The organism is Pseudomonas sp. LJDD11 (genome assembly GCF_024584215.1).
Lineage (GTDB): Bacteria > Pseudomonadota > Gammaproteobacteria > Pseudomonadales > Pseudomonadaceae > Aquipseudomonas.
In genome coordinates this window covers 57,041-114,149 of the sequence record NZ_JANJFL010000010.1, presented here as the reverse complement: position 1 = coordinate 114,149, position 57,109 = coordinate 57,041, and the positions used below count along the sequence as shown (strand labels likewise).

Sequence of the window (57,109 nt, the reverse complement as noted above, 5' to 3'; positions counted from 1 at the left end):
CTGCCCCGGCCGTGACGGCCCTGACCGTGCAAGACACGGTAGACGTCAGCGACTTCCGCGTTCTGGATCGTGACTGGGTGCTCGCCCAGGCCAACGCCGTGCTCAATGACTCGCCGGTGGCCGCCGTCAAACTGGGCATGCTCGGTTCTACCGAGATGGTCGATACCGTCGTTGCGCTGCTCAGCGCCCACCCTCACCTGCCCCTGGTCTGCGACCCGGTGCTGCGCGCTGGCGGCGGTGGCCGGCTGGGCAAGGATGAAGTCGGCTTTGCCATGCGCGAGCGACTGCTGCCGATCGCCACCATCGCCACGCCCAACCTGCCCGAAGCGCGGATTCTTGCGGAGTTGCCCGAGGGCACAGCCGATGAGTGCGCCGAACGCCTGCTGCCGTTCTGTGAACATTTGCTGATTACCGGCGGGCATGGCGACGAGCAACAAGTGCATAACCGCCTGTACAGCCGTAGCGGCGCATCGCATACCTTCACCTGCCAGCGTCTGCCAGGCAGCTATCACGGTTCAGGCTGCACCCTGGCAAGTGCCCTGGCCGGTCGGCTGGCCCAGGGTCAGGAACTGGTCAGCGCTGTCCAATCAGCCCTGGACTACACCTGGCGCACCCTGCGCGACGCCGACCAGCTGGGTCGCGGACAGTTTGTCCCGCGCCGCCTGCCGCTGGATTTCTGCTCATGAGCCGGCCTTCAAAACTGCGCGGCCTGTACGCGATCACCGACGGCCAATTGCTGGCCGGCAGGTTCCTGGCATATGTCGAAGCCGCACTGGACGGTGGCGTCACGCTCTTGCAGTACCGCGACAAGAGCCAGGACGAGTCACGCCGCCTGCGCGAAGCCAGTGAGCTGCTGAAGCTCTGCGAACGCTACAAGACCCAATTGATCATCAACGATGACGCTGAACTGGCGGCGCGCCTGGGTGTGGGTGCGCACCTGGGCCAGACCGACGGTTCGCTGTCGGGCGCCCGCGCCCTGCTGGGTCACCAGGCCATCGTCGGTGCAACCTGTCATGGGCGCCTTGAACTGGCCGAACAGGCCAAAGCTGACGGGGCCAGCTACGTGGCCTTTGGACGCTTTTTCAACTCGCTGACCAAGCCTGATGCTCCGGCAGTGCCCTTGCAGTTGCTGGAGCAGGTCCGTGCCAAAATCAACCTGCCCATTGCGGTGATCGGCGGCATTACCCTGGACAACGCCGCGCCACTGATCGAGCACGGTGCCGACCTGTTGGCGGTGGTCAACGGTCTGTTCGGCGCCGACAGCCCAGCGCAAGTCACCCGTCGCGCAAGGGCCTTCAACGATTTGCTGGCCCGCAGCTGACAGGCCGTTAAAAAACGTAGGCGAGGCAGCCAGTGCAAGGCAAAAACAGGCGAGAAAGCGCAGTTTACGAGCAGTAAATGAGCATTTTGAGCCGTTTTTTAACGCAGCAATGGCGCGCGTAGCGCCGTAGGCGCCCAGCCAGCAGGTAGTTTTTCAACAGCCTGCTGATCAAATGAGCCTGAAGCCGCTGCCGGCTTCCAGGCTCAGCAGCGCCCGCTTGCGTTCCACGCCACCGGCATAGCCGGTCAGGTCACCGGCCGCACCGACCACCCGATGACACGGCACGATGATTGAAATCGGATTACGCCCATTGGCAGTGCCAACCGCACGCGAGTGCCCGGCGCTGAGCCCCATTTTTTTTGCCATCGCCCCGTAGGACAGCAGTTCGCCATAGGGGATACGCGCCAGTTCCTTCCAGACCTGTTCCTGAAACGGCGTACCGCGAGCGCGCAGGGGCAGCTCGAACACCTGCCGTTCACCGCTAAAGAACTCCTGCAATTGCTCGCGGGCCATGGCAATGATGCGCGGCAATGCGCCGTCGTCCGGCATCACCAGCAGTTCGGGGTAGTGCTTCTGACCTACAAAGAACACGCCGGTCAATGCGTCGTCTTCGGCGCGCAGCACGATATCGCCCAACGGGCTGACAAACAGATAACCCGGTTTCATCGTTTTGCCTCCTCACTCAACCGCCACAGATGCACCACCGCATACGCGCGCCAGGGAGCCCAACGGCTGGCGTAGTCATCGAGTTGCCCGGCAGTGGCGCAACCCAGGTATTTTTTCAGCACCGCATCACCCTGCGGGAACGCATTGGGCCAGCCCAGCGCCCGCATGGCAATGTATTGCACGGTCCACTCGCCAATCCCACGGATCTGCCGCAACGCGGCCAGGGTCGGCTGCAATGGCACCAGTGGCTCCAGCACAATGGCGCCTGCCGTCACTTGCCTGGCGACCTCGATGATCGCTTCGGCACGGATACCGATCAGCCCACAATCGATCAGCGCCTGAGGCTCGAGCCCGACCAGTACATGCGCAGCCGGAAAAGCATGCCGCAACCCTTCAGGTGCATTCGCCACCGGGGTGCCATAGCGTTCGGCGATTCGGCCGAGAATCTGCCGCGCTCGCAGCACCGAAATCTGCTGGCCCACCACCGCACGTACGGCAATCTCGAAACCGTCGAACGTCCCCGGCACGCGCATGCCCGGCAAACCATCGACCAGCGTGCCGAGGTGTTCATCGACCAGATCGGGTCGGCAGCCGGTATCGAACACCCGACGAACCAGCCCCAACACCTGAACGATGGCCGGTTGTAATGAGCTGGAGACCTCGACTTGCAGGGCATGCCGCTTACCGACATGACTGACATTGATCCAGCCTGCCAGGCGTGTGCCGCCCTGCTCGACCTCGATCAGTCGGCTATAACGCTCTGGCTCGACACACTCGACCCCGGCAATGCAGCGCTGCGCCAGAAAAGCCAGCACCCCTTGCCAGGCGAAAGGCGGCCGGTAGGCCAGTTCGAAACGCAGGCCCTGGGTCAGTGATGCCTGGCGCGTCTTGCGCAGCCGCGATGGGTTAAGGCCGTAGCGCGCCAGAAACACATCATTGAAGCGCCGCACACTGCCAAACCCCGAAGCCAGGGCCACCTCGGCCATGGGCAGGCCAGTGTCAGTCAGCAGCCGCTTGGCGGTCAGCAGCTTCTGGGTCTGGGCATAGCCGACCAGCCCCACACCGAATTCGGCCTCGAAGATCCGCCGCAGATGCCGGGCCGTCACCCCGACCCGCTGCGCCAGATCCTCCAGGCTGCGACCATTGAGGTAGCCTTGCTCGATCAGGCGCGCCGCGGCCTGCGCCAGATGTCCGGAAACATCCAGTGCCGCGTGCCCTGGGGCCAGTTCGGGACGACAGCGCAGGCATGGCCGATAACCGGCCTGCTCAGCCGCCGCTGCACTGCTATAGAAGGTGCAATTGCTGGCCAGCGGTGCGCGCACCGGGCAGACCGGCCGGCAGTAGATACCGGTCGACGAGACGCCCATAAAAAACCAGCCATCGAAGCGACGGTCACGGGCCACGAAGGCGGCATAGCAGGTTTGCGGATCGAGTCTGTTCATGGGCCGACTGTAACCCTGTGCCGGGCGAAAGTCTGGCTGAAATCGGACATCGACAACCGGGCTGCCGAGGCATTTGTTATAGTGCCACCTCTTGCGCCACCAGCACTGGCGCAAACCCGATTTCCGTTTCAAAAGCAGAGACCCGATCATGTCCCGTTCCGAAACATTGTTCGCCAATGCCCAAAAACACATCCCCGGAGGCGTCAACTCTCCGGTGCGAGCGTTCAAGAGCGTGGGCGGCACGCCGCTGTTCTTCAAACATGCTGCGGGCGCCTATGTAACGGACGAAGACGACAAACGCTATGTCGATTACGTGGGTTCCTGGGGGCCGATGATTCTTGGTCACAGCCATCCGGAGGTGCTCGATGCAGTGCGCAGCCAGTTGGAGCACGGCCTGTCCTATGGCGCGCCAACTGCCATGGAAACCGAAATGGCCGACCTGGTGTGCAGCCTGGTACCGTCCATGGAAATGGTGCGCATGGTCAGCTCGGGCACCGAGGCGACCATGAGCGCCATTCGCCTGGCTCGCGGCTACACCGGCCGCGACAGCATCATCAAGTTCGAGGGCTGCTATCACGGTCACTCCGACAGCCTGCTGGTCAAGGCCGGCTCCGGCGCGCTGACCCTCGGCGTGCCAAGCTCCCCCGGCGTACCGGCGGCGTTCGCCAAACACACCCTGACCCTGCCATTCAACGACCTGTCGGCTGCCCGCCAGATGCTGGCCGAAGTGGGTCAGGAAGTGGCATGCATCATCGTCGAGCCGGTGGCCGGCAACATGAACTGCGTACCGCCAGCGCCAGGCTACCTGCAGGGCCTGCGTGACCTGTGCGATGAGCACGGCGTGGTGCTGATCTTCGACGAAGTGATGACCGGCTTCCGGGTCGCCCTGGGCGGCGCGCAGGCTTACTACGAGGTGACTCCGGACCTGTCGACATTCGGCAAGATCATTGGCGGCGGCATGCCGGTGGGCTGCTTCGGCGGCAAGCGCGAAATCATGTCGCACATCGCACCGCTGGGCCCGGTCTATCAGGCCGGTACCCTGTCGGGCAACCCGCTGGCGATGGCCGCCGGCCTGACCACCCTGCGCCTGATCAGCCGCCCGGGCTTTCATGACGAACTTGAAGCCTTCACCGGCCGTCTGCTCGCCGGTCTGCAGGCGCGTGCCGATGCCGCCGGTATTGCCTTCACCACCACTCAGGCCGGTGGCATGTTCGGCTTGTACTTCACTGAACTGAAAGACATCGTGACCTTTCAGGACGTGATGAGCAGCGATGCCGAGCGCTTCAAGCGCTTCTTCCACCTGATGCTCGACGGCGGCGTGTACCTGGCGCCAAGTGCCTTCGAGGCCGGTTTCACCTCCATCGCCCACGGCGAAGCCGAGCTGCAACTGACCCTGGATGCGGCTGAAAAGGCCTTTGCAGCGCTGAAATAATCCATCGGCCAGCCCTGATCACTCATCAGGGCTGGCACCGGCTTAGTGCTTTACCCTCTAAAAACAAGCGTTTTAAAAGCCGTGCAGCAGAAAAACCGTAAACACTTTGTAAGGTTGCCTCAGCTTATTTCATAATGCGCGCCAGCACCTTTCGCTGTACGGGCCCAGCCCGCACCTTTTTCGCCCGCACCTTATCCAGAGGTAAGTCGACTCCCATGAACCGCACCGGCCGCACCCTTGCATTGGGCTGCCTGTTGCTTATCTTTCCCCTGCTGGCCCACGCCGCAGGTGGCAACTCGCTGCTGATTCCAGCGATGGGTCGTTGCACCCTCAATACACTGCCGGAAAACCTGCCCGACGCCCTGACGGCGTGCAAACAGGCCGCACAGTCCGGGGATGCACAGGCGCAATACGAGTTGGGCGAGTTCTACTACGAGGGCAAACAGACATCTCGCGATCTGGCGCAGGCACTTGATTACTTCGAGAAAGCGTCGCTGCAGGGTCATGCCCAGGCGCAATACCGGCTGGGTTCGATGTTCGCGGCCGGCGAAGGCGTGCCGATGAACAACATCCAGGCTTACGTGATTCTGAAGATGGCGGCGGTCAACGGCGCAGAAGATGCCCTTGACGCAGCTGACGAAGTCTCGGCAAAGATGCAGCGCAGCGAGCTGGAGGCCGCCACCCAGGTACTCGGGCAGATCTTCCGCAAGTACCTTCTGGAGTTGCAGACAGCCGAAGGGCGGACGCCGTTCTCGCCGCTGCCTTAAGCATTATTTCTCCGGCATCGGTACCGGAAACGGCATTACATTGCCGGTGCCTTTCGCCTCACTGATCTTCGGCGTGCCCATCCGCTCGACCTCGTCGATGCGCACGATCGAATGCATCGGCACAAAACTGCGCACCACGCCCTCGAATTGCGCCTTGAGCTTTTCTTCACTGGGGTCGACGACCACGGTGGTTCGCTCGCCAAAGACAAACTCTTCCACCTCAAGAAATCCCCACAGATCACTCTGATAGATCTGCTTGGCGTACATTTCGAACACCTGGCCCTGGTTGAGGAAGATCACTTTGTAGATGGGAGATTCACGTTTGGTCATGGTTGCGGCAAGGATCGCTTGGCAGAAAAAAGGCCGAAACTATAGCACGTCGCTCAGACCGGCAACGCTAGAAGACCGCACAGTTCATCCCTATAATGCGCGGTTCTTTGAATCAGCAGATTATTTGAGCATGGCCAAGAAGCTTTATATCGAAACCCACGGTTGCCAGATGAACGAGTACGACAGCTCGCGCATGGTCGACCTGCTGGGCGAGCATCAAGCCCTGGAAGTCACCGCACGCGCCGAAGATGCCGACGTGATTCTGCTCAATACCTGCTCGATCCGCGAACGCGCCCAGGATCGGGTGTATTCCCAGTTGGGCCGCTGGCGCGAACTGAAGCTGGCCAACCCGGAAATGGTCATTGCTGTCGGCGGCTGTGTCGCCAGCCAGGAAGGCGCGGCCATCCGCGACCGGGCCCCTTATGTCGACGTGGTGTTTGGTCCACAGACCCTGCACCGCCTGCCGGAAATGATCGACGCCGCACGGGTCAGCCGTGAACCGCAGGTTGACGTTTCGTTCCCGGAAATCGAAAAGTTCGACCATTTGCCCGAGCCGCGGGTCGATGGCCCGACCGCTTATGTGTCGGTCATGGAAGGCTGCAGCAAGTACTGTACGTTCTGTGTAGTGCCCTATACCCGTGGCGAGGAAGTCAGCCGACCGTTCGATGACGTGATTGGTGAAGTCATTCACCTGGCCGAGAACGGTGTGCGCGAAGTCACCTTGCTGGGCCAGAACGTCAACGGTTATCGCAGCACCAACCCGGACGGCAGCGTGGCCGATCTGGCCGACCTGATTCGTGTGGTCGCAGCGATCGACGGCATCGACCGGATTCGCTACACCACTTCGCACCCGCTGGAGTTCTCCGACAGCCTGATCCAGGCCCACGCCGAGGTGCCGGAGCTGGTCAAACACCTGCACCTGCCGGTGCAGTCAGGCTCTGACCGGGTTCTGGCGGCGATGAAGCGCAACCATACTGTGCTGGAGTACAAGTCGCGGTTGCGCAAGCTCAAGGCGGCGGTGCCAGACATTTGCATCAGTTCGGACTTCATCATTGGTTTTCCTGGCGAAACCGAGAAAGACTTCGAGAACACCATGAAGCTGGTTCAGGATGTAGGCTTCGATTTCTCGTTCTCGTTCATCTACAGCCCGCGCCCTGGTACGCCGGCCGCAGACCTGAAGGACGAAACCCCGGAAGAGGTGAAGAAGCAGCGGCTTAATGCCTTGCAGCACCGTCTGAATCAGCAGGGCTTTGAGATCAGCCGACAAATGGTCGGCAGCACCCAGCGGATTCTGGTGACCGATTACTCCAGGAAGGATCCTGGGCAGTTGCAGGGGCGTACCGAGAACAATCGCATCGTCAACTTTACGTGTGATAACCCGCGGTTGATCGGGCATTTTGTCGATGTGCATATTGATGATGCGCAGCCGCACTCGTTGCGTGGGTCGTTGTTGCAGTAAGGCAACTATCGGGCTTGGCTAGCCCCCGTGGGAGGGAGCTTTGCTCGCGACAGGGCCAGTAAAGCCGGTGCATTTGCGCGGGCCTCACCAGAGCAGTCGCCAGCAAAGCTGCCTCCCACAGGACCGTGTTGTCCTTGACTGATCGGCATTACCCTGTAGGGGCGACCTCGGCTTGGGCGGATCACCCCGCTCGCTCCCAACCAATTACAAGTCAGAGCTTTCCCACAGCGAACACTGGGGTTATTCTTCAGTTCAATTCAACAGCCGTCGGGCGGCTAAAAAAGACCTTGAACGCACCCATAGAACCTCATCGTTTCATCCTCGAACCTTTCGAGGCCCATCGTTTCGCCAACCTGTGCGGACAATTCGACGAGCATCTGCGCCTGATCGAACAGCGCCTGGATATCGAGATCCGTAACCGGGGCAATCAGTTCGAGCTGATCGGCGACGCCCAACGCACGTCTTCTGCGGAAAACCTGCTGCGCTTGCTGTACCGGGAGACCAAAGGCTCTGACCTGACCCCGGACATGGTGCATCTGTTCCTCCAGGAGTCGGGCATCGAGGCCATGAATGCCGGTCCCGCCGCTGACCCCAGTGTCGCGCTGCGCACCAAGAAAGGCATGATCCGGCCGCGGGGTTTCAACCAGCAGCGCTACGTCAAATCGATTCTCGGCAACGACATCAACTTCGGCATCGGTCCGGCCGGTACCGGCAAGACCTACCTGGCGGTGGCTTGCGCCGTCGATGCGCTGGAGCGCGAGCAGATCCGCCGCATCCTGCTGGTGCGTCCGGCGGTCGAAGCGGGCGAGAAGCTGGGTTTTCTGCCCGGTGACCTGGCGCAGAAGATCGACCCCTACCTGCGTCCGCTCTACGATGCGCTTTACGAGATGCTCGGCTTCGAATACGTAGCCAAGCTGATCGAAAAGCAGGTCATCGAAATTGCTCCGCTGGCCTACATGCGTGGTCGCACCCTTAATAACAGCTTCATCATTCTCGACGAGAGTCAGAACACCACCGTCGAGCAGATGAAAATGTTCCTGACCCGTATTGGCTTCGGCTCCACCGCCGTGATCACCGGTGACATCACCCAGGTCGACCTGCCACGCGGCACAAAATCGGGCCTGGCGCACGTCATCGAGGTGCTCAAGGATGTGCCGGGTATCAGTTTCACCCACTTCAAGCCCAAAGATGTCGTGCGTCATCCGCTGGTGCAACGCATCGTCGAGGCCTACGAGCGCTTCGAAACGCAGCACGCCGACCCGGCCACGAACCAGCGGGGCGGCGACCGCGATGCTTGAGCTGGACCTGCAAATCGCCAGCAAGGATGCGGCACCGACTCAAGCCCAGTTTCGCCTGTGGTGTGAAATGGGCTTGCGCCAGCGCAAGGCCGACTCGGAAATGACCATCCGGCTGGTGGATGAAACCGAAGGCCGCGAGCTCAATCACATCTGGCGGCAAAAGGATTACGCCACCAACGTTCTGTCGTTCCCGGCCGACGTTCCTGACGAGTTGCTGGATATTCCGCTGCTTGGCGATCTGGTCATCTGCGTGGCAGTGGTCAATCGCGAAGCGCAGGAGCAAGGCAAGAGCGTTGATGCGCACTGGGCGCACATGGTTATCCATGGTTGCCTGCACCTGCTCGGCTACGACCACATCGACGATGAGGAAGCCGAAGAAATGGAAGCGCTGGAACGAACGTTGCTTGAGGAGCTGGGCTACCCGGATCCCTACGCGGACGACGAGAGCGACGAACCCCAACATTCAGACACACCACGCAAGGACCACGAGTAAGGGCCATGAGCGAAGATCGATCGAGCAACGGGCAAAAGTCATGGCTGGGCAAATTGACCCAGGCTTTTGCCCACGAGCCCAAAAACCGCCAGGAGCTGCTTGAGCTGCTGCGCGAAGCACACCAGAACAAACTGCTCGACAGCGAGGCACTGGCCATTGTCGAAGGCGCCATCCAGGTCGCAGACCTGCAGGTGCGCGACATCATGGTTCCGCGTTCGCAGATGATCAGTATCAAGGCGACGCAAAGCCCGCATGAATTTCTGCCGGCCGTCATCGACGCCGCGCACTCGCGTTACCCGGTCATTGGCGAGAGCCACGATGACGTGCTTGGCGTGCTGCTGGCCAAGGACCTGCTGCCCCTGATCCTCAAGCAGGACAGCAACCCCGACGACATCAAGAACCTGCTGCGCCCGGCCACGTTCGTGCCCGAGTCCAAGCGCCTCAACGTGCTGCTGCGTGAGTTTCGCGCCAATCACAACCACATGGCCATCGTCATTGACGAATACGGCGGCGTGGCGGGCCTGGTGACCATCGAAGACGTGCTGGAACAGATCGTCGGCGACATCGAAGACGAGCACGACGTCGAGGAAGACAGCTACATCAAGCCATTGCCCAGTGGTGACTTCCTGGTCAAGGCCCTGACCCCTATCGAGAGCTTCAACGAGTTCTTCGACAGCGAGTTTTCCGACGACGAGTTCGATACCGTCGGCGGCCTGGTCATGAATGCTTTCGGCCATCTGCCCAAGCGCAACGAGACCACCGAGATCGGCGCCTACCGTTTCCGCATTCTCAATGCCGACAGCCGCCGCATTCACCTGCTGCGCCTGAGCCCTGTTTCAAGAGTATGAGCCGTCTCTATTAAGGAAACCTGATGCGCTGGATCACCCGCCCCGGCTGGCCCGGTAACCTGCTGGCCGTGGCGGCCGGTGGCCTCACCACCCTGGCATTGGCGCCGTTCGACATCTGGCCGCTGGCCATGGTTGCCATTGCACTGTTCTACCTTGGCCTGCGCGATGTGAGTCCGCGTCAGGCACTGGTGCGGGGCTGGTGTTTCGGCTTCGGCCTGTTTGGCGCGGGGACCAGCTGGATCTACGTCAGCATCAACACCTACGGTGGCGCCTCAGCGCTGCTGGCAGGCCTGTTGATGCTGCTGTTCATCGCACTGATCGCCCTGTTCTTCGCCCTGCCAGCCTGGCTTTGGGCACGCTGGCTGCGACGCAGCGAGCGGCCGCTGGCCGATGCGCTGGCGTTCGCGGCACTGTGGGTTTTGCAAGAAACTTTCCGCGGCTGGTTCCTGACCGGTTTCCCGTGGCTGTACTCGGGCTATAGCCAGCTTGAGGGTCCATTGGCCGGACTGGCACCGGTCGGCGGCGTCTGGCTGGTGTCCTTTGCTCTCGCCTTGAGCGTTGCGCTGCTGTGCAACCTGCCGCGTCTGCGCAACCAGCCCTCATTGCTCGCGGCGGCAGTCGTGCTGCTGCTCGGTCCCTGGGCGGCAGGCCTGGCCCTGAAGGATCACGCCTGGACTTCGCCCTCCGGCAACCCCCTGACCGTCGCGGCGCTGCAAGGCAACGTCGAACAGATGCTCAAGTGGGACCCGGCGCACCTTAACGCGCAACTGGCGCTGTACCGCGACATGACCTTTCGCTCGCAACCGGTCGACCTGATTGTCTGGCCGGAAACCGCAGTGCCGGTGCTCAAGGAAATGGCCGAAGGTTACCTGACCATGATGGGCAACTTCGCCGGCGAGCGACGTTCGGCGCTGATTACCGGCGTGCCGGTGCGCGAACTCAGCGGCCGCGGCGAGTACCGCTATTACAACGCGATCACCGTCACCGGCGAGGGTGACGGCACTTACTTCAAGCAGAAACTGGTGCCCTTCGGCGAGTACGTACCGCTGCAGGATCTGCTGCGCGGCCTGATCGAGTTTTTCAACCTGCCGATGTCGGACTTTGCCCGCGGGCCAAATGACCAGGCGTTGTTGCAGGCCAAGGGTTACCAGATCGCGCCGTATATCTGTTACGAAGTGGTCTATCCGGAGTTCGCGGCCAGCCTGGCCGCCCGCAGCGACCTGCTGCTGACCGTGAGTAACGACACTTGGTTCGGCACCTCGATAGGCCCTCTGCAGCACCTGCAAATGGCGCAGATGCGCGCCCTTGAAGCAGGCCGCTGGATGATCCGCGCCACCAACAACGGGGTCACCGCCCTGATCGACCCGTATGGCCGCATCACCCGGCAAATTGCGCAGTTCGAACGTGGCGTGCTGTATGGCGAGGTGGTGCCGATGCATCACCTGACCCCGTACCTGCGCTGGCGCTCCTGGCCACTGGGGATTGTCTGCGCCGTGCTGCTGGGCTGGGCGTTCATCACCCGCCGCAAAACAGCATAACCGCCGCGGGTTACGGATACACCCACGGATACACCAGTGCTCCTGCTGCTTCGTTAAGCAGCAGGGCGCTCTGGCCAAAGGCACGGCTTTCCGGTAACCAGCCGCCGAAAGGTCGGGCATTGTCCACGCCCAGAAAACCCACCGGCGCGCCGATCACCGTAAAGCCAGCCTGCTCGAAACTCCAGCGTGCGCGGGGCATGTGCCAGGCCTGGGTGACCAGCACCACGCGGGTCAATCCCGACGGCGCCAGTTGCTGCGCGGTCATGGTCGCGTTTTCCCAAGTGGTGCGGCTGCGCTCTTCAAGCCAGCGCACACTGACGCCGAAATCCCGGCTCAATACATCACTCATGATCCGCGCCTCACTGGGCGGCTGGCCGTAGTGCAGACCTCCGCTGACCAGCAGTGGCAGCCCGCTGGCTTTGGCCAGGCGTGCGGCCATTTGCAAGCGTTGCAGGCCCATGTCGGTGGGCACATCTTCACCCCAGGCCGGCGCGTTACGCTCACGGCCATTGCCCAGCACCACGATCGCATCGGCCTGGTCGGCGAGTGTCGACCACTGCTCAAGCGCCAGTGGCGGCACCCGCTCCAGTTGCCGGGCAGCCTGCTCGACCGCCACCGGCAGGCTCATCAACCATAGGCCGCCCAGCCCCGTCACCCAGCACAGCAAGGCCAGGCGCGGTCGCGAACCACGCAACCACCAGCCCAGCACAAGCAGAAGCAACAGAACACCCGGAGGTAACAGCAGGGTTTTGAACAGATAACGCAAAGGCATCGGGCATCTCCATCGATGCCCGAAGCCTAGATTGATTGGTGCCAGGCAACAATGCCTGCTGAACGGGCCCGCAGCCCGCGATGATCAGAACTTGAAGAAATTCTGTGAATAACGGCCCGATCTGGCCACGGTGTTGGTCCGCCTCTTGTCTTCGAGCCAGATGACTCTGGCCAAATCCTGCGACACCCTGACTGGCACGGATCGCTCCGGTGCATCATTGAAGCTGCCCTCAGACTTACCCTTAACAGCCCCGTTTGCCGCCTTCACGCCTTTTTCAAGGTAGGCCTCGATCCACTCGAATTCAGCATCGCTCAACCCATCAAGTTCAAGCTCATCGGGTAACTCATTGCGAAGCCGGACTGCTGTGCTGGCCGTTTCCAGCGCAAGTCCGAGTCGATTGATCAAACGTTCATACAGCTCAGAAGTGACTACTGTGTGCTGCAACTCTGTCATCCGCTCACCTCTTTGAAGATAGGACATACCCTCGTTGTTGAGCTTAGCGCTGCTATTGAAACAGGCGGGAAACTGCGACAAACGGCAGGAACTGGCCAGCGAATGCGACGCTGGGCGGTTTTTTTGCCGCTCGCCAGCGCAATCAGGGTTTCCCTCGATAGACAGCGCTCATGTATGCTACGGCGTTTCCTGTCACTCCACTTGCGCTCTCCTGAGCCGGAACGCAGCGCCCAGCCCTCGTGCCGGGTGCCGAACGACTCGGCGAAGCGATGAAGAGGCCAAGGGTCACCACTCCTTAGTTAAAAGCAGCCATGCACGAACTCTATCAGCCCCGCGAAATCGAAGCCGCCGCCCAATCCTTCTGGGATGAGCAAAAGTCTTTTGCAGTCAGTGAACAGCCAGGCAAGGAGACTTTCTACTGCCTGTCGATGTTTCCTTACCCCAGCGGCAAGCTGCACATGGGTCATGTGCGCAACTACACCATCGGTGACGTGATTGCCCGTTACCATCGCATGCAGGGCAAGAACGTCCTGCAACCGATGGGTTGGGACGCTTTTGGCATGCCGGCAGAAAACGCCGCGATGAAGAACAACGTCGCGCCGGCCAAATGGACCTACGAAAACATTGCCTACATGAAGTCCCAGCTCAACAGCCTGGGCCTGGCAATCGACTGGTCCCGCGAAGTGACCACCTGCAAGCCCGACTACTATCGCTGGGAGCAGTGGCTGTTCACCCGCCTGTTCGAAAAAGGCGTGATTTATCGCAAGAACGGCACCGTCAACTGGGACCCGGTGGACCAGACCGTACTGGCCAACGAGCAGGTCATCGACGGCCGTGGCTGGCGTTCGGGCGCGCTGATCGAAAAGCGCGAAATCCCGATGTACTACTTCCGCATCACCGACTACGCAGACGAACTGCTCGAAAGCCTCGACGAACTGCCGGGCTGGCCTGAGCAGGTCAAAACCATGCAGCGCAACTGGATCGGCAAATCCCGCGGCATGGAAGTGCAATTCCCCTATGACCAGGCGAGCATCGGCCACGCCGGCGCGCTGAAAGTCTTCACCACCCGTGCCGACACGCTGATGGGCGCCACCTACGTGGCGGTGGCCGCCGAGCACCCGCTGGCCACCCAGGCCGCCGTCAACGACCCGGCGCTGCAGGCGTTCATCGAAGAATGCAAGAGCGGCAGCGTCGCCGAAGCCGACGTTGCCACCCAAGAGAAGAAGGGCATGCCCACTGCCCTGTTCGTCGAGCATCCGCTGACCGGCGAGAAACTGCCGGTGTGGGTCGCCAACTACGTGCTGATGCACTACGGCGACGGCGCAGTCATGGCCGTACCGGCCCACGACGAGCGCGACTTCGAATTTGCCCGCAAGTACAACCTGCCGATCAAGGCCGTGGTGCGCACCAGCGCTGGCGACGAGGTCGGTAGCGATTGGCAGGCCGCTTATGGCGAGCATGGCCAGTTGATCAATTCCGGTGAGTTCGACGGCCTGGACTTCCAGGGTGCCTTCGACGCCATCGAAGTGGCACTGATCAGCAAGCAACTGGGCAAATCCCGGACCCAGTTCCGCCTGCGCGACTGGGGCATCAGCCGCCAGCGCTACTGGGGCTGCCCGATCCCGATCATCCACTGCCCGTCCTGCGGCGACGTACCGGTGCCCGAAGATCAACTGCCGGTAAAACTGCCCGAAGACGTGGTGCCCGACGGCGCCGGTTCGCCACTGGCGCGCATGCCTGAGTTTTATGAGTGCAGCTGCCCGAAATGCGGCACTGCAGCCAAGCGCGAAACCGACACCATGGACACCTTCGTCGAGTCGTCGTGGTATTTCGCCCGCTATGCCTCGCCCAACTACGAAGGCGGCATGGTCGATCCGAAAGCGGCCAACCACTGGCTGCCGGTCGATCAGTACATTGGCGGTATCGAACACGCGATCCTGCACTTGCTGTATGCGCGCTTCTTCCACAAGCTGATGCGCGACGAAGGCCTGGTCACGTCCAACGAGCCGTTCAAGAACCTGCTGACCCAGGGCATGGTGGTCGCCGAAACCTACTACCGCACCGCCAGCAACGGCGGCAAGGACTGGTTCAACCCGGCCGACGTCGAAGTCGAGCGCGACGCCAAAGCCAAGATCATTGGCGCACGCCTGAAGACCGATGGCTTGCCGGTGGAAATTGGCGGCACCGAGAAGATGTCCAAGTCCAAGAACAACGGCGTGGATCCTCAGGCGATGATCGACGCCTACGGTGCCGACACCTGCCGCCTGTTCATGATGTTCGCCTCGCCACCTGACCAGAGCCTGGAATGGTCCGACTCCGGTGTCGAGGGCGCAAGCCGCTTCCTGCGTCGCGTCTGGCGCCTGGCCCATGCCCACGTCAGCCAGGGCCTGCCAGGCAAGCTGGACAGCACCGCACTGGACGACGCACAGAAAGCGGTACGCCGCTCCATCCATGCGGCCATCAAGCAGGCCAGCACTGATGTCGGTCAGTTCCACAAGTTCAACACCGCCATTGCCCAGGTAATGACCTTGATGAACGTGCTGGAGAAAGCCTCGCAAGCCAGCCAACAGGACCGCGCCTTGCTGCAAGAGGGGCTGGAAACCGTAGCCCTGCTGCTCGCGCCGATCACCCCGCACATCAGCCACGTGGTGTGGCAACAGCTCGGTCATGCCGGCGCCGTCATCGATGCAGCCTGGCCGGTACTGGATGAAAGTGCTCTGGTGCAGGACAGCCTGCAAGTGGTGGTTCAGGTCAACGGCAAGCTGCGCGGCCATATCGAAGTGTCGGCCAGTGCCAGCCGCGAAGAAGTCGAAGCCGCCGCCCGCGTCAACGAAAACGTGCTGCGCTTCCTCGACGGCCTGACCATCCGCAAGGTCATCGTCGTGCCAGGAAAACTGGTCAATATCGTCGCAAGCTGATGAGCCAGGCGCCCGGCCGGTCCGGGCGCCCGCCAATTTCCAGGGTACGCACAGCGTGCCCATACGGGTTCAAGGGGAGTATCAAGATGATCAAACGCAATCTGCTGGTGATCGGCATGGCCGTGGTATTGAGTGCCTGTGGCTTCCAGTTGCGTGGTACCGGCACCAACCAGTTGAGCATCACCGAGCTGGACGTAAGCGCCCGCAATGCTTACGGCGAGACCGTCACCCAGCTCAATCGCCTGCTCACCGCTGGCGGCGTCAAAGTCTACACCGGCGCACCGTACAAACTGGTCCTGGTCAACGAAGCCGAGACCCAGCGTACCGCCAGTTACTCCGGCTCTGGCCGTTCTGCCGAGAACCAGCTGACCTCGACCCTCAACTACGAAATCCGCGGTATCCAGGATCGCTTCCTGCTGGCTGACAAGATCTCTGTCGATCGCATTTATGTTCACGACGGCAACAACCTGACCGGCTCCGACCAGGAAGCCGCGCAGATCCGTCAGGAAATGCGTCACGATCTGGTACAGCGCATGCTGGCCCGTCTGCAACAGTTGACTCCGCAGCGTCTGGACCAATTGCAAGCCCAGGCTGATGAAGTGGCCCGTGCCGAGGAACAAGCGCGTCAGGAGGCCCAGCGCCTGCGTGACGAAACACCTCAGCAGTCACCTATCGAAATCCCCGGCCGCTAAGCCTCAGGGGCCAGTACGCTGGCCCCGAAGCTGCCTGACCATGAAGCTCGCCCCCGCCCAACTCGGCAAACACCTGCAAGGGACTCTCGCACCGGTCTATGTGATCAGTGGCGATGACCCCCTGCTTTGCCAGGAAGCTGCTGACGCCATTCGCGCAGCAGCGCGCCTGCAAGGCTTCGACGAACGTCAGGTGTTCAGCGCCGACAGCAACTTTGACTGGGGCACCCTGCTCCAGGCCGGCGCCAGCCTGTCGCTGTTCGCTGAACGGCGTCTGCTGGAACTGCGCCTGCCCTCGGGCAAGCCCGGTGACAAGGGCGCTGCGGCGCTGATCGAGTATTGCTCGCGCCCGGCTGAAGATACGCTGCTGCTGATCAGCCTGCCCAAGCTTGACGGGAGCGCGCAGAAAACCAAGTGGGGCAAGGCACTGATCGACGGCCAACACTGCCAGTTCGTCCAGATCTGGCCGGTGGACGCCGGCCAGTTGCCACAGTGGATCCGCCAACGTCTGTCCCAGGCCGGGCTGGCGGCCACCCAGGACGCGGTGGAACTGATTGCCGCACGGGTCGAAGGCAACCTGTTGGCTGCCGCTCAGGAAATCGAAAAGCTCAAGCTGATGGCCGAAGCCGGCCAGATCACGGTGGACACCGTGCAGGCTGCGGTGGCTGACAGCGCGCGGTTCGATGTATTCGGCCTGACCGACGCGGTGCTCAATGGCGAAGCCGCGCATGCACTGCGCATTCTTGAAGGGTTGCGCGGCGAGGGCGTAGAGACGCCGGTCGTGCTTTGGGCCCTGACCCGCGAGCTGCGCTCGCTGGCGACCATGGCCATGCAATACAACCAGGGCATGCCGCTGGACAAAGTGTTCAGCTCGGCGCGCCCGCCGGTCTGGGACAAACGCAAGCCGTTGATGAGCAAAGCCCTGCAACGGCTGTCCAGCAAGCGCTGGAACCAGCTGTTGCTCGAAGCCCAGCGCATTGATGAGCAGATCAAGGGCCAGGCACCAGGCTCGGCCTGGAGCAGCCTGGGCCGCCTGGCACTGTTGATGGCAGGCCAGCGCCTGGCGCTGCCTGCCGAGTAGCAGCGGCTTGAGCCGCGAAAGCCTCGCATCACGAACTGTTCAGATAAGCGCTGCATGCCTTTGCGGGAACGAGCTCGCTCGTGAAGGGGCCGGCAAAGTCACAGCAGATGTCGTGTTTTCACTGGCTTCTTCGTCGGTATGTCGCCCAGACCAAGCTCGCGCCCACCGGGGCATAAAGCACTTAACTGAACACTATTGCGGCCAAAGCCGCTCTTGCAGTGGCGGTCTGCATGATAGTGCAGAGCTATTGGACAACGCCGCCCACAAGCCTGATGATGCGCCCCGTTCAACCCATCGGGGAATCCTGCCATGAGCCAGAAAAAACGGCCCAACAAAGCCAAGTCCATCGTCGCCCAGCCACTGTTCCGTTGTCGTCAGGAACGCCCGGCCAAGGGCAAAGGCAGTTACCAGCGCGAAGCCTTCCAGTCAAAAAACTGGGAGGCTTCCTGCTTTATGGCGGCTTGATAAATGCCGTTACTTTCCAAGCCCCTGCAACGTTGCGGGCATGTTAAGGTCTGCATCTAAACGGTATTCCTTTCTGGACCCCAGCATGCATTTCTGTTTGACCCAGCCCTGGCCGTTGCGCCAGCTGATCGCCGCCTCCAGCCTCGTTGCACTGGTCGCCTGCGCTGAAAAGCCCACCGCCGCCGATGCCACGCCTCTGCAAACCAGCAAAACCAATGCTCCAGCGGTTCTGACGCCAGTCGCTCCGCTGCAGGTCGACCAGAATCTGGCGATCGCGCCGACCATCAGCTTTGCCGAATGGCAGTCGGGCTTTCGCAACCAGGCCTTGCAGGCCGGCATCCGTGGTGAGGTGTTCGACAAGGCCTTCGCCGGGGTGACGCCGGACATGAGCGTGGTCAAGGCCGACCGCAGCCAGCCCGAGTTCAGCCGGCCGGTGTGGGAGTACCTCGATAACGCCATTTCCAATTCCCGGGTGCGCAAGGGCCAGGCGCTGCTGACCCAGTACGCCAGCGAGCTGCAGAGCATTGAGCAGCGCTATGGCGTCGACCGCCAGGCGCTGGTAGCGGTCTGGGGCATGGAGAGCAACTTCGGCCAGTTCCAGGGCTCACAGTCGGTGATCCGCTCGCTGGCGACCCTGGCTTATGAAGGCCGGCGCCCGGCCTTCGCGCAAAACCAGCTGCTCGCGGCGCTGCAGATTCTTCAGCAAGGTGATATCACCCCGGAACGCATGCTGGGTTCCTGGGCCGGCGCCATGGGCCAGACCCAATTCATGCCCACCACTTACCACACCCATGCGGTGGACTTCGACGGTGACGGCCGCCGTGATATCTGGAACAGCCCGGTAGATGCCCTGGCATCCGCTGCCCATTACCTGCAAAGCTCAGGCTGGCAACGTGGCCAGCCTTGGGGTTATGAAGTGGTGCTGGGCGGCGATTTCGACTATGCCCTGGCCGACCCGACAGTGCGCAAGAACCTGGCGCAGTGGCAGGCGCTGGGGGTCAAACTGCCCGACGGCTCGGCGCTACCATTGGCGGCCAGCCAGCAACAGGCCTCGTTGCTTTTGCCAGCGGGCTATCGTGGCCCGGCCTTCCTGGTGCTGGACAACTTCCGCGCCGTGCTCAAGTACAACAACTCAACCTCTTACGCGATGGCGATCAACCTGCTGGCCGATCGGCTCAAGGGCGCAGGGTTTATCGTAGGCAACTGGCCAAAGAGCGATCTGCCGTTGAGCCGCTCCGAGCGTATCGAGTTGCAGAGCCTGCTCAGTGCCCGTCAGTACGACGCTGGCGCGCCGGACGGGATAATCGGTGCCAATACCCGCAAGGCGATCCGCAGCGCCCAGCAGGCCTTTGGCTGGCCGGCGGACGGCTATCCGACCCATGAGTTGCTCAACGCCCTGCGCAAGCCCGCATCCTGATTCAGATCGGCCGGGGCGGCTTGCGAAACGCCGTCTGCTGCCGCTACCCGCCACGGCGCCGATCCAGCATTGGGCGGCGCCTGGCTAATATCGGCTCCAGGAGCAAGCGCAATCAACAGCAACAGACAGCACAAATAAAAAGGGCCGGATATCACTATCCGGCCCTTTTGCTTTTCAGCCTGGGATCACAGGGCTTTCTTGGCGATCTTGGCTTGCTCGTCAGCGTGGTACGAAGAGCGGACCAACGGGCCGGAGGCGACGTTCTTGAAGCCCATGCGGTAGCCTTCCTCGGCGAACCAGGCAAAGGTGTCGGGGTGTACGAAGCGTTGCACCGGCAGGTGGTTGCGCGAAGGTTGCAGGTACTGACCCAGGGTCAGCATGTCGATGTCATGTTCGCGCATGCGCTGCATGACCTCGATCACTTCGTCGTCGGTCTCGCCCAGGCCCAGCATCAGACCGGATTTGGTCGGTACATGCGGCACCATCTGCTTGAAGCGTTGCAGGAGGGTCAGCGACCACTGATAGTCCGAACCCGGCCGCGCAGCTTTGTACAGGCGCGGTACGGTTTCCAGGTTGTGGTTGAACACATCCGGCGGCTCGGCTGCGGTGATTTCCAGGGCCACGTCCATCCGCCCACGGTAGTCAGGCACCAGGGTTTCCAGTTGCACGTTGGGCGACAGGGCGCGGATTTCGCGGATACAGTCAGCGAAGTGCTGGGCACCGCCGTCGCGCAGGTCGTCGCGGTCGACGGAGGTGATCACCACGTACTTCAGGCGCAGGTCGGCGATGGCCACCGCCAGGTTGTGCGGCTCATCGACGTCCAGTGGCTTCGGACGACCATGGCCCACGTCGCAGAACGGGCAACGACGGGTGCAGATGTCGCCCATGATCATGAACGTCGCGGTGCCACCGGAGAAGCACTCGCCAAGGTTCGGGCAGGACGCCTCTTCACAGACACTGTGCAGCTTGTGCTTGCGCAGCAATTGCTTGATGCGGTCGACTTCCGGCGAAACCGGGATACGGACGCGAATCCAGTCGGGTTTTTTCGGCAGTTCTACGGTCGGAATGATCTTGACCGGGATGCGTGCGACTTTTTCCGCGCCGCGCAGCTTCACGCCGGCTTCGACTTTGGGACGGGGCGCGCGTTCGGAAATGTCGAGCGCGGGGATCAGGGTTTGCACGGTTTCAGTCATATCAGTCTATTCCGCCCGTAAGGGTCGCCTGCTCAGCATAGTCGAGGTGTCTGACGAGCTGCGCACGCAGCCGGGCACTTACCTCGGCAAATTCTATTGACCCGGCATGTTCGCTCAGCTGGGTCATCTTCAGCCCCGCATAACCGCAGGGATTGATGCGCCGGAACGGTTCCAGGTCCATGTCGACGTTCAACGCCAGGCCATGAAACGAACAACCGTTGCGAATGCGCAGGCCGAGCGACGCGATTTTCGCGCCGTCGACATAGACACCTGGTGCATCGGCCTTGGCCGCTGCAGTAACACCGTAGCTGCCCAGCAACTGGATCAGGCTGTTCTCGATCCGGGTAACAAGATCGCGAACACCACAGCCCTTGCGCCTGACATCCAGCAGCAGATAGGCAACCAGTTGACCAGGGCCATGATAAGTCACCTGGCCACCACGATCGACCTGCACGACCGGAATATCTCCGGGCAACAGCAGATGCTCGGCCTTGCCGGACTGCCCCTGGGTAAATACCGGCGGGTGCTCGACCAGCCAGACCTCATCGGCAGCCTCGCGGCTACGGGTGTCGGTAAAACGCTGCATCGCCTGCCAGGCCTGGCGGTAATCGACCAGACCCAGTTCACGAATGCCCAGTACATCGCTCATCAGAGCACCATGTGCACGATACCTGTCGCGCGCAAGGCGCTGTTGATATCGCGCAGTTGCTCTTCGCCGGTGGCGACGATGTGCAGTTGTACCGTGGTGTACTTGCCGTTGCTGCTTTGGCGCTCGGCCAGGGTGTCGATATCCACCGTGGCGTACTTGCTGAGGATCTCGATCACAGTATCAGTAAAGCCCACACCGGTATCACCGATCACCTTGATCGGGTAGTCGTTGCAGGGAAACTCGATTTTTGGCGACTGGACGTCGGTATCGGTCATGGCAGTAAAGGTCTCACAAGCCGTAAAGACGGACACGCCGCTGGTCCCAGGCAAGGACAAGCGGCGAAAAGATCGGCATTGATCAGGGCACACACAATAATCGGTTACGCGGGGTCAGGCGCCGTAACGGAGCGGCTTGCCTGACCCAGGCTCGCGATCTGCGTGCGAACCCGAATTAATTGAACAGGCCGAAGAAGAACAGGCGAATGCTATCCCACACGCGGCGGAAAAAGCCACCTTCCTCAACAGCATCGAGTGCGATCAGGTCAGCGGTGTGTATCACTTTGTCGTCCATGCGCACTTCAACCTTGCCGATAACATCGCCTTTGGCGATAGGCGCGATGAGCTGCGGATTCATGGTCATGCTGGCCGACAGCTTCTTCATTTGCCCTTTAGGCATGGTCAGGCTCAGATCCGACGCCAGGCCAGCCTTGACCTGACGTGTTGCACCTTTCCAGACCGGAGCCTGGGCCAGCTCTTGGCCTTTCTGGTAGAAGTTCTGGGTTTCGAAGAAACGGAAACCGTAGGTCAGCAGCTTCTGGGTTTCAGCCGCACGGGCCTGCTCGCTGTTGGTGCCGAAGACCACGGCGATCAGACGAGTGCCATCACGTACCGCCGACGACACCAGGCAGTAGCCAGCCTCTTCGGTGTGACCGGTCTTCAGGCCATCAACTGTCTTGTCGCGCCACAGCAGCAGGTTACGGTTAGGCTGCTTGATGCCGTTCCAGAAGAACTCTTTCTGCGAGTAGATCGCATAGTGCGCCGGATCTTCGTTGATGATCGCGCGGGCCAGCTTGGCCATGTCGTGCGCCGAGGAGTAGTGCTCGGGGTGCGGCAGGCCGGTGGGGTTCATGAAGTGGGTGTTGGTCAGCTTGAGGTCGGCCGAGGTCTTGTTCATCAGGTCGGCAAACGCGTCTTCACTGCCGGCGATGTGCTCGGCAATCGCCACACTGGCATCGTTACCCGACTGAATGATCACGCCGTGCAGCAGATCACTGACGCTGACCTGGCTGCCAACCTTGATGAACATCCGCGAGCCACCGGTGCGCCAGGCATTTTCACTGACGGTTACCGGGTCATTTTCACCGATCTGGCCACGACGGATTTCCAGGGTCGCGATATAGGCGGTCATCAGTTTGGTCAGGCTGGCTGGCGGCAGACGCTGGTCGCCGTTGCTCTCCACCAGAACGTTACCGCTGGCGGCATCCATCAGCACGTAGGACTTGGCGGCCAACTGCGGTGCAGCCGGTGTCATCTGCTCTACGGCCCATGCAGTGGGGGCGATCATCAGTGGCACTAGCAGGCACAGACGTTTTGCGAAGGTTGTGATGTTCATCCGTCTCTCGAAATTGCTGAATGGGCAGATATGCCCTCGCGGGCAAAACTCAAGGATCCGTCGCAGGCAGCGCCGCCCACGAGGTCCCGTAATGCCAGGCCAAACCTGGCAGGCAAGCCCCACAGGGCATTGCCGTCTACAACGCCGCCTCCTGCTCTGCACGGCAGATTGAGGCACGCTGCGCACCACCGGCGCACATGTCGCCGGCAGCGGTGGATCAATCGGCGGTTACCACACTGGGTTGCCCCAGGTTGGCCGACCTTATGCTGTCCTGCAGTTGCTGGGCCTCACCCTGCGTCGCCACCGGCCCCATCCGCACGCGATAGAGCGTCTGCTGGTTGCGGGCGATGGAACTGACGAACACCGGTGCGCGGACCATCGTGCTCAGCTTCGAGCGCAGCAGCTCCGCAGCATCCGGATTGGCGAAGGCTCCGACCTGGAGAAACAGCCCATCGGCTGATCCTGAAGCGTTTTTTTTTGCCTCGTCCTGCAAGGGTACAGGCGGCGCGGCGTGTTGCTGAGGCGGCGGTGTCCATTGCTCGATGGTCCCGGCCGAGGCAGTGATCACCGGCGCGGCGGGCTTGGGAGCCGGCTGTGCCTGGGCCATCATCAACGGCGCCGAGCGGCCACGCTGGGCCCACCACTCCTGAGGATCGATGCCTTCGACCTTGACCCGCGCCGTGCCGCTTTCGGCATAGCCAAGCTTCTTGGCCGCAGCATAGGACAGATCGATGATCCGGTCCGAATAGAACGGCCCGCGATCGTTGACCCGCAGTACCACAGTGCGGTTGTTGTCGAGGTTGGTGACCTTCACGTAGGTCGGCAGCGGCAAGGTCTTGTGCGCGGCACTCATGCCATACAGGTCATAGACTTCGCCGTTGGCGGTGTTCTGGCCGTGGAACTTGGTGCCATACCAGGATGCCGTACCGGTGGCCACATAGCGCCGACCATCGTTCATCGGAAAATAACTCTTGCCCAACACGGTGTAGGGGTTGGCCTTGAAGGCACCGGTGTGCAGGGTCGGGGTGGCGTCGGGAATCTTCGAGATATCCACATCCCACCATGGCGCGCCATCCTTGTGGGCGCGGTTGATGTCCAGCCCCGGCGCAGAGCGCACGGCCTGACTGCCGCTGTGTTGCGGTGAGCGGCTGGACGACGAGCAACTGGCAAGCACCAGACCGATCCCGACATACACCAGCAATTTGAATGAGGTACTTGCCCGCATTACTTGACGCCTCGAGCTTGAACCAGAGATTCGGAGAGCTGATGCACGGCCATGGCGTACATCACACTCCGGTTATAGCGAGTGATCGCGTAAAAATTGTTCAACCCTATCCAGTATTCGGGCCCGTTGTCACCCTCCAGGCGAAACGCGGTCACTGGCAGGTCATCGCGCAGCGCATCATGACTTGCCCAGCCCAGGCCTCGCAACTCTCCCAGGCTCATGACCGGATCAAGCCCAGGGCTCAGGCCCTGCTCGGCTTGCGCGCCCGAGACATTGGCGCGGCTGACCACTGGCTGGCCCGCTGCCCAGCCGTGACGCTTGAAATAACTGGCAACACTGCCGATGGCATCGTCCGGATCAGTCCAGATGTTGATATGGCCATCACCGTCGAAATCTACCGCATAGGCGCGAAAGCTGCTGGGCATGAACTGCGGCAGCCCCATCGCCCCGGCATAGGAGCCCTTGATGGTCAGCGGGTCGATCTGCTGTTCACGGGCCAGCAGCAGGTACTCGCGCAGCTCTTTGCGAAAGAACGTGGCGCGTGGCGGATAGTCGAAACCCAGGGTCGAAAGTGCATCGATCACCCGGTAATTACCGGTATTACGACCGAAAAATGTTTCTACGCCGATGATCGCGACAATGACTTGGGCAGGCACTCCGTACTCGCGCTCGGCACGTGCCAAGGTGGCCTCGTGCTGACGCCAGAAATCCACGCCACGGGCGATCCGCGCTTCGGTGATGAACATCGGCCGGTATTCTTTCCACGGCTTGACCCGCTCCGCTGGCCGGGAGATCGCATCGAGAATTGCCTGCTTGCGCTCCACATCACGGAACACACCCACCAGTTGTTCGCCGGCAAAGCCGTAGTCGCGGGTCATCTCGGCGACAAACTCGGCGACCTGCGGCGAGCCATCGTAGGAACCGGCCACAGCCTCCTGAAGCGAGCCCAGGAGGCTCATCAGGCTGACCAGCGGTACGTAGCGAGCCAGGTTGCGCGCTGCTTGCATTGAATAGTTCACCTTAATCAAGCCTGTGCAATCCATTTGCGGTGGGTATGAATCGACATCAAAACGCCAAACGCTGACAGCAAGGTCACGAGTGAAGTTCCGCCATAACTAATGAAGGGCAATGGAACCCCCACCACCGGCAGCAGACCGCTGACCATGCCGATGTTGACGAAGACGTATACAAAGAAGGTCATGGTCAGTGCTCCGGCCAGCAACTTGCCGAACAGCGTCTGGGCCTGGGCGGTGATCACCAGCCCACGACCAATCAACAGCAGGTAGACGATCAGCAGCGCGCAGATGCCGACCAGGCCGAACTCTTCACCGAGCACCGCAATGATGAAGTCGGTGTGGCTCTCTGGCAGAAAGTCCAGGTGCGACTGGGTGCCCAGCAGCCAGCCTTTGCCGAATACGCCGCCCGAACCAATCGCCGCCTTGGACTGGATGATGTTCCAGCCGGTGCCCAGCGGGTCGCTTTCCGGATCAAGGAAGGTCAGTACCCGCTGTTTCTGGTAGTCATGCATGAAGAACATCCACATGACCACAGAAGCGGGCACGATGGCCGCCACCACACTCAGAATCCAGCGCCAGCGCAACCCGGCCATGAACAGCACGAAAGCACCGGAGGCCAGGATCAACAATGAGGTGCCCAGGTCAGGCTGACGCACGATCAGCACAAAGGGAACGCCGATCAGGCCAAGACTGACCACCACATGCTTGAGCTGCGGCGGCAGGCTGCGCTTGGACAGATACCAGGCAATCGTGGCCGGCATGAGAATCTTGAGAAACTCCGAGGGCTGGAAGCGGATCACCCCGGGGATGTTGATCCAGCGGGTCGCCCCCATGGCGTTATGGCCCATGATGTCGACCACCACCAGTAACAGCACGCCAACCACATAGCCGACCGGCACCCAGCGGGCCATGAACCGGGGTTCGAACTGGGCGATGATGACCATCGCCACCATGCCGATGCCGAACGAACTGGCCTGTTTGAGCAGCAGATCCCAGTTCTTGCCGCTGGCCGAATACAGCACGAACAGGCTGCCGGCCGCCAGAATCAGCAGCAGCACCAGCAATGGCCCGTCGATATGAATGCGCTGCAGCAGCGTCGCCCGGCGACGCATCACGTCTTCGCTGGACAGCACCCGGTCGAAATTACTCTTCACGGCCGGTGGCCTCCACAACAGGCGCAGAGCCGCGCTCAGGATTGAACGAGCCGGCATATTCGGCTTTCAGATGACCGTTGCCGTCGAGCAGCCAGGCATCCATCACCTGCCGCACCACCGGCGCCGCGACCCCGGAACCGGACTCACCGTTTTCGACCATCACCGCCACGACGATCCGGGGGTTGTCGGCCGGCGCGAAACCGACGAACAAGGCGTGGTCGCGATGGCGCTCCTGAACCTTGCTGCGGTCGTACTTCTCGCCCTGCTTGATCGCCACCACCTGAGCGGTACCGCTCTTGCCGGCAATCCGGTACTGAGCGCCAATCGACGCCTTGCGCGCAGTACCGCGGGCACCGTGCATCACTTCCTGCATGCCGTGGTTGACCCTGGCCCAGTTGTTCGGGTCGCGCAGGATGATGTCCGGTATCGGGTTCTCGTCCACCGGTGTCTGACCTTCGATGGTCTTGGCCAGGTGCGGACGGATCCACTTGCCTTTACTGGCCACCAGTGCCGTGGCCTGGGCCAGTTGCAGCGGCGTGGCCTGCATGTAGCCCTGACCGATACCGAGAATCAGGGTCTCGCCGGGGAACCACGGCTGGCGGCGGGTGGTGCGCTTCCACTCACGCGAAGGCATCAGGCCGGGAGACTCTTCGAACATGTCCAGCGAGACCTTCTGGCCAATCCCGAACTTGTTCATGTAGGTCGACAGCTTGTCGATGCCCAGCTTGTGGGCCAGATCGTAGAAGTAGGTGTCGTTGGAGCGCATGATCGCGGTGTCCATATCCACCCAGCCGTCACCGGAGCGGTTCCAGTTACGGTATTTGTGGTCATAGTTGGGCAACTGGTAATAACCGGGGTCGAACACCCTGGAAGTCGGCGTCACCGCCCCGCCATCCAGACCGGCGATGGCCACCGCCGGCTTGATGGTCGAGCCCGGCGGGTAGAGGCCGCGCAGGATGCGGTTGAACAACGGCCGGTCAATCGAATCACGCAACTCGGCGTAGGCCTTGAAGCTGATCCCGGTGACGAACAGGTTCGGGTCGAAGCTCGGTGCACTAACCATCGCCAGCACTTCCCCGGTGTTCGGGTCCAGCGCCACGACGGCGCCGCGACGCCCGCCCAGCGCCGCCTCGGCGGCTTCCTGCAGGTGGATGTCCAGGCCCAGCACGATGTCCTTGCCCGGCACCGGGTCGGTACGCTTGAGCACCCGCAGCACCCGACCACGGGCGTTGGTCTCGACTTCTTCGTAGCCGACCTGGCCATGCAGTTCGTTTTCGTAGAAACGCTCGATGCCGGTCTTGCCGATATGGTGCGTGCCGCTGTAGTTGATCGGGTCGAGGGTCTTGAGCTCTTTCTCGTTGATCCGCCCGACATAGCCTACCGAGTGGGCGAAGTGCGGGCCTTGCGGATAGTGCCGGACCAACTGGGCGACCACTTCCACCCCTGGCAGACGGAACTGGTTCACCGCGACCAGAGCAATCTGCTCTTCGGTCAGCTCGAACAGGATCGGCACCGGCTCGAACGGCCGCCGGCCCTGCTTCATGCGCTTCTCGAAGATAACCCGGTCATCGGCGCTCAATTGCAGCACATCGACGATGGTGTCGAGCACCTTGGCCCAGTCGCCGGCCCGCTCGCGGGTCACGCTCAGGCTGAAGCTTGGCCGGTTGTCAGCAATCACCACGCCGTTACGGTCATAGATCAGGCCACGGCTCGGCGGAATCGGCTGGACGTGGACGCGGTTGTTCTCAGACAGTGTCGAGTGGTAGTCGTACTGAATGACTTGCAGGTAATACAGCCGCGCAATCAGCACACAGACCAGCAGCACGATGGCCACAGCCCCGACCACAACACGGCTGCGCACCAGGCGGGCGTCTTTCTCGTGATCTTTGAGGCGGATCGGCTGGGACATTCGAAACGTACTACTTGTGGTAAGGATGACCGGACAGAACTGTCCAGGCGCGGTAGATCTGCTCGCCGATCAAGATACGAACCAGCGGATGCGGCAAGGTCAGCGGCGACAACGACCAGCGTTGCTCACTGCGCGCACAAACCTCCGGTGCCAGCCCTTCCGGGCCGCCGACCATAAGGTTGACGGTACGCGCGTCCAGCCGCCAGCGATCCAGCTCGCACGCCAGTTGCTCGGTGCTCCATGGCTTGCCATGCACTTCCAGCGTCACGATCCGTTCACCGGGCTGGACCTTGGCCAGCATGGCCTCGCCTTCCTGCCGGATGAGGCGCGCCACATCGGCATTCTTGCCACGGGTGTTGAGCGGGATCTCTATCAGTTCCAGCGCCAGCTCAGGTGGCAGGCGCTTGGCATATTCATGCCAGCCTTCTTCCACCCACTTGGGCATGCGTGAACCTACAGCAATCAGGCGTATGCGCACGGCAAGGTCTTATTCGTGACCAGGGGTATGGTGCGCTGCGCTGGCTGCACGGCTTTGCTCGGCACCCTGCCACAGACGCTCCAGGTCATAGAACTGACGCGATGCAGCGGTCATTACGTGCACGACGACGTCACCCAGGTCCAGCAGTACCCAGTCGCTGTCGCCCTTGCCTTCTTCACTCAGCGGCTGGACTCCGGCGGCCTTGACCTTCTCGCGGACATTTTCGACCAGCGCATTGAGCTGACGGTTGGAGCTACCGGTGCAGATCAGCATGTAATCGGCGATGCTGGTCTTGTCGCGCACGTCCATCTTGAGGATATCGGTACCTTTTACGTCTTCCAGGGCCGCGATGGCGAGGTCGACGATTTCTTCACTGCTCAGTTTCTGTTTGCTCATGAACACTCATTCACTCTTCAATGTGGATACATCCGCAGGCTTGCCGTGCAAGCCATTGTCGGGTGCTCCCTCGGTATTGGGCGCACGGTACAGACCGTGTGCTTCGATATAGGCCAGAACGGCGTCAGGCACCAGAAAACGCACTGATCGGCCTGCCGCCAGTGACTGGCGGATCTGGGTGGCAGACACCGACAGCGGCGTCTGCCAGACAAAGGTAATCTGCCCGCCCGGCCCGTCCAGAGCCTTGGGGTCGCCGACCGCCCGAGCGGCGACCAGGTCGCGCAGGGCTTCAGGCGGTTCGCTGTCGGCATCGGGCCGCTGCAGCACCACGATGTGGCAATGCTCCAGCAGTTCTTCCCAACGATGCCAGGACGGCAAGCTGCAAAAGGCATCCCAGCCCAACAGCAAAAACAGTTGATCGTGTGCAGCCATCCCGGCACGCATCGACTCCAGGGTATCGACGGTGTAGGACGGCTTGTTGCGGCGCAACTCACGGTCATCGACCGTCAACGGCGCTACCCCGGCCACGGCGCTACGCACCATGGCCAGGCGGTCTTCAGCGGTCACACTCGGCAACTCACGATGCGGGGGCCGGGCACTGGGCGTCAGACGCAGTTCATCGAGTTCGAGCAGCTCGGCCACTTCCAGGGCGCCACGCAGATGGCCGATATGCACCGGGTCAAACGTGCCGCCCAACATGCCGATACGCCTGGGCAGGGCGAGCGCAGGCTCACTCATGTCAGGCAGGCTCAACTCAGACGGGCTCCTGTCCACGCAGCTGGCCATCCCCGATCACGATGTACTTCTCACAGGTCAGGCCTTCGAGCCCCACAGGGCCGCGAGCATGCAGCTTGTCGGTGGAGATGCCGATCTCGGCGCCCAGGCCGTACTCGAAGCCGTCGGCAAAGCAGGTCGGTGCGTTGACCATCACCGAACTGGAATCGACTTCAGCCATGAAGCGCCGAATCTGCGCCTGATGCTCGGAGACGATGCCGTCACTGTGGTGCGAGCCATAGTGATTGATATGCTCGATGGCCTCGTCGAGGCTGGCCACTACACGGATCGACAGGATCGCTGCCAGATACTCGGTGTGCCAGTCTTCTTCGGTGGCCGGCACTACATCAATCAACGCCCGGGTCCGCTCACAACCGCGCAGCTCGACGCCCTTTTCGCGCAGTTGCGCGGCCATCGGCGGCAAGAAATCGGCGGCAATGGCCTGATCGACCAGCAGGGTCTCCATCGCGCCGCAGATGCCATAACGGTAAGTCTTGGCGTTGAAGGCGATCTTCTGTGCCTTGTCCAGCTCCGCATGGGCGCTGACATAGATATGGCAGATACCGTCCAGATGCTTGATCACCGGCACCCGGGCGTCACGGCTGATGCGCTCGATCAGGCCCTTGCCACCGCGCGGCACGATCACATCGACGAACTCGGGCATGCTGATCAACGCGCCGACCGCCGCACGGTCAGTGGTCTCGACCACCTGCACGACACCGGCCGGCAGACCGGCTTCGGCGAGGCCCCGGGCGATACAGGTCGCCACGGCGCGGTTGGAATGGATGGCCTCGGAGCCGCCCCGCAGGATGGTCGCGTTACCGGACTTCAGGCACAGGCTGGCGGCATCGATGGTCACGTTCGGCCGCGACTCATAGATGATGCCGACCACGCCCAGCGGTACGCGCATCTTGCCAACCTGAATGCCGGAGGGTCGATGACTCATGTCACGGATGGCGCCGACCGGGTCGGGGAGGCTGGCAACCTGACGCAACCCGACGATCATGCTGTCGATACGTGCGGGGGTCAGGGCCAGGCGGTCGAGCAGGGCCGGTTCAAGGCCGTTGGCCCGGCCATTGGCCAGGTCTTGTTCGTTGGCGGCGGTCAGCTCGGCGCGAGCGGCGTCGAGTGCCGCAGCGGTGGCCAGCAGGGCGCGGTTCTTTTGCGCAGTGCTGGCCCGGCCGATCACGCGCGACGCCTCACGGGCGGCACGTCCAAGGCGGGTCATGTAGTCAAGAACGGACTCAGTCATGGTCTCAGAGGTCTTGGCAGCGAAGAAAGCGGTCGATTATAGCTGTCAGGCCGACTTAACGACAGCGCAGACAGGCGGATGGTTACGATACTGGCAAAATCTTCATCAATACCCGGTATATCGAGCCCCACAGGGGGGTGCTCGACGCTGAAACACTGGCTTGTCATCTTCCGATACAACAAAGCACTGAAAAAACCGCGATAGCGAAAGCCGCACGCTTGCTATGATCGGCGCCCTGCCCTTGCCCGCGAGCCACCATGCCCACTGCGCTGCCTAATATCCTGCCCGACAGCTTCTTCAATCGCGATGCCCAACTGCTGGCCCGCGACCTGCTGGGCAAGGTCATCCGGCACAAGGTCGGTGATTTATGGCTGGCGGCCCGCATCATCGAGACCGAAGCCTATTACCTGGCCGAAAAAGGCAGCCATGCCTCGCTGGGTTACACCGAAAAGCGTAAAGCGTTGTTTCTTGATGGCGGGCACATCTATATGTATTACGCCCGTGGCGGCGACTCGCTCAATTTCAGCGCCGAAGGGCCGGGCAACGCCGTACTGATCAAATCGGGCATGCCTTGGGTCGATGCGTTCAGCGATGCCAATGCCCTGGCACAGATGCAACTGAACAACCCTGATGCCAGTGGTGCCCTGCGTGCGCCCGAGCGGTTGTGTGCCGGGCAAACCCTGCTGTGCAAGGCCATGGGCCTGAAAGTGCCAATGTGGGACGCCAAGCGCTTCGACCCTGAGCGCATCTTTGTCGAAGACGTCGGGCTACGCCCGCCCCGCATCATTCAGGCTGCCCGCCTGGGCATCCCGTCCGGGCGTGACGAACACCTGCTGTATCGTTTCGTGGACGCCGAACAGGCACGCTGGTGCACACGGAACCCTCTCAGGCGCGGTCAGGTCGAAGGCCGCGATTACCTCATTCTGGATCAAGGAAATTGACCATGGGCGAATGGCTCAACGGCATTACCGGCTGGCTGACCGCCAACCCTTCCTGGGTCGCGGCAGCCATTTTCATCGTCGCGTTCATTGAGTGCGTGGCCATTGCCGGGATCGTGGTCCCCGGTACGGTGCTGATGTTTGCCATCGCAGCGCTGGCCGGCAGCGGGATTCTGGGCCTCAGCGACGTTCTGCTGCTGGGTTTTGCCGGGGGTATTCTGGGCGATCTGGTTTCGTATGCCGTGGGCCGGCGCTTTCACCAGAATATCCGCCGCCTGCCCGGCCTGCGTTCGCACCCGGAGTGGATGACCGGTGCCGAGGCGTATTTCCAGCGCTACGGTATTGCCAGCCTGCTGGTCGGCCGCTTCATCGGCCCGCTGCGGCCCATGCTGCCGATGATTGCCGGCATGTGCGACATGCCCTTTCCGCGTTTTCTGGCGGTCAGCATCATCGCCACCATCGGCTGGTCAATCGCTTACCTGTTGCCCGGCTGGGCCGCCGGTGCTGCCATTCGCCTGCCATTGCCAGAAGGGTTCTGGGGTGAGGCCGCTGTTGTCGGCGGGGTTCTGGCAGTGGTGTTTGGCCTGAGCATCCAGAGCAGCATGCGCAAGCAACGCTATGCGACCCGGCTGATCAGTGGCTTGTGCCTGGTGACCATGGTGGCACTGTTTATCGGCTGGCCGTGGCTGGACAAGTTCGATCAGGGCCTGATGACGCTGGTGCAAGAGCATCGCAGCGAGGCGGCGCAGAACATTGTCCTGCTGGTGACCAGTATTGGTGATTTCCACACCCAGTTGCTGGCGGCGGCCCTGGTGGTACTGGTGCTGCTGGTTGCCCGGCAGTGGCGCCATGCGGCATTCGCGGTTGTCACCATGCTCGGCACTGCTTGTGCCAACGGTGCGCTCAAGGCGTTCTTTGCCCGCGCCCGGCCAGAGGTGCTGGTCGACCCGCTGACCACCTACAGCATGCCCAGCGGGCATAGCTCGGCAGCGTTTGCATTGTTCATGACCCTGGCCGTGCTCGCTGGCCGCAGTCAGCCGGTGCGGCTGCGCCTGGCCTGGCTGGTGCTGGGGGGCATTCCGGCGCTGGCCATTGCGCTGTCGCGGGTTTATCTGGGCGTGCATTGGCCGACCGACATTCTGGCCGGGATGATGCTGGCGCTGGGTATCTGTGCGGCGAGCCTGACGATTATTCAGCACCGCGAGCCGCTGCCGGCCATGTCGGCACGGGTCTGGTGGCTGTTGGTGCCGGCGGTGACGGCTTTGCTGGGTGGTTTTGCGGTCAATGCGCTGTCGCATGCGGTGTTGCGGTATCAGTATCTGATGTAGCGACGACTGGAAAGCGATCCGCTTTGGCTGCGAGTTGACATTTAGACTGATGAAAAGTCCTTCATCGTGTTGTCTGCACTTCAGGTTTCGCCCTGCTGGGCGAGTGACTTTGGAGCGCCAAAGTAACCAAAACGCTTGCGACGGCTAGTCCCGCGTCAAGCGGGATTCCCTCGCTCCGGTGCCGATTTGGCGTTCGGCGTCGTCTGGGCCATCTTGGTTCGTAGAGCAAAAGCAAGATCAACGGCGGTTGGCCGTTGCTCGGGCTTACGCCTGCAGGTCGCCCTGCATTTCGTCGAGCAGGCTCTGGATGGCGACCAGGCGCTCTTCGGGGTCGTCGATTTCCAGCAGTTCGATCTTGTCCTGCTCATCGAATGGCAGCAGGTAGGCCAGTTGGTTACCCAGCGATTGCTGGCCTGCCGCTTCCAGGCCCATGTCCAGCGAAGCGACCATCGGGTGTTCGGCCAGTGCATGCAGCAGCGCCACCAGGTCGGCGTCTTCTTCCTGCAAAGGCCGCTCTTGATGATCTTCAAGCCAGTGCACATCGGCGACCAGCAGTTGGTCGCGCTGGACTTCAGCACTGACAACCCGGAAGCGTCGCCCACCCACCACACGGATGCCCAGCAGGCCGTTGTCCTGTTGCTGGAAGTCGCGCACCAAGGCTTCACAGCCGATCAGCGAGTAGCCGCCCGGCGCAACACCGACCTCGCTACCTTGGGTGATGCACACCACGCCGAAGCCTTCATTGCGCTTCATGCAGCGACCGATCATGTCCAGATAGCGGGCCTCGAACAATTGCAGGTCCAGCACGCAGCCCGGAAACAACACGGTGTTCAATGGAAACAGCGGCAACGTCATAACAAGCTCCTTACACGACAACAGAGACCGCCAGCGGCAGACACAACGCCGTCGCCACACCCATCAGACTCATGGCCAGTGCGGCAAACGCACCCGCCTCCTCGCCTTCCTGCAACGCCTGGGCAGTACCCACCGCATGGGCGGTCAAGCCCAGTGCCATGCCGCGCGCAGCAGGATTATCCACCCCGCTCAATGACAACAGTAGCGGGCCGAGGATCGCCCCCAGCACGCCGGTAATCAGTACGAACACCGCAGCCAGCGCAGCGACGCCGCCCATTTGCTCGGCCACCAGCATGGCAATCGGTGACGTCACCGACTTGGGCGCCAGGGTCATGAGGATCATATGATCGGCCCCCAGCAACTCACCCAGCGCCAGACACAGACCGGTCACCAACACACCACCCAGCACCAGCGTAGTCAAGGTTGGCCATAACAACTGACGAATCCGGCGCAAATTCAGATAAAGCGGCACGGCAAGTGCAACCGTGGCGGGCCCCAGCAACGTGCCGAGGATCGCGGTGCTGTCGCGGTACTGCTCATAACTCAGGCCACAGGCCAATAAAATGCCGATCAGAATGGCCATCGACACCAGCACTGGCTGCAGGAGCACCAAGCGGCTTTTTTCGTATGCGGCCATCGCCAGTTGATAGGCGCCCAGCGTGATACCGATGCCAAACAACGGGTGGTTGATCACCGCCCCCCAGGCGCCGTGCCAGTCGAGCATCATGGGGTTTCCTTACGGCGGGCCTGGCGCTCGGTGAGTTTTTGCATCAATACGCCGACAAACACCACCGACACCACTAGCGACACCACCAAGGTGCCGAAGATCGCCCAGAAGTCTCGGGCAATCGCCCCGGCATAAGCCATCACCCCCACCGCCGGCGGCACCAGCAGCAATGGCAGGTAACGCAGCAGACTGGTCGCGGCCTGGCTGATCGGCTCATCGACCTCCCCGCGCACCATCAAAAAGCCCAGCAACAAGATCATGCCAATGATCGGCCCCGGCAGGATGGGGATAAACAGGTGATTGAGTGCAGTCCCCAGCAACTGGAACAACACCAGCGCCGTCAGTCCTCGTAGCAGCATGCGTACTCCGGCAAATGCAAATGTACGGGGCTCATTATAAGCATGGCAAACCTGCGGCCATATAACACTCCCGCAGACTTGACCTAATGGCCAGGCTCTGCTGATCTTCAGCGGTCCTGCATTAGGGGCTGTTGCCGTTTCATCCCAACCGCGCCGAGGTCCAATACTGTTCAAATAAGCGCCGCATGCCTTTGTGGGAGCGACCTTGGTCGCGAAAGGGCCGGTAAAATCACAGCATCTACTGCGAATGTGCCGCCGTCTTCGCCAGCAAGCGGGCTACCACCGGTCTAACAGAACAGTATTGCGCCGAGGTCAACACCCCATAGCAGATTTCATTATCAAGGAGAGAACCATGCCCTATGTACCGGCACACCAACTCACGCAATACATTGGCAAGGAACTGGGATGTTCCGACTGGCTGAGCATCGACCAGGCGCGTATTGACCTGTTTGCCGAAGCCACCGGCGATTTTCAGTTCATCCATGTCGACCCGGTCAAGGCCGCGAAGACCCCGTTTGGCGGCACCATCGCCCACGGTTTTTTGTCGCTGTCACTGATCCCGGTGCTGATGGGCGACCTGATGGTCCTGCCTGAAGGCCTGAAGATGGTGGTTAACTACGGGCTGGACAGCGTGCGCTTCATTCAGCCGGTGGCGGTTGGCTCGCGGGTGCGCCTGAAGCTGCAACTGACCGAGGTCAACGAGAAAAAACCTGGACAGTGGCTGCTCAAAGGCACGGCCACGATGGAAATCGAAGGCCAGGAGAAACCGGCCTACATTGCCGAACCACTGACCTTGTGTTTCGTGTAATGGCCATTGGGTGCCTCTAAAAACGTAGGCGAGGCAGCCAGCGCAAGACGAAAACAGGCGAGAGAGCGCAGTTTACGGATTGTAAATGAGCATTTTGAGCCTGTTTTCAACGCAACGGTGGCAACGAAGGTAGTTTTTAGAGGTGCCCTATTGGTACGAAACAGTCATTACTGACTGTTTCGTCAACCTGACAGCCTGCGGCATACTTCTGATCACGGCATCAAGGCTCGAAACGAGCCTGGGCCGCCCCTGCCGATTCATACCCCTTGAGACCTGACATGCGCGCGCTTGCCCCACTGGCACTGACCCTCCTGATCGCTGGCTGCGGAGACGGCGAGTCGCTGCTGCCGCCTGACGGCCGCCTGCCGGATGGCGGACGCTATCGTGGCGATCTGGTCAACGGCCTGCTGCAAGGTCAGGGACGTATCGACTACCCCAATGGCAGCTGGTATCAGGGTCAGTTCGACCGCGGCCAGTGGCATGGCCAGGGTGAATGGCGGGCCAGCAACGGGGATGTCTATAAAGGCGGGTTCGAGCACGGCCTCTACAGCGGCCAGGGCATTCTGACCACCCGTACCAGCAGTTACGTGGGTGCGTTCAAGCAAGGCCGCCGTGAGGGTGAAGGGACCTACAAGGAAAAGGACCTGCTCTACCGTGGCGGGTTCAAGGCTGACCTTTACGACGGCGCCGGCCGCCTGGAGCTGGATGACGGCACCCAGTATCAGGGCCAGTTCAGCCGCGGCAAACCCAATGGCGAAGGGATGCGCAGCGATGCCAGCGGCAATCAGTACAGCGGCCGCTTCGTCAACGGCCAGTTGCAAGGCAAGGGCACGTTCAGCAGTGCCGAGGGCGATCAATACATTGGCAACTTTCACGATAACCAGCTCGACGGCAAGGGCCGCTATGAGAACAGCGACGGCGATGTCTGGAGCGGCCAGTTCAGCGCAGGCGCCTTCACCGGCAAAGGCGAACTGATCGGCACCGATGGCAGCCGCTATCAGGGCGAGTTCAGCAACTGGCGCTTCAACGGCGAAGGCAAATTGCACTTGGCCGATGGCAGCACCTATACCGGTGGTTTCGCCAATGACACCTATCAGGGCCAAGGCACCCTGACTCAAGCCGACGGCACGGTGCTGCGTGGCGTCTGGGCCAATGGCCAACTGGTCCGCGATGCCAAGGGCGAGCTGCTGCCCGACACGCTGGAAACCGGCTTGCTGGCCCAGGGTGTACTGCTCGATAACGCCCTCAAGGCGGTGCCGGCCTCAACCCCGGCGGTGGAGCTATACAGCCTGGTGGTCGGCGGCGACGGCAAACAGAGCGTATTCAAGCGCGAGGCGGATTATGTCGGCAACCTGCTCAAGACCCGCTTTGGCGCTCACGGCCAGGTCAGCCTGGTCAACCACCGCGACCACATGGCCGATCGCCCCATGGCAACCCGCGAGACCATCAGCCGGGCGATCCAGACCCTGGCCCAGCGCAGCGGCCCGGAAGACCTGATCTTTCTCTACCTGACCAGCCACGGCACGCACGATCATCAACTGGTACTCGACCAGCCGCGCCTGTCACTGTCCGACCTGCCGGCCGACCAACTGGCCACAGTCATGGCGCCGCTGCACAATCGCGACAAGATCATCGTGATCTCGGCCTGCTATTCCGGCGGGTTCATTCCGGCGCTCAAAGACGAACGTACGCTGATCATGACCGCCGCACGCGCCGACCGGGTTTCGTTCGGCTGCACGGAAGAGGCTGACTTCACCTACTTCGGTGATGCACTATTCGCCAAGGCGCTGGTCGAAACAGATAACCTGCAACAGGCTTTCGATCAGGCCAGTGCGTATGTCGCACGCCGCGAGATCGAAGACAATTTCGAGGCATCCGAGCCCCAGATATGGGCGCCAAAGGGGGTGGTCGCCCGCTGGCAACAACTGCGCAAAAACCAGGCAGAACGCGCGCTGAATACGACGTTGACTCGCAAGGATGCGAAGATTTCCAGTAGCCGCTAGACGAAGAACCCGGTTCTTCTGACAGATCAAGGGAGAAACATCATGTACTTGACGCCGCAACACATCCTGCTCGCAGGCGCCACAGGACTGACAGGCGAACACCTGCTCGATCGCCTGCTCAATGAACCCACTGTCAGCCGGGTCCTGGCCCCGACCCGTCGGCCGCTGGTGAAACATCCGCACCTGGAAAACCCTATCGGCGATCTTGCCGGCCTGCTGCCGCAACTCGATGGCCGTGTGGATATCGCTTTCTGCTGCCTGGGGACCACCATCAAACAGGCCGGCTCCCAGGAAGCCTTCCGCGCCGTCGACCTGGATCTGGTACTGGCTTTCGCGGCCCGCGCCCGTGCGCTGGGTGCCCGGCATCTGCTGGTGATCAGCGCCATTGGTGCCGACCCGAAGTCCAGCGTCTTCTACAACCGCATAAAAGGCGAGATGGAGCAGGCGCTGCAAGCGCAGCACTGGCCACAACTGACCATCGCCCGCCCTTCCCTGCTGGTCGGCAACCGTCCTGAGACACGCTGGGCAGAACAGTTGGCAGCGCCCATCGCCAAGCTGCTGCCGGGCAAGTACGGCGCCATCGAAGCCTGCAGCCTGGCCCGCGCCCTGTGGCGCCTGGCGCTGGAAGAACAGGATGGGGTACGGATTGTCGAGTCTGATGAGTTGCGTAAGTTAGGCAAGTAGCCCTGCACTGTAGGGGCGGCTTGCGGATCCATGGCATAGCGGCATGTGTGCATGCGAGCCGGCCAATTCTTCTTAGCTGGCTCAGCCTTGCTCCTGGATGCTTTTCTTCCTCCCTGGCATCAAAAATCGATGTGCCGTCCAGAGGATGAGAATGTCAGGCTTGCGAAATAGCAGGTAAATTAGCGCTTCGCCCTTAGACCACTACCTCCCAAATTGAGGGGCGATAGTGTCCGCGAGCAACGCCTGTGCTCTATGGGTGATCGTACACAGCCCATCCACCCAAGCGCAGGTTCAGCGCCAGAGAATCCTGGGGCTACGGGTGTTGGATCACTCATCAGTTTCCTACTTGTCCTAAGTGGTACTCACCGAAGCTGACGCTTTTGAAAATTTTCCGATTGGATAGACTATCCGCCCTTTTCGCACCAACCACGGCCTGCCCATGACCTCACCCACCGCCCTAGCCTACTCATCAATTGCCATCATCGGCGGCGGCCCTGCCGGTCTGATGGCGGCTGAAGTGCTGAGCCAGGCTGGTCTCAAGGTCGATCTGTACGACGCCATGCCGTCGGTGGGGCGCAAGTTTCTGCTGGCCGGGGTCGGCGGGATGAATATCACCCACTCCGAGCCCTGGCCGGCATTCTTGTCGCGCTATGCTCAGCGCGCGCCGATGATTGAGCCATTTTTGCAGACGTTCGATGCCGATGCCCTGCGTCAGTGGATTCATGGGCTGGGCATCGAGACCTTTATCGGCAGCTCTGGGCGGGTATTTCCTGCCGACATGAAAGCCGCGCCCTTGCTGCGCGCCTGGCTCAAGCGTCTGCGCGACAGTGGCGTGAATCTGCACACCCGGCATCGCTGGCTGGGCTGGAACCCTGACGGCAGCCTGCGCCTGCGCGGCCCTGATGCCGAGCGCGGCGAACGCGCCGATGCGGTACTGCTGGCGCTAGGCGGCGCCAGTTGGGCACGCTTGGGGTCCGACGGTGCCTGGCGACCCTGGCTGCAGGATCAAGGCGTTGAGGTTGCGGCATTACAGCCCAGTAACTGCGGCTTCGAGGTCAACACCTGGAGCGACGTGCTGCGCAGCAAATTCGCCGGCGCGCCACTGAAAAACATCGCCATGTCTGTGGATAACTTGCCGATGCGCACAGGGGAGTGCGTCGTGACCGAAACCGGGGTTGAGGGCAGCCTGGTCTACGCCCTGTCAGCGCCGATCCGGGACGGGATCAATCGCGCTGGCTCAGCGACTGTCCACATTGACCTGCTGCCGGGCAAGTCCGTGCAAGCGGTGCAGGCGGCGCTGGAAAAACCGCGCGGCTCACGCTCGATGGCCAAACACCTGAGCGGCCAACTGGGCCTGGAAGGCGTCAAGGCTGCACTATTGCGCGAATTGACCAGCAAGGCGCAGTTCGATGACCCGCAGGCGCTGGCCAAAGCCATCAAAGCCCTGCCCCTGCAACTGGTGCGCACTCGCCCGCTGGACGAGGCAATCAGCACGGCCGGAGGCGTAACCTTCGAAAGCCTGGATCAGCACCTGATGCTCAAAGCGTTGCCTGGGGTTTTCTGCGCCGGCGAGATGCTCGACTGGGAAGCACCGACTGGCGGCTACCTGCTGACCGCCTGCTTTGCCAGCGGGCGCGCCGCAGCGCAAGGCATGCTGCACTGGTTGCAAACCTCGCCCCGCACCCCGTAACCGGCCGGGCAGCGCGGCGACGCAAAGGCCGGTATAGACCCTACATCGGTGATGGTGATGAAGGTAATTGCGCCTTCACGAGCAAGCTCGTTCCCACCGCATTTCAAGTCACAATCCGTGCCGGGCTCCAAACTCCGGGTAAAAAAGTGTGCGATTTTCGAACAATTAACTAACTGGTTAGTTTTTGATGTTTATAATCGCCGGCATTCAAACACGGGTGCTACAAAATGACACAGCCACAACCCCTCTCCGGCCTGGTCAGGTTCATCCTGCTCGGGCTCGGCATCATTACCCTTTTGCTTGGTCTGGCCCTTGCGGCCGGCGGCTTCTCGCTGGTCCGTCTGGGCGGTAGCTGGTATTTCCTGATCGGCGGTCTGGTTATGGCTGCTTGCGGTCTGTTGATTGCGTTGCGCAAGCCGCTCGGCGCACAACTGTTCGCAGTGTTCCTGATCGGCACGGCCATTTGGGCGGTGCTGGACGCCGGCCTGCAATTCTGGCCGCTGTTCTCGCGGCTGTTCATGTTCTCTGTCATGGGTCTGGTGATCCTGCTGGTGTATCCACAGCTGGTGCGCGCCAGTGGTGCCGTACCGGGCAAGGCGCCGTATGGCATCGCTGGCGTACTGGCAGTCGCACTGGTGATCGCGGTGGGCAATATGTTTGTCGCCCATCCCAGTGTCGCACCCAATGGCAGCGGCCCTGGCCTGACCCCGGTGGACCCGGCCAACGCGCAAAAAGACTGGGCGCATTACGGCAATACCGAAGGTGGCAGCCGCTTTGCTGCGCTGGACCAGATCAACCGTGGCAATGTCGACAAGCTGCAAGTGGCCTGGACCTACCGCACCGGTGATATTGCGCAGAGCAACGGCAATGGCGCCGAAGACCAGCTCACCCCGCTGCAAATCGGCAACAAGGTGTTTATCTGCACACCACACAACAACATCATTGCGCTGGATGCCGACACCGGCAAAGAGCTGTGGAAAAACCAAATCAACGCTCAATCCGGCGTATGGCAGCGCTGCCGGGGCCTGGCGTACTTCGACGCCACCGCAGCGCTGGTACAGCCAAGCCAGCCAGGCAATTCAGCGGTGACCGCAGTCAACGTAACGGCCGGCGCCAACTGTCAGCGCCGCCTGCTGACCAACACCATCGACGCACGCCTGATCGCCGTCGACGCCGACACCGGCGAATTCTGCCAGGGCTTTGGCAACAACGGTCAGGTTGACCTGAAAGCCGGTCTGGGCAATGTCCCGGACTCGCACTATCAATTGTCGTCGGCCCCGCTGATGGCCGGCACCACGGTGGTGGTCGGCGGACGTGTCGCCGACAACGTCCAGACCGACATGCCAGGCGGCGTGATTCGTGGCTTCGACGTGGTCACCGGGCAACAGCGCTGGGCCTTCGACCCGGGCAACCCGCAAGAGCGCAACGCACCGGCCGAAGGCCAGACCTACGTGCGCAGCACGCCGAACAGCTGGGCACCGATGTCCTACGATCCGGCGATGAACACCGTGTTCCTGCCGATGGGCAGTTCGTCCACCGACCTATACGGTGTCGAGCGTACTCGCCTGGATCACACCTATGGCGCTTCGATCCTGGCCCTTGACGCCACCAGCGGCGCAGAAAAGTGGGTGTACCAGACGGTCCATAATGACCTGTGGGATTTCGACCTGCCGATGCAGCCGAGCCTGATCGACTTCACCGGTAAAGACGGCAAAAGTGTGCCGGCACTGGTGATCGGCACCAAGGCCGGGCAGATCTTCGTCCTCGACCGCGCCACTGGCCAGCCGCTGACCCAAGTGGATCAAGTGCCGGTCAAGGCCGGCAACATCCCCAACGAGCCGTATTCGCCCAGCCAGCCAAAGTCGGTGGGCATGCCGCAGATCGGCGCCCAGCAGCTAACCGAGTCGGACATGTGGGGCGCCACGCCGTATGACCAATTGCTGTGCCGTATCGACTTCAAGGGGATGCGCTACGACGGGCTGTACACCGCGCCAGGTACCGATAAATCGCTGAGTTTCCCGGGCTCGCTGGGTGGCCTTAACTGGGGCGGCCTGTCGACCGACCCGGTGCACGGTTTCATCTTCGTCAACGACATGCGTCTGGGCCTGTGGGTGCAGATGATTCCTGCGCAGAAAGATGCCAAGGCTTCCTCCGGCGGTGAAGCGATCAACACCGGCATGGGCGCGGTGCCGCTCAAAGGCACCCCCTATGCGGTGAACAAGAACCGCTTCCTGTCGGTGGCCGGCATTCCGTGCCAGGCGCCGCCGTTCGGCACCCTGACCGCCATCGACATGAAAACCCAGAAAATCGCCTGGCAAGTGCCGGTCGGGACCGTGGAAGACACCGGCCCCCTTGGCATCGCCATGGGCTTGCCGATCAAGATCGGCCTGCCGACCCTCGGCGGCACCCTGTCGACCCAGGGCGGTCTGGTATTTATCGCCGGTACCCAGGACTTCTATCTGCGCGCCTTCAACAGCGCCAACGGTGAAGAAGTCTGGAAAGCCCGACTGCCGGTCGGCAGCCAGGGTGGACCGATGACTTACGTGTCGCCCAAAACCGGCAAGCAATACGTGGTGATCACCGCCGGTGGTGCGCGCCAGGCGACGCAACGCGGTGATTACGTCGTGGCCTACGCGCTGCCATAATCCGTTCTTTCGCCCGCCCCTGATGGGGCGGGCGATTGCTCAGTATTACTGCACAGCGGATGTGCACGATCTGAACCGCCTGCTGTCTTCTATCCTGCCTGTTGCATCCGCCCGCCGTAGTGACATCACTTTCATTCAATCGAGAGGTCTACATGCCTGTTCGACTTAGCCCCTGCGCCCTCGCCTTGCGGATTCACGCACTGGCCTGCGGTTTGGGTGTCAGCGCATTGGCCCTGGCCGATGACAACAAGGTTTCGACCTACGAGATTCTTACCCCCATCGTGGTCACCGGCAGCTATGCGCCGGTCTCCAGCTTTGACCTGCCGTTTTCGGTCGACACCGTCAACCTGCAGCAGATCCAGGACGGCCAGTTGGGCACCAACCTGTCCGAAGTGCTGCCCCGCGTGCCGGGCCTTGTCGTGCAGAACCGCCAGAACTATGCCCAGGACCTGCAGATATCCTCGCGCGGTTACGGCGCGCGCTCGGCGTTCGGTATTCGCGGCCTGAAACTGCTCAGCGACGGCATTCCCGCCAGCACCCCGGACGGCCAGGGCCAGGCCGCCACGCTCAACCTGGATGTGGCCGAGCGTATCGAAGTGCTGCGCGGCCCGACCTCGACCATTTACGGCAGCAATGCCGGTGGGGTGATCCAGATGTTCACCCGCGACGGCCAAGGCAAGCCCAAGGTCGGCGCCGAGACCACGTTCGGCAGCGACGGCTATCGCAAGAATCACCTGTCGGCAGAGGGTGGCAATGACCAGGCGGGCTTTATCGTCGATGCCTCGCGCATGGATACCGATGGCTACCGCGACCATAGCTCGGCCCGCCGCGATCAGACCTTCGCCAAGGTGCATGTCAACCCCGACGCCGACAGCCGCCTGGCGCTGATTTACAGCAGCCTGGAACAGAACGGCACGCAAGACCCGTTGGGCCAGACCTGGGCCGGCTACCAGAATGATCCGCGCTCGGTGGCGGCGGTGGCCGAGACTTACAACACGCGCAAAAGCATCGACCACCAGCAGCTGGGCATGAACTACGAGCGCAGCTTCGGCGACGCCACCTTGCAGTTCAATCTGTATGCCGGCCAGCGCAGCGTGGTGCAGTACCTGTCGATCCCGCGCACAGTGGTTTCCAACAGCCAGCGTGGCGGCGGCGTAGTGGACTTTGACCGCGAGTTTCATGGCGGCACCCTGCGCTGGGTCCAGCCAATCCAGGGCGTACCGGGCCAGTTGACCGTGACCACCGGGGTCGACTACGACCGCAGTCGCGATGACCGCCGTGGTTTTCAGAACTTCAGCGGCACGCAACTGGGCGTCAAAGGTGAACTGCGCCGTGACGAGATCGACACGGCGACCAGTCTCGACCCGTACATCCAGGCGCGCTGGCTGCTGGACGACTGGACCCTGGAAGCAGGCCTGCGGCACAGCACCATGGAGATGGAGGTCGATGACCGTTACCTGGCCAACGGCGATGCCAGTGGCTCGAAGAAATACCAGCGCAACACCCCGTCGCTGTCGGTGATGTATGCCTTCACCCCTGATCTGCATGGCTACATCAGTGCCGGCAAGGGCTTCGAAACCCCCACCCAGGCCGAGATGGCCTATGCACCGGGCGCCATCGAAGGCTTCAACTTCGGCCTGTCGCCAGCCACCAGTACCCAGTATGAGATCGGTCTCAAGGCCAGGGTCGGCGGCAATACCCGGATCAATGCGGCCATCTTCGAAATCCGCACCGATGACGAAATCGTCGTCTCCAGCGCCACCGACGGTCGCACCAGTTATCAGAACGCCGGCAAGACCCTGCGTCGTGGTTTCGAACTCGGCGTGCAAAGCCAGTTGAGCGACCAGTGGCAAGCCACCCTGGCGTACACTCGCCTGGACGCCACCTACGACCAAGCCTATGTAAGCAGTGGCAGGACCATCGACAAAGGCAACAAACTGCCCGGCGTGCCGGGCAGCAGCCTGTTTGGCGAACTGGTCTGGAAACCGCGGCAAGGCATCAGCATGGGTGTCGAAGGCCAGTACCGCAGCAAGGTGTATGTCGAAGACAGCAATGACGACAAGGCCGCCCCGAGCTACACGGTATTTAACTGGCGCACCCGCTTCGAACAAAACTACGGGCCATGGACCTTCCACCAGATGGTGCGCCTGGACAACCTGCTCGACCGCCAGTACGTAGGTTCAGTGATCGTCGGCGACGGCAACGGCCGCTACTACGAAGCCGCACCGGGCCGCTCGTGGTACGCCGGCGCAGGGCTGGCTTACCAGTTCTGAAGCCGTACATCTGTAGGAGCGACCGGGCGGCGATCCGTCTCGCTCCTACAGGCTTTTACCTCAATAAACGTCGCGCTTGTAGCGCCCCTGTTCGATCAGTTCACTCACGGCCTGTTCACCGAGCAGGTCGTTGAGCGCCTGATCCACTCCGGCGGCCATGCCTTGCAGGCTGCCGCAGATATAGATCGCAGCCCCGTCGGCCAGCCAGGCGCGCAGTTCGTCGGCGGCCTCGCGCAGGCGGTCCTGGACGTAGATTTTCTGCTCCTGATCGCGGGAGAACGCCAGGTCCAGACGAGCCAGTTGGCCACCCTCCAGCCAGCCTTGCAACTGGTCACCGCACAAGAAGTCATGGGCACGGTTGCGCTCGCCAAACAATAGCCAGTTACGTGTCTGCTGTTGCTCAATCCGAGCCTTGAGCAGGCTGCGCAATCCGGCCAGCCCAGTGCCGTTACCGATCAGAATCAGTGGCACAGGCTCCTGCGGCAGGTGGAAGCCGCTATTGCGACGCAAGCGCAGGCTGATCGTGGCGCCCTCAACCAGGTGCTCGGTGAGCCAGCCAGACCCCACACCCAGACCGCCATCGGTATGGATCTCTTGACGGACGATCAACTGCAGGTCGCCGTCTGACGGTGTCGAAGCAATCGAATACTCGCGGGCGGCCAGTGGCACCAGCGCATCGACCAGTGCCTGCGCATGCAAGCCCACCAGGTGCGCACGGTGTTGCGGCAACTGGCGGCTGCCCAGCGCTTGCAACAAGGTTTCCTGCAAGCCATCGACCGTGACCGGTTCCTGGCCGCTCAGGCCCAAGCCTTGCAGCAGGCGGGTCAGCACCGCATCGGTATTGCGCGGCAGAATTTCCACCAGATCACCAGCCTCCCAGCTCGCGGCCGCAGGCGCACTCAGGCCAAGCAGGAACACCTTCGAGCCCGTGCTGCCGGGGTTGATCTGCTCGCGACGGCTCAGGGTCCAGCTCTCGAATTGCGGAGCCTGCCAGGCGCCGGTCGGCGTGCTGCCGGTCACCCGCCCCAGTTGTTGCTGCCAGCTCTGCAGCGCCGCCGGGTCGGCGTTATCCACCTCCACCGGGGCGAACAGCGAGCGGCTGCCACGCTCGGCCAACCAGCCGTGCAAGCGCTGAGCAAAGGCGCAGAAGTGCTGGTACTGGCGGTCACCCAGGGCCAGCACCGCGTAGTTGAGGTTATCCAGCGCCAGTGGCTGACCGAGCAGCTTGCGCTCGAAGCCACGGGCGCTGTCCGGCGCCTCACCGTCACCGAAGGTACTGACCACAAACACCGCGTTGCGACGTTGCTGCAGATCTTGCTCGGTCAGTTCCGCCAGGCGCTGGACCTTGACGGGCAGGCCGGCCGCTTGCAATTGCCCGGCGGTTTGCCAAGCCAGTTGCTCGGCAAAACCGCTCTGGCTGGCAAAGCCCACCAACCACGAATCCCCCTCGTCACCTGCCGTCTGCAAGCCACTGCGGGCATTGCGAATATCGCGTTTCTTGCGGCGCCGATCCAGATACAGCAGCCAGCCGGTGATGAAGAACAGCGGCATCAGCAGCGAGGCGATGGTCATGATGATCCGCCCCGGCAGGCCGAAGTAACTGCCGACGTGCAGCGCATAGTTACTGGTCAACAATTGCGCACCGAGCCCCTTGTCGGCGTAGCGTGACACCGAGTTGATCTTGCCGGTGGCGGGGTCGAGATTGATGATGTTCAGCGCCCGTGGGTGCGGCGAGTCCTTGAGCAAATAGAACACGGTAGCCGATTGCCCACCGGCTGCTGGCAGGCGCAGGTTATAACCCGCCAAGCCAGGGCCTGCGGTGTCGCGGATGCTCGCCCAGACGGCGTCGTAATCCACCACCAGCGGCCCCGGCGGCTGGGCCGGCTTGCCACCGCCAGCACCAGGGCCGGCCGGGCGGCGCTGCTCACCGGCTGGCGGTGCATCGCCCAGCAGCCGGGTCATGCCCTGATTCCACCATTGATAGGACCACATCAAGCCGGTGATCGCGAACAACAGATAAGCCAGTAAACACCAGGTGCCAAAAATCGAGTGCAGGTCCCAGTTGAAACTGCGACCCTTCTTGGCCCAGTCCATGGTCAGCCAGACCCGCCAGTCCAGCGGCTTGCGCGGCCAGCGCAGGTACAGGCCCGACAGGCAGAAGAAAATCAGGATCAGGGTACAGGCGCCGGTGATCTGCCGACCTGTCTGGCCGGAAGCAAGAAAGCGGTGCAGGTTGAGCATCAGGTCGAAAAAGCCTTCGCCCACACCATCGCCACGCAGTTCGCCGGTGTACTGGTCGAAATTGACCCGCGGTCCGCGTCGCTCGCCAGGTTTGGGCTGAAAATAGGCCTGGGCAACCCGATTGCTGGTGGTTTCAACCCGCAGGATAGCCACGGTCATGCCCTTGGCAGCTTCAAGCTTGCGCACCAATTCAATAGGCGGCAGCGGCGCATCGCGCTTCTCTACCAGCAACACGTCGGGATTTATGGCGTCGAGAATTTCTTCCTCGAAGGAATACAGGGCACCGGTCACACCCATCAGCGCCAGCACCAGACCTGCGCTGATGCCGAAGAACCAGTGCAACTGAAACAAAACTTTCTTGAACACCACCGGCACCTCTATTGCCCTGAGCGGCGCGCATTATGCGGCATACGCTAGTTATTCTCATTATCATTTCATGTCGACCGCGCCAATCAGGCGGGCTGAGCTTGCTGACCACCTGAGCACGCGCAACAGCGACCCATACTCCGGCCGCGAAACATATTGCAATACTGCCCGAGAGGCAATTGAGAGTAATTGACATTTGCATATTTTTTACATTATTTACTCAGCTTTGCCAGAATCGCCAAGGGCTTTGACAAGCATCAATATCGGCATTGCGCCCATTCAATAAGAATAACTATCATTCACCACCTCCTCGGCCATATCGGTGCCACTCCATGCTTCTACATATCCCCGGCCTGTTCACCCGTGAAGAAGTCCTGCGCATCCGTGAAGCCCTGGAGCAGACTGACTGGGCTGATGGCAAGCTGACCGCGGGTTATCAGTCGGCCAAGGCCAAGCACAACCTGCAATTGCCTGAAGGCCACCCGCTGGCCAAGGAAATCGGCACCGCCATGCTGGAGCGGCTGTGGTCCAACCCGCTGTTCATGTCAGCCGCGCTGCCGCACAAGGTGTATCCACCGTTGTTCAACTGCTACACGGCCGGCGGCAACTTCGACTTTCATATCGACAACGCCGTACGCCAGGTCAAAGGCACGACCGAGCGGGTGCGTACCGACCTGTCCTCGACGCTGTTTTTCAGTGATCCCGATGACTATGACGGCGGTGAACTGATCATTCAGGACACCTACGGCACGCAACAGGTCAAGCTGCCGGCCGGCGATCTGGTGCTGTACCCCGGCACCAGCCTGCATAAAGTCAACGCGGTGACCCGCGGTACTCGTCTGGCCTCGTTTTTCTGGACTCAGAGTCTGGTCCGCGAAGACAGCCAGCGCGCCCTGCTGTTCGAGATGGATACCGCCATCCAGCAACTGACCCGCGATGTACCTGATCATCCGTCACTGGTGCAGTTGACCGGCACTTATCACAACCTGCTGCGCCGCTGGGTCGAGGTCTGAGCCATGAGCTGGAAGTTGGCCCGTGAAGAACAGCTCGACGGCGACGCCCTGCAAGCCATGCTGGCAGACAGTCCGGGACGTGCTGCCCAAGCCATTCTGGCCGCCGCCGGACAAGGGCTGGTCGAAGCCCAGGCGCTGCTGGGCCAGATCCTGCTTGATGGCAACGGCATACAGCGCGACCCGGCGCTGGCGGTCACCTGGTTCACCATCGCGGCCGATCAAGGCCACTTGATGGCGCGCAACATGCTGGGCCGTTGCCTGGAGCATGGTTGGGGATGCGAGGCCGATGTCGTGCAGGCCGCGCGGCATTATCAGCTGGCCGCCGAGCAGAACTTTGACTGGGGCCTGTACAACCTGGGCAACCTGCTGGGCAGCGGACGTGGTGTACGTCAGGATCACTGGCTGGCCATGGCCTGTTACCACAAGGCCGCCCACCAAGGCCATGCCAAGTCGATGAACTTGCTGGGGCGCTATCTGGAAGAAGGGCTGGCCGGCAAAGTTGATCTGGAGGCAGCGCATGACTGGTATCGACGCTCTGCCGAAGCCGGGGATTTTCGCGGGCAATTCAGCCATGCCACCGTGCTGGCCGAACAAGGCGAGATTGAACAGGCGCAAACCTGGATGAACAAAGCGCTGGCGGGCGGCAACCTCAATTTTCTGCGGGTGAGTCGCCAGTCATTACTGACCGCCGCTCACCCAGCATTGCGTGCCCTGGCGCAAGCCTATCATCAGCGTGCCGCTGAACTCGGTGACGAGTCAGACCAGGCAGCGCTGCGTGACGTTCTGGTCCGGCTCAGCCAGAACCCGTCTATCAACTGCGCCAGTCCCGGCGCAGCTCAGTGAGGTAATTGCTCAGGAAGCGGGCATGGCGAATAAACAGCGCCGTCTGGGCTTCAACACTGTCGACCGCTTCGATGCGATTGGCAGTGAGGAAGCCGTTCAGCGCAGCCAGTAATCTGGCGACTTCCTGGCTATAGGCCGACTTCAGTTCCTCCAGCGCCTGAAGCTGTCTGAATTGCTCCAGCTTGCGGGCCTCAGCCTTGCGTTTTTCGTGCAGCTCACGAGCATGACCACGCAGCGCGTCGAGCAGCTCCTGCAAACGCTCGCGGTGCTTGAGCAGGTGCTTGTATTCCAGCGCATCGTTGGCCAGATCAAGAATACTGCTCATGCCGGCAATACCGGCCTTGATCGAGCCGACCAATCGATTGTTCGGGTCTATTTCGATCAGTTTGTCCAGAGACGCCACCAGCGGCTTGAACTTGTCGAGTGCACTCAATGCCTCGACCTCGGCAATCAGCTTGTTGAGCGCCGCTTCTTCCTCCAGCCATTTGCCCAACGGCTGGTTTTCAGCGGCAATCTGCTCATCCACTTGCGTCAGGCTGGCCTCGATCTCAACCACAAAGTGATCGACGTCGCTGACGCTGACTGCCGAAAAATTAACCAGCGCATCATCCAGCGCGCTGGACTGCAGTTGCAGCTCGGCAAGCGTCTTGAACCGCTCTTCACGGATCTCCTTGACGATCACCTCGATGTGGCTGCCGGTTTCGTCGGTCAACGGCTGTTGCTTGAGCTTGGCAATGGTTTCGAGCAGGTCCGGCAAGCCGTGATTGGCCAACAGCCCAGGTCCAAGCGTCAGTATGTCGAGCACCTGCTTGTCGACATGACTCAACTCCTCAATCAGGCTGAGCAGTTTCTCGCGCTTGACCGGCAAATGGATCTCGCCAAGCGCCTCAGTGTAGCGGCGCAATTGCGCTCTGTTGGCCACCAGCACGTCCAGATCAGGCTTTGGTAACAAAAACGGAGTGTCCATGACATGAACATTCATTCTTTAATCTTCCTTATCGTTAGTTACTTTACTATCAACGCCGCACATCACCAACGACCCTGTTAAAAGCCGTCAGCATATTGAACGCCTGCTCTTTTATGTCTTGCCAGTTGGCAATAACTGCGCGAAACCGTGAAACAAAAACAACCAGCAGCAGCGCGTTGTCCAGGTCATTGATGCGCCGATGCGAGTCGTCTGCCAACTTCTCGAGCAAACTCCAGATACTTTCGATATTGCTGATACTGCTGGCCGCTCCTTCGATACGGGTTCTCAGATCCTGCATGCCAGACTCAAAGGCAAACAGGTTGCCGAGAAACCGGTCGTGCTGCCTGAGTTGGGTTTCAAGCGTCTGCTTTTCGTCGATCAACTGGCTCTGCTGTGCAAGGACCTCCGCGGCCTTGGGCCCGTAGATCGACCAGGAAACCGCTCCACCTGCCGGCCCCCACCAAAACCCGACCCATCGGTAGCCGCAGTACTCCTCATACTCGCTGGCCTTTTGATTGATACGCTCATTGAGCAGCACAATCCGGTCCTTGAGCTGAACCAGGTTGTCACCCGCTTCCGCAGAGCTCGCCAGATCAATCTTACGAGCGACCTCGGGCCTGATTCGGTCTCGCAGGTGCGCCTTGAACGCCTCAAGCCCCTGACTGACCCGCCGGGTACTGCTGCTGTAATCAGCGATGTGTAACTTCAGGTCACCCACCAAGGCCAGCAAACCAGGCATGTGCCTGCGATCGGAGTCGGTCAGTTCAACCATCGGCATTTGCTCGATTTCACTGACGCTCAGCTCACTCAGCTTGAGGGTTCGCCAGGCTTCAAGCCCCTGAATAAAACCGACCATGTCTTCAGCGGTGCGAACCAGATTGCCGGCAAATACATGCAGATCGCTGCCCACCGCACGCATGTCGTCTTCCAGCCCGGCCCAACTTGCGGCGTGCTCCTGGATCGTCAGATACAGCTGTTTGACGTCTTCAGGCTGCAAACCGGGAATACCACTTTGGTAATTGCCCAGCAGTTGCCGGACCTGGGCAATGTCGCTCGGCAGGGCCAGCGCACTACTGACGTAGCGATGGATGCTACGTACGTCTTCGTTGGTTATCAGCAGGCCCCGATCGCGAGCCGCATCCTGGGCAACACCCGACGCGGCGCGAATGAAATCATTACTGACCCGGCTGATCTCGCTGACATCAGGCTGAGCGGCGTCAGTCGCCAATGCCACGTGTTCGTTCGACATATCCAATTTCCCTATCGTGATCATTCGGCCTAAATGGCAGTCCGGAACTCAAGCCTTGAAACTTATTAAAAGCTAGCAAAACTTCAAGACACTAAATAGCAAACAAAGCGGATCGACCCTGTAGGAATAAGCAACCAGAACTGAGGATTTATAAGAAGTTATCGAATAACTTAACCAATGGATCCAAAATCAATTGAGTTATGTAAATCTGGATCCTCTGTTACAAATCGCCGCGTACTTTTCTGAGGGCATAAAAAAACCCATGATCGCTCATGGGTTTTTTGTAGTGCGTGACGACCTTACAGGTAGAACGCCTTCAGCGGCGGGAAGCCATTGAACTCCACAGCGCTGTAGCTGGTGGTGTAGGCACCGGTCGACAGCCAGTACAGGCGGTCACCGATGGCCAGGTTCAGCGGCAGACCGTACTTATAGTGCTCGTACATGATGTCGGCGCTGTCGCAGGTGGGCCCTGCGATGACCACTTCTTCCATCTCGCCTTTCTTCTCGGTCCAGATCGGGAACTTGATCGACTCGTCCATGGTTTCGATCAGGCCGGAGAACTTGCCCACGTCGGTGTACACCCAGCGCTCCACGGCGGTACGCGACTTGCGCGCTACCAGCACCACTTCGCTGACCAGAATGCCGGCGTTGGCGATCAGCGAACGGCCTGGCTCCAGGATGATTTCCGGCAGGTCATCACCGAAGTCTTCCTTCAGGAAGCGGATGATCTCTTCGGCGTAGGTTTCCAGGCTGTTGGTGCGGGTGATGTAGTTGGCCGGGAAGCCGCCACCCATGTTGATCAGCTTCAGTTCGATGCCGTCTTCCTGTTTCAGACGCTCGAAGATCACCTTGACCTTGGCAATCGCCGCGTCCCACACGCTGATGTCGCGCTGCTGGGAACCGACGTGGAACGAAATACCGTAAGGCACCAGACCCAGATCACGGGCCAGGATCAGCAGGTCCATGGCCATGTCGGTCTGGCAGCCGAACTTGCGCGACAGTGGCCAGTCAGCGGTGGTCGAGCCTTCGGTGAGGATGCGCACATAAACTTTCGAGCCTGGTGCAGCCTTGGCGATGTTGCGCAGGTCGGCTTCGGAGTCGGTGGCGAACAGGCGCACGCCCTTGTCGAAGAAGTAGCGGATGTCCTTGGACTTCTTGATGGTGTTGCCGTAGCTGATGCGTTCCGGGCCAACGCCGCAGCCCATGACCTTGTCCAGCTCATAGATGGAGGCGATGTCAAAGCTCGAACCCTTGTCGCGCAACAGCTCGATGATTTCTTTGGCCGGGTTGGCCTTGACGGCGTAGTAGACCTTGGCGAACTCGAAACCGGCGCGCAGGTCATCGTAAGCCTTGTCGATGATCTTGGTGTCGATGAGTACGAACGGGGTTTCCTGCTTGTCGGCAAACGCCTTCATTTTGTTGAAGGTGCTGGCTTCGAAATAGTCTTCGACCTTGATCGGCATGCTAAGGGACTCCACGGGGCAAACAGATGAATAAATGGGTGCATATGAACGTCCTCCGTATCCCCACTTTGGTTCGCCTACTTCCCAAGGCATGTCGCCGAAAGCAAAAAGGCCACGGGGCAACTCCCCTTGGCCTTGCTGTCTCGTCGTCAGTACTTGAGCCGGATGGATCGTTTCCAGCATGGACGTTCGGCGCGAACTTTAGGACCTGAGGGGCTTGAGATCAACTAAAAATGTCGCGATTTCGCACGCAACCAGTAGATCGCTCATTACACCCACCTATGTAAACGACCCACATGACAGGCTGATGTTCCTTGCGCCTGCCCGAACGGTCGGGTTTCACCTGGCCGCCAGGGTCATGGTGCTATGCTCGGCGCCGACCTGGAGAGACCCGACTGATGAATTACCTGTTCCCCGTCCTGGCCGCCTTCCTGTGGGGTGGCAACACCATCGTCACCAAACTCAGTGCCACGGCCATCTCGCCCATCGAGATCAGCTTCTACCGCTGGCTGCTGGCGCTGCTGGTGCTCACCCCGTTCGTGCTCGGCGGCCTGATCCGCAACGCCGCAGTGGTCGCCCGCTGCTACAGGCAGTTGATCGTCCTCGGCCTGCTCGGCGGCGTGGTGTTTCAGTGCCTGGCCTACTACGCCGCACACTCCACCACCGCGATCAAGATGGGCATCATCCAGGCGCTCTATCCACTGATCGCACTGATCCTCACCGGCCTGCTGATGAAACAGCGCACGACTACCGGCACCCTGGTTGGCGGCACGATCTCGATCATCGGCGTGGTGCTGGTGATCAGCAATGGTCATTTCGCTTCCCTGCTCAACGGCGGCCTGAGCATCGGCGATGCCATGATGCTGCTCGGCACCGCAGCCTTCGCGGTGTACAGCCTGCTGCTGCAGCGCTGGAAGATCCAGTTGCCGATGCTGCAGACGGTCTACACCCAGGCCATCGTCGCCAGTGTGGCCCTGGCGCCGTTCTACCTGCTCACCGAGCGGCATGCGCTGACCGGTGAAGTGCTGGCCCTGGTCGGCTTTGCCGGCATCGGCGCCTCGATCTGTGCGCCACTGGCCTGGATCCACGCCATTTCCCGACTGGGCGCCTCGCGTACCGCGCCGTTCTTCAATCTGGTGCCGGTGATCACCGCCGTGCTGGCGACTGTGCTGCTGGGGGAACAACTGACGGCCTGGATCACCCTGGGCGGGCTGCTGGCGATTGGCGGGGTGATCGTGTCGGAGTACTGCCGCAAGAAGGCATAGGTTTGAAAGGCTGGCAGTGCTGCGCACTGCTTTCGCCGGCGGCGAAAGCAGCGCAAAGCGCTGCCACTTATCAGGACGCCGCCAGTTCCGCTGGCGAGACGATGCTGGTCTTGGCCCCGCGCGAGCGTCCCGAACTCAGGTAAGCGGCAATCGACTCTTGGGTCACCTCGCCCAGGAACACCCGCTCGGCGTCCAGCACCGGCAGCCAGGCGCGGTTGAACTCGTACATGCGCGACAGCAGGATGCGCAGGTTTTCGTCATAGGCTGCCGTGGCGTTGAACTCGCGCAGGAACTGTGCACAGGTGCCGGTCTGGCGGTGCAGGTCGCGGCGGCGCACGTAGCCCATGGCCTTGTTGTCTGCGTCCGTGACCACCACGTAGCGACGGTCCTGATCGTCCATCACCTCCAGCGCATCGGCCACTGGCGTCTCGGGGCTGACTGACGGCGCGTTGTCGGCGGCGTCTTCGGCCTTGACCAGCAGCAGGCGCTTGAGGGTGCTGTCCTGGCCAACGAAGTTGGACACGAAGTCGTCCGCCGGGTGCGCCAGCAGGGTGTCCGGGTGGTCGATCTGGATCAGTTTGCCAGCGCGGAAAATCGCGATCTTGTCGCCCAGTTTGAGCGCTTCGTCGATGTCGTGGCTGACCATGATCACGGTCTTGTTCAGCGCCCGCTGCATCTCGAAGAACTCGTTCTGGATCATCTCGCGGTTGATCGGGTCGACCGCGCCGAACGGCTCGTCCATCAGCAACAGCGGCGCCTCGGCGGCCAGCGCACGGATCACCCCGATACGCTGTTGCTGACCACCGGACAACTCGCGCGGGTAACGGTGCAGGTACTGCTTGGGTTCGAGCTTGATCATGCTCATCAACTCGCGAGCGCGGTCATGGCACTTCTGCTTGTCCCAGCCCAACAGTTTGGGCACCACCACGATGTTTTCCTCGATGGTCATGTTCGGGAACAGGCCGATCTGCTGGATCACATAGCCGATATTGCGGCGCAGGGTCACTTCGTCCAGGCCGGTGGTGTCTTCACCGTTGATCAGGACCTTGCCGGAGGTCGGCTCGATCAGGCGGTTGATCATCTTCAGCGTGGTGCTCTTGCCACAGCCCGACGGGCCGAGGAACACGCAGATTTCGCCTTCGTTGACCGTGAGGCTGACCGAGTCGACCGCCTTCACTTCTTTGCCGTTGCTCTGGAAAGTCTTGGTGAGGTTTTGAAGTTCGATCATTTCAGGAGTCCTTTGGGAGTCAGCGAGCGTTGCAGCCATTGCAGAAGCAGGTCGGCGATGATGGCCAGAATGCTGACCAGCACGGCGCCGACGATCAGCATCGACATATCGCTGCGGCTGATAGAAGCAAGAATGAGTACACCAAGACCGCCGGCGCCAATGGTCGCGGCAATGGTCATGACGCCGATGTTCATCACCACGGCAGTGCGCACCCCGGCGAGAATCACCGGTACGGCGATGGGCAGTTCGACCATGCGCAGGCGCTGGCCGAAGGTCATGCCAATGCCCTTGGCCGCTTCCCGAATGCCCGGTTCGACACCGGTCAGGGCCAGGTAGGTGTTGCGCATGATCGGCAACAACGAATACAGAAACACGGCGGTGATGGCCGGCAGCGGCCCCAGGCCCTGGCCAAATTTGGAATAGAACGGCAGCAGCAAGCCGAACAGCGCAATGGACGGCACGGTCAGCAACACCGTGGCACTGGCTTGCAGAGGACCTGCCAGGGTCGGGAAGCGGGTCATCAGGATACCCAGCGGCACGCCGACCAGAATCGCCAGGGTCACCGCGACGCCGACCAGGGTGATGTGCTGCCCGGTCAGGTGCAGGACCTGATTCCAGTCCATATGGGAGAAGGCGTTCAACAAATCCATACGTCTGTCTCCTTTAGTTGAGTGGATGCTGGCGCAGGAACTCTGCGGCCACGGTGGACGGGCTCTGATGGTCGACATCGACCTTGGCGTTCAGTGCACGCATGGTGGCGTTGTCGAGCAGTTCGGCCAGCGGTTTGAGCAGCCCGGCCAGTTCCGGGTGCTGGTCGAGGAACGCCTTGCGCACGACCGGGGCGGCGGTGTAGTCCGGGAAGTAATGCTTGTCGTCGTCCAGCACCTTGAGCTTGAAGGCGTCCAGGCGCCCGTCAGTGGTGTACACCAGACCGGCAAAAACCTGGCCGTTGCGCATCGCGGTATAAACCAGCCCGGCGTCCATCTGGCGGATGTTTTCCCGGCCCAGATTCATGTCGTAATGCTTGACCAGCCCGCCCAGACCATCGGAGCGGTTGGCAAACTCGGTATCCAGGGCAACGATGTGGCCCTGGTCAGCCTCGTCCTTGAGCACTCGGG

52 protein-coding genes (2 of these 52 cut by a window edge) are annotated in these 57,109 nt (G+C 61.4%); 25 read left to right on the top strand and 27 right to left on the bottom strand.

The genetic code is table 11. The annotated features are described in order from the left end of the window. Both NRB16_RS13905 and thiE read left to right on the top strand, forming a co-directional pair. Positions 1 to 686 carry the 3' portion of a hydroxymethylpyrimidine/phosphomethylpyrimidine kinase gene (locus NRB16_RS13905; RefSeq protein ID WP_257106373.1) on the top strand. The gene continues 115 nt to the left of window position 1, outside the view, so only the last 686 of its 801 coding nucleotides appear in the window; its start codon lies beyond the left edge, outside the window; its stop codon occupies positions 684 to 686. After that, positions 683 to 1,321: a thiamine phosphate synthase gene (thiE, locus tag NRB16_RS13900; protein ID WP_257106345.1), complete on the top strand. Its 639-nt coding sequence runs from the start codon at positions 683 to 685 to the stop codon at positions 1,319 to 1,321. Before NRB16_RS13905 ends, thiE begins: the two co-directional genes overlap by 4 nt. Positions 1,322 to 1,489: 168 nt before the next feature. Here the strand turns inward: thiE and NRB16_RS13895 are convergent, their stop codons facing one another. Continuing rightward, complete coding sequence (locus NRB16_RS13895; protein WP_257106344.1) at positions 1,490 to 1,987, bottom strand: methylated-DNA--[protein]-cysteine S-methyltransferase; 498 nt, start codon at positions 1,985 to 1,987, stop codon at positions 1,490 to 1,492. After that, a complete protein-coding gene (locus tag NRB16_RS13890; protein WP_257106343.1) occupies positions 1,984 to 3,429 on the bottom strand; it encodes a DNA-3-methyladenine glycosylase 2 family protein in 1,446 nt (481 codons plus the stop codon). Before NRB16_RS13890 ends, NRB16_RS13895 begins: the two co-directional genes overlap by 4 nt. Before the next feature lie 148 nt (positions 3,430 to 3,577). Here NRB16_RS13890 and hemL point away from each other — a divergent pair, with 148 nt between their 5' ends. After that, positions 3,578 to 4,861, top strand: a complete 1,284-nt coding sequence (gene hemL / locus NRB16_RS13885) for a glutamate-1-semialdehyde 2,1-aminomutase (protein ID WP_045487405.1) — start codon at positions 3,578 to 3,580, stop codon at positions 4,859 to 4,861. Between the two features lie 215 nt (positions 4,862 to 5,076). After that, positions 5,077 to 5,628 carry a tetratricopeptide repeat protein gene (locus NRB16_RS13880; protein ID WP_257106342.1) on the top strand — a complete coding sequence of 184 codons (552 nt, stop codon included), beginning with the start codon at positions 5,077 to 5,079 and terminating at the stop codon, positions 5,626 to 5,628. A 3-nt stretch (positions 5,629 to 5,631) separates the two neighbouring features. Here the strand turns inward: NRB16_RS13880 and NRB16_RS13875 are convergent, their stop codons facing one another. After that, entirely contained in the window at positions 5,632 to 5,958 is a 327-nt protein-coding gene (locus NRB16_RS13875; RefSeq protein WP_045487401.1) for a DUF1820 family protein, read from the bottom strand. A 130-nt stretch (positions 5,959 to 6,088) separates the two neighbouring features. On the opposite strand from NRB16_RS13875, the gene miaB reads away from it, so the two are divergent. The 5 genes from miaB to lnt all read left to right on the top strand — a co-directional run bounded on the left by miaB (position 6,089) and on the right by lnt (position 11,594). Further along, entirely contained in the window at positions 6,089 to 7,417 is a 1,329-nt protein-coding gene (gene miaB / locus NRB16_RS13870) for a tRNA (N6-isopentenyl adenosine(37)-C2)-methylthiotransferase MiaB (protein ID WP_045487398.1), read from the top strand. A 287-nt stretch (positions 7,418 to 7,704) separates the two neighbouring features. Then, entirely contained in the window at positions 7,705 to 8,715 is a 1,011-nt protein-coding gene (locus NRB16_RS13865) for a PhoH family protein (RefSeq protein ID WP_253142166.1), read from the top strand. Next, a complete protein-coding gene (gene ybeY, locus NRB16_RS13860; RefSeq protein WP_045487392.1) occupies positions 8,708 to 9,208 on the top strand; it encodes an rRNA maturation RNase YbeY in 501 nt (166 codons plus the stop codon). The genes NRB16_RS13865 and ybeY overlap by 8 nt, the downstream gene beginning before the upstream one ends. A 5-nt stretch (positions 9,209 to 9,213) precedes the next feature. Beyond that, complete coding sequence (locus NRB16_RS13855) at positions 9,214 to 10,056, top strand: HlyC/CorC family transporter (protein WP_045487388.1); 843 nt, start codon at positions 9,214 to 9,216, stop codon at positions 10,054 to 10,056. A 23-nt stretch (positions 10,057 to 10,079) separates the two neighbouring features. Then, positions 10,080 to 11,594 carry an apolipoprotein N-acyltransferase gene (gene lnt, locus NRB16_RS13850; RefSeq protein ID WP_257106341.1) on the top strand — a complete coding sequence of 505 codons (1,515 nt, stop codon included), beginning with the start codon at positions 10,080 to 10,082 and terminating at the stop codon, positions 11,592 to 11,594. 10 nt (positions 11,595 to 11,604) lie between these two features. Here lnt and NRB16_RS13845 read toward each other — a convergent pair whose 3' ends face one another. Then, a complete protein-coding gene (locus NRB16_RS13845) occupies positions 11,605 to 12,366 on the bottom strand; it encodes a YdcF family protein (protein WP_253142491.1) in 762 nt (253 codons plus the stop codon). An 84-nt stretch (positions 12,367 to 12,450) separates the two neighbouring features. After that, on the bottom strand, positions 12,451 to 12,819 hold the full coding sequence (locus NRB16_RS13840) for a hypothetical protein (RefSeq protein WP_253142492.1): 369 nt from the start codon (positions 12,817 to 12,819) through the stop codon (positions 12,451 to 12,453). Positions 12,820 to 13,130: 311 nt separating this feature from the next. Here NRB16_RS13840 and leuS point away from each other — a divergent pair, with 311 nt between their 5' ends. The 5 genes from leuS to NRB16_RS13815 all read left to right on the top strand — a co-directional run bounded on the left by leuS (position 13,131) and on the right by NRB16_RS13815 (position 19,389). Further along, a complete protein-coding gene (leuS, locus tag NRB16_RS13835; protein ID WP_257106340.1) occupies positions 13,131 to 15,737 on the top strand; it encodes a leucine--tRNA ligase in 2,607 nt (868 codons plus the stop codon). Between the two features lie 86 nt (positions 15,738 to 15,823). Then, entirely contained in the window at positions 15,824 to 16,429 is a 606-nt protein-coding gene (gene lptE / locus NRB16_RS13830; RefSeq protein ID WP_045487370.1) for an LPS assembly lipoprotein LptE, read from the top strand. A gap of 40 nt (positions 16,430 to 16,469) precedes the next feature. Beyond that, positions 16,470 to 17,507, top strand: coding sequence for a DNA polymerase III subunit delta (holA, locus tag NRB16_RS13825; protein WP_253142493.1), 1,038 nt, complete (start codon positions 16,470 to 16,472; stop codon positions 17,505 to 17,507). A gap of 309 nt (positions 17,508 to 17,816) precedes the next feature. Continuing rightward, a complete protein-coding gene (arfA, locus tag NRB16_RS13820) occupies positions 17,817 to 17,972 on the top strand; it encodes an alternative ribosome rescue factor ArfA (RefSeq protein WP_253114943.1) in 156 nt (51 codons plus the stop codon). Between the two features lie 85 nt (positions 17,973 to 18,057). Beyond that, positions 18,058 to 19,389, top strand: coding sequence for a lytic murein transglycosylase (locus NRB16_RS13815; protein WP_045487362.1), 1,332 nt, complete (start codon positions 18,058 to 18,060; stop codon positions 19,387 to 19,389). Positions 19,390 to 19,574: 185 nt separating this feature from the next. Here the strand turns inward: NRB16_RS13815 and lipA are convergent, their stop codons facing one another. The 12 genes from lipA to NRB16_RS13755 all read right to left on the bottom strand — a co-directional run bounded on the left by lipA (position 19,575) and on the right by NRB16_RS13755 (position 31,046). Further along, entirely contained in the window at positions 19,575 to 20,582 is a 1,008-nt protein-coding gene (gene lipA, locus NRB16_RS13810) for a lipoyl synthase (protein WP_045487360.1), read from the bottom strand. A gap of 1 nt (position 20,583) precedes the next feature. After that, the gene (gene lipB, locus NRB16_RS13805) at positions 20,584 to 21,231 is read right to left on the bottom strand and encodes a lipoyl(octanoyl) transferase LipB (RefSeq protein ID WP_045487357.1); all 648 of its coding nucleotides are present in this window, start codon (positions 21,229 to 21,231) and stop codon (positions 20,584 to 20,586) included. Beyond that, entirely contained in the window at positions 21,231 to 21,506 is a 276-nt protein-coding gene (locus NRB16_RS13800; RefSeq protein WP_045487354.1) for a DUF493 domain-containing protein, read from the bottom strand. Before NRB16_RS13800 ends, lipB begins: the two co-directional genes overlap by 1 nt. Positions 21,507 to 21,681: 175 nt before the next feature. After that, positions 21,682 to 22,842 carry a D-alanyl-D-alanine carboxypeptidase family protein gene (locus NRB16_RS13795; protein ID WP_045487351.1) on the bottom strand — a complete coding sequence of 387 codons (1,161 nt, stop codon included), beginning with the start codon at positions 22,840 to 22,842 and terminating at the stop codon, positions 21,682 to 21,684. A gap of 217 nt (positions 22,843 to 23,059) precedes the next feature. Continuing rightward, positions 23,060 to 24,067: a septal ring lytic transglycosylase RlpA family protein gene (locus NRB16_RS13790; RefSeq protein ID WP_257106339.1), complete on the bottom strand. Its 1,008-nt coding sequence runs from the start codon at positions 24,065 to 24,067 to the stop codon at positions 23,060 to 23,062. Then, positions 24,067 to 25,074, bottom strand: coding sequence for a lytic murein transglycosylase B (mltB, locus tag NRB16_RS13785; protein WP_045487345.1), 1,008 nt, complete (start codon positions 25,072 to 25,074; stop codon positions 24,067 to 24,069). The genes NRB16_RS13790 and mltB overlap by 1 nt, the downstream gene beginning before the upstream one ends. Positions 25,075 to 25,091: 17 nt before the next feature. Further along, a complete protein-coding gene (gene rodA / locus NRB16_RS13780) occupies positions 25,092 to 26,195 on the bottom strand; it encodes a rod shape-determining protein RodA (protein ID WP_045494235.1) in 1,104 nt (367 codons plus the stop codon). A 31-nt stretch (positions 26,196 to 26,226) separates the two neighbouring features. Further along, the gene (mrdA, locus tag NRB16_RS13775) at positions 26,227 to 28,146 is read right to left on the bottom strand and encodes a penicillin-binding protein 2 (RefSeq protein ID WP_045487342.1); all 1,920 of its coding nucleotides are present in this window, start codon (positions 28,144 to 28,146) and stop codon (positions 26,227 to 26,229) included. Positions 28,147 to 28,156: 10 nt separating this feature from the next. Continuing rightward, positions 28,157 to 28,624 (bottom strand): 23S rRNA (pseudouridine(1915)-N(3))-methyltransferase RlmH, encoded by a 468-nt coding sequence (gene rlmH, locus NRB16_RS13770; RefSeq protein ID WP_045487340.1) that lies wholly within the window; start codon positions 28,622 to 28,624, stop codon positions 28,157 to 28,159. Positions 28,625 to 28,633: 9 nt separating this feature from the next. Next, complete coding sequence (gene rsfS, locus NRB16_RS13765) at positions 28,634 to 29,020, bottom strand: ribosome silencing factor (protein WP_045487338.1); 387 nt, start codon at positions 29,018 to 29,020, stop codon at positions 28,634 to 28,636. A 6-nt stretch (positions 29,021 to 29,026) separates the two neighbouring features. After that, on the bottom strand, positions 29,027 to 29,737 hold the full coding sequence (gene nadD, locus NRB16_RS13760; RefSeq protein ID WP_162484352.1) for a nicotinate-nucleotide adenylyltransferase: 711 nt from the start codon (positions 29,735 to 29,737) through the stop codon (positions 29,027 to 29,029). Between the two features lie 37 nt (positions 29,738 to 29,774). Continuing rightward, positions 29,775 to 31,046 (bottom strand): glutamate-5-semialdehyde dehydrogenase, encoded by a 1,272-nt coding sequence (locus tag NRB16_RS13755; protein WP_045487333.1) that lies wholly within the window; start codon positions 31,044 to 31,046, stop codon positions 29,775 to 29,777. 257 nt (positions 31,047 to 31,303) lie between these two features. Here NRB16_RS13755 and NRB16_RS13750 point away from each other — a divergent pair, with 257 nt between their 5' ends. Next, positions 31,304 to 31,987: a DNA-3-methyladenine glycosylase gene (locus tag NRB16_RS13750; protein WP_162484333.1), complete on the top strand. Its 684-nt coding sequence runs from the start codon at positions 31,304 to 31,306 to the stop codon at positions 31,985 to 31,987. 2 nt (positions 31,988 to 31,989) lie between these two features. Further along, the gene (locus tag NRB16_RS13745; RefSeq protein WP_257106338.1) at positions 31,990 to 33,312 is read left to right on the top strand and encodes a bifunctional DedA family/phosphatase PAP2 family protein; all 1,323 of its coding nucleotides are present in this window, start codon (positions 31,990 to 31,992) and stop codon (positions 33,310 to 33,312) included. A gap of 264 nt (positions 33,313 to 33,576) precedes the next feature. Here NRB16_RS13745 and NRB16_RS13740 read toward each other — a convergent pair whose 3' ends face one another. Genes NRB16_RS13740 through NRB16_RS13730 form a run of 3 tightly spaced genes read right to left on the bottom strand, consistent with a single transcriptional unit; the run spans position 33,577 to position 35,253 of the window. Further along, positions 33,577 to 34,167 carry an LON peptidase substrate-binding domain-containing protein gene (locus NRB16_RS13740; protein ID WP_045487327.1) on the bottom strand — a complete coding sequence of 197 codons (591 nt, stop codon included), beginning with the start codon at positions 34,165 to 34,167 and terminating at the stop codon, positions 33,577 to 33,579. Between the two features lie 10 nt (positions 34,168 to 34,177). Beyond that, positions 34,178 to 34,894 carry an LrgB family protein gene (locus tag NRB16_RS13735; RefSeq protein WP_045487324.1) on the bottom strand — a complete coding sequence of 239 codons (717 nt, stop codon included), beginning with the start codon at positions 34,892 to 34,894 and terminating at the stop codon, positions 34,178 to 34,180. Further along, complete coding sequence (locus NRB16_RS13730; RefSeq protein WP_045487321.1) at positions 34,891 to 35,253, bottom strand: CidA/LrgA family protein; 363 nt, start codon at positions 35,251 to 35,253, stop codon at positions 34,891 to 34,893. The genes NRB16_RS13735 and NRB16_RS13730 overlap by 4 nt, the downstream gene beginning before the upstream one ends. Positions 35,254 to 35,605: 352 nt before the next feature. Between NRB16_RS13730 and NRB16_RS13725 the strand changes: the two genes are divergently transcribed. The 6 genes from NRB16_RS13725 to NRB16_RS13700 all read left to right on the top strand — a co-directional run bounded on the left by NRB16_RS13725 (position 35,606) and on the right by NRB16_RS13700 (position 45,356). Beyond that, positions 35,606 to 36,061 (top strand): MaoC family dehydratase, encoded by a 456-nt coding sequence (locus tag NRB16_RS13725; RefSeq protein ID WP_045487319.1) that lies wholly within the window; start codon positions 35,606 to 35,608, stop codon positions 36,059 to 36,061. 278 nt (positions 36,062 to 36,339) lie between these two features. After that, entirely contained in the window at positions 36,340 to 38,064 is a 1,725-nt protein-coding gene (locus NRB16_RS13720; protein WP_257106337.1) for a C13 family peptidase, read from the top strand. 42 nt (positions 38,065 to 38,106) lie between these two features. Continuing rightward, on the top strand, positions 38,107 to 38,748 hold the full coding sequence (locus NRB16_RS13715; RefSeq protein WP_253142497.1) for an NAD(P)H-binding protein: 642 nt from the start codon (positions 38,107 to 38,109) through the stop codon (positions 38,746 to 38,748). Between the two features lie 439 nt (positions 38,749 to 39,187). Continuing rightward, positions 39,188 to 40,438 carry a TIGR03862 family flavoprotein gene (locus NRB16_RS13710; protein ID WP_257106336.1) on the top strand — a complete coding sequence of 417 codons (1,251 nt, stop codon included), beginning with the start codon at positions 39,188 to 39,190 and terminating at the stop codon, positions 40,436 to 40,438. Between the two features lie 227 nt (positions 40,439 to 40,665). Next, the gene (locus NRB16_RS13705; RefSeq protein ID WP_045487310.1) at positions 40,666 to 43,083 is read left to right on the top strand and encodes a glucose/quinate/shikimate family membrane-bound PQQ-dependent dehydrogenase; all 2,418 of its coding nucleotides are present in this window, start codon (positions 40,666 to 40,668) and stop codon (positions 43,081 to 43,083) included. Positions 43,084 to 43,235: 152 nt separating this feature from the next. Then, positions 43,236 to 45,356: a TonB-dependent receptor gene (locus tag NRB16_RS13700; RefSeq protein WP_257106335.1), complete on the top strand. Its 2,121-nt coding sequence runs from the start codon at positions 43,236 to 43,238 to the stop codon at positions 45,354 to 45,356. Positions 45,357 to 45,416: 60 nt separating this feature from the next. On the opposite strand, the gene NRB16_RS13695 is transcribed toward NRB16_RS13700, so the two are convergent. Then, positions 45,417 to 47,963 (bottom strand): sulfite reductase flavoprotein subunit alpha, encoded by a 2,547-nt coding sequence (locus NRB16_RS13695; protein WP_257106334.1) that lies wholly within the window; start codon positions 47,961 to 47,963, stop codon positions 45,417 to 45,419. Positions 47,964 to 48,295: 332 nt separating this feature from the next. Here NRB16_RS13695 and NRB16_RS13690 point away from each other — a divergent pair, with 332 nt between their 5' ends. Together NRB16_RS13690 and NRB16_RS13685 are read left to right on the top strand one after the other, a co-directional pair. After that, the gene (locus tag NRB16_RS13690) at positions 48,296 to 48,976 is read left to right on the top strand and encodes a Fe2+-dependent dioxygenase (protein WP_253142505.1); all 681 of its coding nucleotides are present in this window, start codon (positions 48,296 to 48,298) and stop codon (positions 48,974 to 48,976) included. A 3-nt stretch (positions 48,977 to 48,979) separates the two neighbouring features. Beyond that, complete coding sequence (locus NRB16_RS13685; RefSeq protein WP_257106333.1) at positions 48,980 to 49,819, top strand: tetratricopeptide repeat protein; 840 nt, start codon at positions 48,980 to 48,982, stop codon at positions 49,817 to 49,819. Here the strand turns inward: NRB16_RS13685 and NRB16_RS13680 are convergent. From NRB16_RS13680 to NRB16_RS13670, 3 genes are all read right to left on the bottom strand, one after another. Continuing rightward, on the bottom strand, positions 49,788 to 50,801 hold the full coding sequence (locus tag NRB16_RS13680) for an alpha-xenorhabdolysin family binary toxin subunit B (protein ID WP_253114977.1): 1,014 nt from the start codon (positions 50,799 to 50,801) through the stop codon (positions 49,788 to 49,790). The two genes, NRB16_RS13685 and NRB16_RS13680, sit on opposite strands and share 32 nt — an antisense overlap. A 34-nt stretch (positions 50,802 to 50,835) precedes the next feature. Then, a complete protein-coding gene (locus tag NRB16_RS13675) occupies positions 50,836 to 52,035 on the bottom strand; it encodes an alpha-xenorhabdolysin family binary toxin subunit A (protein WP_257106332.1) in 1,200 nt (399 codons plus the stop codon). 299 nt (positions 52,036 to 52,334) lie between these two features. Then, positions 52,335 to 53,498 (bottom strand): type III PLP-dependent enzyme, encoded by a 1,164-nt coding sequence (locus NRB16_RS13670; RefSeq protein WP_045487292.1) that lies wholly within the window; start codon positions 53,496 to 53,498, stop codon positions 52,335 to 52,337. A gap of 398 nt (positions 53,499 to 53,896) precedes the next feature. On the opposite strand from NRB16_RS13670, the gene NRB16_RS13665 reads away from it, so the two are divergent. Then, the gene (locus NRB16_RS13665) at positions 53,897 to 54,763 is read left to right on the top strand and encodes a DMT family transporter (protein ID WP_045487288.1); all 867 of its coding nucleotides are present in this window, start codon (positions 53,897 to 53,899) and stop codon (positions 54,761 to 54,763) included. Between the two features lie 70 nt (positions 54,764 to 54,833). Here the strand turns inward: NRB16_RS13665 and NRB16_RS13660 are convergent, their stop codons facing one another. The 3 genes in view from NRB16_RS13660 to NRB16_RS13650 are tightly spaced (at most 13 nt apart) and all read right to left on the bottom strand, a layout consistent with a single transcriptional unit that may run on beyond the window. Then, complete coding sequence (locus NRB16_RS13660; RefSeq protein WP_045487285.1) at positions 54,834 to 55,991, bottom strand: betaine/proline/choline family ABC transporter ATP-binding protein; 1,158 nt, start codon at positions 55,989 to 55,991, stop codon at positions 54,834 to 54,836. Next, complete coding sequence (locus tag NRB16_RS13655) at positions 55,988 to 56,641, bottom strand: ABC transporter permease (RefSeq protein ID WP_045487282.1); 654 nt, start codon at positions 56,639 to 56,641, stop codon at positions 55,988 to 55,990. The genes NRB16_RS13660 and NRB16_RS13655 overlap by 4 nt, the downstream gene beginning before the upstream one ends. Before the next feature lie 13 nt (positions 56,642 to 56,654). Continuing rightward, positions 56,655 to 57,109 carry the 3' portion of a glycine betaine ABC transporter substrate-binding protein gene (locus NRB16_RS13650; RefSeq protein ID WP_253114980.1) on the bottom strand. The gene runs 451 nt beyond the window's last position, so the window shows 455 of its 906 coding nt (coding positions 452–906); its start codon lies beyond the right edge, outside the window — the gene reads right to left on this strand; it ends in the stop codon at positions 56,655 to 56,657.

Bases quoted from the DNA above. Each gene is read 5' to 3' on its own strand.
- thiE (WP_257106345.1), top strand. From the start codon at position 683: ATGAGCCGGCCTTCAAAACTGCGCGGCCTGTACGCGATCACCGACGGC.
- NRB16_RS13895 (WP_257106344.1), bottom strand. From the start codon at position 1,987: ATGAAACCGGGTTATCTGTTTGTCAGCCCGTTGGGCGATATCGTGCTG.
- NRB16_RS13890 (WP_257106343.1), bottom strand. From the start codon at position 3,429: ATGAACAGACTCGATCCGCAAACCTGCTATGCCGCCTTCGTGGCCCGT.
- hemL (WP_045487405.1), top strand. From the start codon at position 3,578: ATGTCCCGTTCCGAAACATTGTTCGCCAATGCCCAAAAACACATCCCC.
- NRB16_RS13880 (WP_257106342.1), top strand. From the start codon at position 5,077: ATGAACCGCACCGGCCGCACCCTTGCATTGGGCTGCCTGTTGCTTATC.
- NRB16_RS13875 (WP_045487401.1), bottom strand. From the start codon at position 5,958: ATGACCAAACGTGAATCTCCCATCTACAAAGTGATCTTCCTCAACCAG.
- miaB (WP_045487398.1), top strand. From the start codon at position 6,089: ATGGCCAAGAAGCTTTATATCGAAACCCACGGTTGCCAGATGAACGAG.
- ybeY (WP_045487392.1), top strand. From the start codon at position 8,708: ATGCTTGAGCTGGACCTGCAAATCGCCAGCAAGGATGCGGCACCGACT.
- NRB16_RS13855 (WP_045487388.1), top strand. From the start codon at position 9,214: ATGAGCGAAGATCGATCGAGCAACGGGCAAAAGTCATGGCTGGGCAAA.
- lnt (WP_257106341.1), top strand. From the start codon at position 10,080: ATGCGCTGGATCACCCGCCCCGGCTGGCCCGGTAACCTGCTGGCCGTG.
- NRB16_RS13845 (WP_253142491.1), bottom strand. From the start codon at position 12,366: ATGCCTTTGCGTTATCTGTTCAAAACCCTGCTGTTACCTCCGGGTGTT.
- NRB16_RS13840 (WP_253142492.1), bottom strand. From the start codon at position 12,819: ATGACAGAGTTGCAGCACACAGTAGTCACTTCTGAGCTGTATGAACGT.
- leuS (WP_257106340.1), top strand. From the start codon at position 13,131: ATGCACGAACTCTATCAGCCCCGCGAAATCGAAGCCGCCGCCCAATCC.
- lptE (WP_045487370.1), top strand. From the start codon at position 15,824: ATGATCAAACGCAATCTGCTGGTGATCGGCATGGCCGTGGTATTGAGT.
- holA (WP_253142493.1), top strand. From the start codon at position 16,470: ATGAAGCTCGCCCCCGCCCAACTCGGCAAACACCTGCAAGGGACTCTC.
- arfA (WP_253114943.1), top strand. From the start codon at position 17,817: ATGAGCCAGAAAAAACGGCCCAACAAAGCCAAGTCCATCGTCGCCCAG.
- NRB16_RS13815 (WP_045487362.1), top strand. From the start codon at position 18,058: ATGCATTTCTGTTTGACCCAGCCCTGGCCGTTGCGCCAGCTGATCGCC.
- lipA (WP_045487360.1), bottom strand. From the start codon at position 20,582: ATGACTGAAACCGTGCAAACCCTGATCCCCGCGCTCGACATTTCCGAA.
- lipB (WP_045487357.1), bottom strand. From the start codon at position 21,231: ATGAGCGATGTACTGGGCATTCGTGAACTGGGTCTGGTCGATTACCGC.
- NRB16_RS13800 (WP_045487354.1), bottom strand. From the start codon at position 21,506: ATGACCGATACCGACGTCCAGTCGCCAAAAATCGAGTTTCCCTGCAAC.
- NRB16_RS13795 (WP_045487351.1), bottom strand. From the start codon at position 22,842: ATGAACATCACAACCTTCGCAAAACGTCTGTGCCTGCTAGTGCCACTG.
- NRB16_RS13790 (WP_257106339.1), bottom strand. From the start codon at position 24,067: ATGCGGGCAAGTACCTCATTCAAATTGCTGGTGTATGTCGGGATCGGT.
- mltB (WP_045487345.1), bottom strand. From the start codon at position 25,074: ATGCAAGCAGCGCGCAACCTGGCTCGCTACGTACCGCTGGTCAGCCTG.
- rodA (WP_045494235.1), bottom strand. From the start codon at position 26,195: ATGCGTCGCCGGGCGACGCTGCTGCAGCGCATTCATATCGACGGGCCA.
- mrdA (WP_045487342.1), bottom strand. From the start codon at position 28,146: ATGTCCCAGCCGATCCGCCTCAAAGATCACGAGAAAGACGCCCGCCTG.
- rsfS (WP_045487338.1), bottom strand. From the start codon at position 29,020: ATGAGCAAACAGAAACTGAGCAGTGAAGAAATCGTCGACCTCGCCATC.
- NRB16_RS13755 (WP_045487333.1), bottom strand. From the start codon at position 31,046: ATGACTGAGTCCGTTCTTGACTACATGACCCGCCTTGGACGTGCCGCC.
- NRB16_RS13750 (WP_162484333.1), top strand. From the start codon at position 31,304: ATGCCCACTGCGCTGCCTAATATCCTGCCCGACAGCTTCTTCAATCGC.
- NRB16_RS13745 (WP_257106338.1), top strand. From the start codon at position 31,990: ATGGGCGAATGGCTCAACGGCATTACCGGCTGGCTGACCGCCAACCCT.
- NRB16_RS13740 (WP_045487327.1), bottom strand. From the start codon at position 34,167: ATGACGTTGCCGCTGTTTCCATTGAACACCGTGTTGTTTCCGGGCTGC.
- NRB16_RS13735 (WP_045487324.1), bottom strand. From the start codon at position 34,894: ATGATGCTCGACTGGCACGGCGCCTGGGGGGCGGTGATCAACCACCCG.
- NRB16_RS13730 (WP_045487321.1), bottom strand. From the start codon at position 35,253: ATGCTGCTACGAGGACTGACGGCGCTGGTGTTGTTCCAGTTGCTGGGG.
- NRB16_RS13725 (WP_045487319.1), top strand. From the start codon at position 35,606: ATGCCCTATGTACCGGCACACCAACTCACGCAATACATTGGCAAGGAA.
- NRB16_RS13720 (WP_257106337.1), top strand. From the start codon at position 36,340: ATGCGCGCGCTTGCCCCACTGGCACTGACCCTCCTGATCGCTGGCTGC.
- NRB16_RS13715 (WP_253142497.1), top strand. From the start codon at position 38,107: ATGTACTTGACGCCGCAACACATCCTGCTCGCAGGCGCCACAGGACTG.
- NRB16_RS13710 (WP_257106336.1), top strand. From the start codon at position 39,188: ATGACCTCACCCACCGCCCTAGCCTACTCATCAATTGCCATCATCGGC.
- NRB16_RS13705 (WP_045487310.1), top strand. From the start codon at position 40,666: ATGACACAGCCACAACCCCTCTCCGGCCTGGTCAGGTTCATCCTGCTC.
- NRB16_RS13700 (WP_257106335.1), top strand. From the start codon at position 43,236: ATGCCTGTTCGACTTAGCCCCTGCGCCCTCGCCTTGCGGATTCACGCA.
- NRB16_RS13690 (WP_253142505.1), top strand. From the start codon at position 48,296: ATGCTTCTACATATCCCCGGCCTGTTCACCCGTGAAGAAGTCCTGCGC.
- NRB16_RS13685 (WP_257106333.1), top strand. From the start codon at position 48,980: ATGAGCTGGAAGTTGGCCCGTGAAGAACAGCTCGACGGCGACGCCCTG.
- NRB16_RS13680 (WP_253114977.1), bottom strand. From the start codon at position 50,801: ATGAATGTTCATGTCATGGACACTCCGTTTTTGTTACCAAAGCCTGAT.
- NRB16_RS13675 (WP_257106332.1), bottom strand. From the start codon at position 52,035: ATGTCGAACGAACACGTGGCATTGGCGACTGACGCCGCTCAGCCTGAT.
- NRB16_RS13670 (WP_045487292.1), bottom strand. From the start codon at position 53,498: ATGCCGATCAAGGTCGAAGACTATTTCGAAGCCAGCACCTTCAACAAA.
- NRB16_RS13665 (WP_045487288.1), top strand. From the start codon at position 53,897: ATGAATTACCTGTTCCCCGTCCTGGCCGCCTTCCTGTGGGGTGGCAAC.
- NRB16_RS13660 (WP_045487285.1), bottom strand. From the start codon at position 55,991: ATGATCGAACTTCAAAACCTCACCAAGACTTTCCAGAGCAACGGCAAA.
- NRB16_RS13655 (WP_045487282.1), bottom strand. From the start codon at position 56,641: ATGGATTTGTTGAACGCCTTCTCCCATATGGACTGGAATCAGGTCCTG.